Origin of the sequence: Flavobacterium denitrificans DSM 15936 (genome assembly GCF_000425445.1) — a bacterium.
GTDB lineage: Bacteria > Bacteroidota > Bacteroidia > Flavobacteriales > Flavobacteriaceae > Flavobacterium > Flavobacterium denitrificans.
In genome coordinates this window covers 287782-345452 of sequence record NZ_AUDL01000008.1, presented here as the reverse complement: position 1 = coordinate 345452, position 57671 = coordinate 287782, and the positions used below count along the sequence as shown (strand labels likewise).

Here is a 57671-nt window from a genome sequence, read left to right as displayed (position 1 = left end):
CCAGCTGAATAATTGCGTTGCACGTTTAATTCTTTCTTCTTTAGAATTTAAGTAACTCCATAAATCGCCTCCGGTCAAGGTTTTTGAACCATCCATTAGCATTCTTGGGTCTACAGTCGCGGGATCTCCACCAGCCATTCCAAAGAAAACAACTTGCCCGCATTCTTTAGTGACTTCGAAGCTGTCTGCTAAAGTAGTTCCGATGCTGTCATAAACTGCATCAACGCCTTTTGGGAAGGCTTTAAAAATTTGTGATTTCCAATCGTCATTATAAAGAAAAACATGATCTGCGCCATATTCTAAGCCAACTTTTGCTTTTTCTGAAGAAGAAGTCAATCCTAAAACGGTTGCACCCAAAAGCTTGCTGATTTGAGTTAGAATTTGGCCAACTCCGCCAGCAACGGCGTGAACTAAGACTGTTTCGCCTTTTGTGGTTTTGTGGCTATCGGTTGCTAAATAATGAGCGGTTAATCCTTGCAATAAAATCGAAGCTGCGGTTTCAAAAGAAATATTTTCCGGCAGTGGCAAAACGTGATTGATGTTTGCTGCAACGAGTTCGGCATTTGCAAAAGGAACATCGGCGAAAGCCACACGATCGCCCACTTTATAGTCGGGATGATTATTGGCATCGACCACAATTCCGGCACCTTAGTAACCGGCAATAAAAGGCGGATTCCCTTTTAAGTGATAAGTTCCTTTTCGTCTGTAAACATCGGCAAAATTTAATCCGATGGCTTTCATTTCGACTAAAATTTCATCGCTTTTCAGCTGTGGGTTTGGTATTTCGATATATTTTAAAACTTCTGAATCTCCGAATTTAGAGAAGGTAAGTGCTTTCATTTTTTAAATTTTTAGGACTACAAAAGTACGTCAAAATTCAAAAAAGAAGCCTCACTTAAATTAATAAATGAGGCTTTGAATTTATTTTTTCTTGCCACAGATTAAAAAGATTTTCACAGATTATTTTAAAAAGAAAATCATTTTAACCCGTTTATCCCGATAGCTATCGGCAGTGGCTAAAAACAAATTTATATTTTAGGGAATTTCATATCATTGAAAGTGCTTTTTTGCTTGGCTAAAGCTTCGACATCTTCCCATTTTCTTGGAGATTCGGCTGAAAGATTTTCATATGAATCTTTTTTGATCAAAATATCGTCTTCAATACGAACGCCAATGTTCCACCATTTTTTATCACATTTGCTGTTTGCCGGAATGTAGATTCCTGGCTCAACAGTCAGGATCATATTTTCTTTTAAATTACCCATATAATCACCTTTGTCATGAACATCCAAACCAAGAAAATGTGAACATCCATGCGGGTAATATATTCTTGAATCCTTTGGGTCGGTAATAATTCCTAGTTTGATTAGTCCTGCAGCAACTATTTCTCTGGATCTTGTGTTTAAAGCCTGAATTGGTGTTCCCTCTTTGCAAAGTTTAAAAACTTCTTCTTGTGCTTCATAAACAATTTGGTAAATTGCTTTTTGTTCTTCAGTGAATTTTCCGTTTGCCGGAATGGTTCTGGTAACGTCTGCAGAATAACCATGATATTCAGAACCAACATCCATCAATAACAATTGGTTGTCGATTTTTGTTGCATTGTTTTCGCCATAATGCAAAATACATCCGTTTGCTCCAGCACCCACAATTGGGGGATAACCTTCTCCTTCGGCACCGTAATGTCTGTGGACATAAGCGTGGATTCCGTCAGCTTCATTTTCGCTCATGTCTGGACCAACTGCTTTCATTACTTCGTTGTGTGCAATGCAGGAAAGTTTTACGGTTTTGCGCATTAAATCAAGTTCTTCAGGAGTTTTTATTTGGCGAAGCGAGTTGGTGATATTGGCAAATAAATCAGTTGAAGCTTCGTTTTCTTGTGTAATCGAAGCTTTAGATTTGAAAATCTGTATTAAACCAAAAAGATCAAAGCCACTGTGGTCGTTGTTTAAATCTGTTGGGATTTTATCGTAAATTATTTTGTCAAACTTTTTAAAGCTGATATCAAAAGCATTGAAATCTTTTCCGTTGTAAACAGTTGAAAATCCTAATTTTGATTTTGCACCTTCAACTCCTAAACGTCTTCCGGTCCACATTTCCCGATTAGCATTTCTTTCTCGCACAAAAAGAACTTCATTGTATTTTTCGGTTCCTTGAGGTTCTTTAAAAATCAACAAAACAGCATCGGCTTCTTTGTAGCCTGATAAATAATACATATCTGGATTTGCGTGATAATTGTAATTGATGTCTTGTGAAAAGATTCTTTCTGGGTAAGAAAAAACTACAGCGACAGAATTGGCTGGCATCAAAGCTCTAAAGGCTTCACGACGGCCTTTGTGAAATTCTTTCGAAAGATAGTCCGTTGGAAGGTTTTCTTGTGCCTGTATTTGGTTGATTGTAGTTAAGAATGCAAAGAATGCTAGTAATTGCTTCATTTTTTTGTTTTTTGTTGAGTTTTGTTGGTTTTTATTCTTGCAAATTACAAAAAAAATAGAATTGCAAATTTTAATTTAAACATTTGATTAAGATTGTTTTGAACAAAATGGCGTAACTTAGAGTTCAGAAAATTTCGGTTTGCAATGAAATTTTAGTTTAAAAAGGCATGAATCTTGAGAATGCAATGTTTATAACAGAATTTTAATCTTCAAAAAACAAATTTTATTAATCTTTAAAAATGCATTTTATGAAAAAATATACACTTGCTATCGTTTCAATTTTAACTTTATTGCTTAACTCTTGCGCAACATCAAAAGATAAAAGCGCTGCTGATATTTATGATGTAACTTGGGAATTAGAATATATCTCGGGGCCAAAAATTGCTTTTGAAGGATTATATCCAAATAAAAAGCCGCAAATTACTTTTGATCAAAAAGAAACAAAAGTTTTTGGGAATAATGGTTGCAACGGATACAGCGCGCCTTATGCATTAAGCGGAAATTCTTTAACTTTTGGAGAGCCGGGGCCATCTACATTAATGTTTTGTGATGGAGGAGGAGAACAGCAATTTTTGCAACAAATGAAAAAAATCACAAGCTATTCTGTTGATAAAGATGGAAAACTAATTTTGAATGAAGGCGATGTAGCAACAATGCGATTCAAAAAAGTAGCGAAAAAGTAATTTGAGATCATTAAACTTTGTCAAAGTTTCAAATTTTGGCAAGGTTGAAGCTGATAAAAAAAAGGGAAATGACTTCATTCATTTCCCTTTTTTTTTTAGGATTTCTTTTTCAGTTTGTCTTTAAAGACTTTTTCGAATTTTTCTATTTTCGGCTGAATGACCATTTTGCAATACGGCTGACTTTTATTATTGGCATAATAATTTTGATGATAATCATCAGCTTTATAAAACATTTTAAAAGCTTCTACTTTTGTAACAATTGGGCTAGAGTAGACTTTTGCTTTATTTAGTTCGGCAATAATGCTTTGTGCGGCTTTCTTCTGTTCTTCGTTTTTATAAAAAATCACTGAACGGTATTGAGTTCCAACATCTGCACCTTGGCGATTTAAGGTTGTTGGGTCGTGAACGGTGAAAAAAACTTCGAAGATTTCATTAATATCTGTTACGTTTTTGTCATATGTGATTTGAACAACTTCGGCATGACCAGTTTCGCCAGTGCAGACTTCTTCATAAGTAGGATTTGCGACATTTCCGCCTGAAAATCCAGAAACGACAGATTTTACACCATCCAAATTTTCGTAAACGGCTTCAACGCACCAGTAACATCCGCCTCCAAGTGTAATAGTCTCTAAATTTGAGGGTTTTTTATTTTGCGAAAATCCGCTTATTGATAAAGCAAATAAACAGATTAAAAGTGTATTTTTCATAGTTAATTATTTGTTATCGGGAATAAAATCAAGGGCAATAGAATTCATGCAATAGCGCTTTCCGGTTGGTTCCGGACCATCATCAAATAAATGACCAAGATGCCCGCCACAACGTCCGCAAAGTGCTTCAATTCTTTCCATTCCGTAAGAATTGTCATTTTTGAATATTACACTTTTTTTGTCTTCTTGCTCAAAGAAACTTGGCCAACCGCAGCTGCTCGAAAACTTAGCAGTCGATCTAAAAAGTTTGTTGCCACAAGAAGCGCAGTAATAAGTTCCTTTTTTGTCTGTATTCCAGTATTTTCCAGTAAAAGGCCTTTCGGTATCGGCCTCGCGCATTACGGCGTAAACATCATCTGGCAATACCTTTTTCCATTCGGCATTGCTTATGTTTAATTTTGTTGTATCAGTATTGGAGTAATAAGGATTTCTGGGTTTTGTAACTACATTTTCCATGGAAGTTGTTTTTGCAGGTTCTTTTTTTGTGTTTTGACCGCATGCTTGCAAAATAAAAAGCGGGAGTAAAAAACAAAGGTTTAAAAATAGATTTTGAGATTTCATGAGTTCTTGGGTGCTTTAAACTGTATTTCAAAGATACGTCGAGATTTAGCTTCAAATTACAGTCAGAGTTATTATTGAGATTTTTTTAAGTGTGTTTTAACTTTTTATTAGTTACGTAAAATAAGGCAATGTAGTTTTTATGTCTTAATTTTAACAGCTTTTAATTTTGAACATATTTATAATGTTGTAAATCAAGAAAATAAGAATTTAGTTAAGAGCCTAGTTTTTGACAAGCTTAATTAGCATTTTTAAGCCATTTCTTTTTTCGTATTTTTGTTTGCTTAAGAAGCCTTATGATAGAAGAAAACGTAATACTAGTTAATCAAAACGATGAACAGATTGGCTTAATGCCAAAATTAGAAGCACATGAAAAAGCGCTTTTGCATCGCGCATTTTCAGTTTTTATTTTAAATAGTAAAAACGAAATTATGCTGCAGCAACGCGCGCATCACAAATATCATTCACCATTGCTTTGGACAAACACTTGTTGCAGTCATCAAAGAGAAGGAGAAAGTAATATTGAAGCTGGAAGCCGAAGATTGTTTGAAGAAATGGGTTTTAAAGCCGAATTAAAAGAGCTTTTTCATTTTATTTATAAAGCGCCTTTTGATAACGGTTTGACAGAGCATGAACTCGATCATGTTATGATCGGTTATTATAATGATGAACCAAACATAAATCCGGACGAGGTTGAAGCTTGGAAGTGGATGAGCATTGAAGATGTAAAAGCTGATATTGAAAAACAGCCCGAAATTTATACCGTATGGTTTAAGATAATTTTTGATGAATTTGATCATTATCTCGAAGACCATAAATTATAACCAAAGCAACCAAAAACCTAAATGAGAGTAACCATATCAAGAAAAGCACATTTTAATGCTGCACATCGATTATACAGGAAGGATTGGACAGATGAAAAAAACAATGCAGTTTTTGGAAAATGCAACAATCCCAATTTTCATGGTCACAATTATGGTTTGACAGTTAGTGTTACAGGAAAAATTGACCCGGAAACTGGTTTTGTTTTAGATATGAAAGTATTAGCGGATATCATCCTTGAAGAAGTTGAGATTCCGTTTGATCACAAAAACTTGAATTTGGATGTTCCAGAATTTCAAGATTTGAATCCAACCGCAGAAAACATTGCTGTTGTGATATGGAATAAAATTAGAAAAAGAATTCAACCTGATTTTGATTTAGAAGTCGTCTTGAATGAAACCGAACGCAATTTTGTAACTTATAAAGGAGAATAATAAATGTCATTAAAAATAGGAGATATAGTTCCGAATTTTACTGCAAAAGATAGTCATGGGGAACTTTTTGAAAGCCAAAGCGTTTTAGGGAGAAAACCACTCGTAATTTATTTTTATCCAAAAGATAACACGCCGGGTTGTACTACCGAAGCTTGTAGTTTTCGCGATCAATATGAAGATTTCAAAGATTTAGGCGCTGAAGTTATTGGCATCAGCAGTGATAGTGTCAAGTCTCATCACAAATTTGCTAATAAATACAAGTTGCCTTTTATTTTGCTGTCAGATCAGGATAAAAGATTGCGACATCTTTTTGGTGTCCGAAATAATTTATTCGGACTTCTGCCAGGAAGAGTGACGTATATCGTTGATAAAAATGGCGTTGTTATTTCGATTTTTGACAGCATGAATGCGGCAAAGCATATTCCGAAAGCATTAGACACAATTAAAGAATTGATGTTGTAATCAATATAAATAGAATTAATCAATTTTAAATAATAAAGATATTAACCAAAAAATGAGCGCACAATTATATCCATTGCAATTTGAACCCATTTTAAAAGAAAGAATCTGGGGAGGAGAAAAACTAAAAACGATTTTAAATAAACCAATCACTTCTAAAATTACTGGTGAAAGTTGGGAATTATCTACAGTTGAAGGTGATGTTAGCGTGGTTTCAAATGGCGTTTTGAAAGGAAAATCATTGATGGAGCTTATTGATGAAACACCAAATGAAATTCTAGGAACAAGAGTTTATGAGCGTTTTGGAAAACAGTTTCCGCTTCTTTTTAAATATTTAGATGCACGCGAAGATCTTTCTATTCAGGTTCATCCAAATGATAAATTGGCTAAAGAGCGTCATAATTCATTTGGAAAAACGGAAATGTGGTACGTTATGCAAGCTGATGCTGATTCTAGAATTATTGTTGGTTTTAAAGAAAACTCAAGCAAAGAGGAATATTTGAAACATTTGAACGATAATACATTAGTTTCGATTTTGGATGGTGTAAAAGCAAAATCTGGCGATGTTTTCTTTTTAGAAACCGGAACTGTTCACGCAATTGGAGCAGGATTAGTGGTTGCCGAAATTCAGCAGACTTCAGATATTACGTATCGTTTGTACGATTTTGACCGAGTTGATGCGCAAGGAAATAAAAGAGAATTGCACGTAGATTTAGCGCTTGATGCAATCAATTACAATAAAGTCGATACACAAAAGAAATACGAAACAAAACAAAATGTTTCTAATACAGTTGTTGACTGTCCTTATTTCACAACCAATCTAATTCCTTTAGAAAGTAAAATTGAAGCTTCTAAGTCAAATGAAACTTTTACCGTATATATGTGTATCGAAGGAAGTTTTGAAATTGAGATGGATGGTTTTAAGCATACTTATATAAAAGGTGATACTGTTTTAGTTCCTGCTGCGATAAATTCATTTATTTTGAGCGGAAAAGCTTCAATTTTAGAAATTTACATTTCATAGCAGTTAATATAAAGAATATGTGTATTTTTGCAAACGCAAATTAAAATTATAATAAAATGGCAAACGTTAAAAATTTAAAGAAAGACATCAATTTCGTATTAGGAGATATTATTGAGGCAGTTTACTTGTTTGAGATGTCTACAACAGGAAATCCTACTCCAGAAACGAATGCTTTAATCGATGAAGCTATTGCTGCATTCGATACTTTGATTACAAAAGTGAACGCTAAGAACGTTGAAAATAAAAAAGCACACTTCAAACAAATCAATGTTGAATTAGAACAAACTGCTAATCAATTGATTGAAAAAATCAACGCGCTATAAGCAAAAAAAAGTGTAAAAAAGTGCAAATTTATTTTGGGAAATTGAAAAACCGCTTTATATTTGCACCCGTAATGACGCCGATGTAGCTCAGCTGGCTAGAGCAGCTGATTTGTAATCAGCAGGTCGTGGGTTCGAGTCCCTCTATCGGCTCAACGGAAACCATCACAGAAATGTGGTGGTTTTTTTAATTATAGAGAGTGGTGCGAAATTTTTTTTGGAATATTAAAAAAACATTTTTATCTTTGCACTCGCAAAATAGGCCGATGTAGCTCAGCTGGCTAGAGCAGCTGATTTGTAATCAGCAGGTCGTGGGTTCGAGTCCCTCTATCGGCTCAAAAACCATTACAGAAATGTGATGGTTTTTTTTTGCGCAAAATTTAAGGTTTGGTTTTTTGTGGTTTCAATATTCAGGTTCGAGGTGCGCACTGTCATCCTTAGCGAAGTCGAAGGAATAGGAGGAAAGAGCCTCGACTTCACTCAGCCTGACAACGTAAGAAGGACCTGAAAATTGAAACCCGAAATCAACTTATCACCTGTCCAATTTGATATTACTGTAACAATAAATTTCTTATGTTTGTTTTTTAACCAAAAACCTAATCATAATGGAAGAAACCTCAGTGTTTGAAAAATTCGAGCTGCATCTCGATCAATCTGCAAAAGATTTTTTAAAGGAAACCGCAAAGTGGGCTTACTTTTTGTCGATTCTTGGATTTATAGGAGTTGGACTTTTTGTTGTCATTGCAATTTTTGCTGGAGCAATTTTTGCGTCTATGGGGAATTCAATGCCGGGAATGGGCGCTTTTGCTGGTTCTTTCGGAGCGCTTATGAGCTTTATGTATCTAGTATTGGCGGCAATTTATTTTTTCCCAGTTTATTATTTGTTCCGATTTGGTTCGAATGCTAAAAAAGCTTTTAGAGAAAATGATTCTGAATCATTGACGGCTTCTCTAGGGTATTTAAAATCGCACTATAAATTTATTGGAATTTTAATGGTTTCGATGTTGGGGTTGTATGCCTTGTTTTTTGTGCTTGCAATGCTTGGAGCTTTGCTGGGGAGATAATCCTTTTAAAGACATCAGAAATAAAAATATTGATAAAAAAAACGTCCTGAATTTTCAGGACGTTTTTTGTTTTGTATCAGAAATTATTTTTGTTCCTGTTTTTTGATGTCGGCAACATATTTAGTTAATTTCTTTCCGTAAAGCGATTGCGCTACTTTTGGAGTCATTGACTTTTGAATCGTATCTAAAAATTTGACATTGATATCGTAGATCTCCGCTAAAGCAATATAAGGCGCGATTTCATGATCTTTGTTGTTAAGGGCAAAGTTTGTAGCAAAAAGATATTTTCGTTTTGTATTTGAATCGTCTTTTGCGTTAATGCTGTCTAAAGCTTTTTGGTCATTCCTTTTCATTGCTTTAAATCTTGGCTCAACCAGTGCTAAACTTTCGTCATTAAAACGATTGTTGATTTTTTTATACTCTTCGTATAGTTCTTGGTTTTTAGACCCTGTGATTTTGGCATTGTAAATAAAGTTGTCTAAATCAGTAGTGATGTTGATATTTCCTGGTTCTGCAAAAAACAAAATGTTATTGTCTTTTGAATTGCTAACACCTCTGTCTAAAAACAAGAAAAGCATTTCTGGAGATTCTAATTTGATATCTCGTTCAAATGCAGAATTACCATCAATTTTAATACTGTCGATTGCAACAAGTGATGTGTCAATAATTCTTTGAATATATAAAGTTCCTTTTTTTAATCCTTTAATGTTTCCTGTGATGTGTAGGTTGTCAGCAGCTGTTTCTTTTTTGCTGCATGATGCTAATAAGGCAATTGCGGCAAAGGCAATAATAGATTTTTTCATTGGTTTTTAGATTTTGGTGCAAAATAAAGAAAATACTTTGAATGTAGTTGTTGAGATTAAAATTTTAATAAAAAATAAATCCCAACCTATTTTTTAAGCTGGGATTTCTGTATTTTTATAAAAATGAGTCTATTACATTTGTAAGTTGTAAGTTGCGCCACTTTCATGAGTGTAAGTGAATTTGCTGTCGCAATCATTGTTTCCGTAGTCGATAACTCCTTTTAGGAATCCGCCTTCGATTTTTAATTTTCCTTTTGAAATATATAAACAAGAGTATTTTTTGATTAAAGCTTCTTGTACTGTCAATGTCAAGGTTGTCCCTTTTTCTGTAGTTACAGTATGAGTTCCTTCAATCATTTCATATACGTTGTCTTCAAGAACAAATGGAGTGTCAACACCTGCAGTTTGTTTTACTGTGTATGATCCAGAGTTTGTATAAACTCTTCCTAATAAGTCAGTAAATTTTCCATTTGTTACTTTTCTAGTAAATTGCGGTACGGTAGCAACTGTTGTAGTATTTGTATATTCGATTGTTCCTTCTAATTTTATTCCGTTGATTGAGTAATCAATTCTTTCGATTGTCAATTTACTGCCTGTAGTAGTAACTGGTCCGGAAAGCGTAAGCTTTAATTTTCCTTTTCTAGTAAGTTGGTTGTCAACGCATCCTGCAGTTCCGTAATCTAAAGTGAATACTTTAGGATATGTTGTTCCTGACACAGTAATTGTTGCGCAAACTGGCCCTGCAGGTTTTGATGTCCCAGAAGTGTTGGTTACAGATAATCCTGTGTTAAGGTCCATTTCGTTTGCGGCATCAATTGTAATTGAAGCGCCAACGGCTGTTGTGTCAGTTTGATTTGCAATCTCGTCATTGCTTGAACAGGAAACATAAGTTAGGGCTGTGACACAAATAGTTGTGACTAAAAGAGTGATTTTTTTCATAGTAGTTTTTGTTAAATGTTAGATTTTAAAGGTCTTCAAATGTAACAAAAAAAATGAATCGCAATAAAAAAATCCTGTAAGCTGTGCCTACAGGATTTTTGAAATTATTTATTCTGATGAAAAATTATTTAATCATCTCAAAGCTTCTTTTTACAAAAGCAGTTAAAGCTTCACCTTTTAATAGGTTTTGCGATAATTTGGCTAAATCTAAAGCCTGTTTTACCAAGTGTTCTTGATGCGTTTTGTCTTCAGTATTTAAAATGCTTGAAGCCAAATCGGAGTTTGTGTTTACAACCAAATTATACATTTCCGGCATATTGCCCATCCCGAACATTCCACCGCCGCCAGTTTGGCTCATTTCTTTCATTCTTCGCATAAATTCCGGTTGTGTAATAATGAATGGCGCTGCTTGAGAATCCATAGCTTCTAATTGTACACTATATGCTTTTGGAATATAAGCTTCTAATGAAGTTTTTAAAGTTGCTTTTTCTTCATCAGATAATTTAGAAATTGTATTTTCATCTTTTTTGATCAAATTATCAATGTGATCTGAGTCAACACGCACAAAAGTTACATCTCTATTGTCATTTTCAATTTTCTGAATTAAGTGCGAAATAATCGGAGAATCTAAAAGCAATACTTCGTAACCTTTTTCTTTCGCTGCTTCAATATAAGAGTGTTGTGCATCTTTGTTTCCAGCATACAGCACTACAAGTTTACCATCTTTATCAGTTTGGTTTTCTTTTAGTTTTTCTTTTAATTCTTCTAAAGTGAAATATTTGTCATCTACAGTTGGATACAAAACAAAAGCGCCTGCTTTTTCGTAGAATTTGTCTTCAGAAAGCATTCCGTATTCTAGTACAATTTTAATGTCGTTCCATTTTGCTTCAAAATCAGCACGGTTTTCATTAAATAATGCTTTCAATTTATCAGCAACCTTACGAGTAATGTAGTTTGAAATTTTCTTAACTGCACCGTCCGCTTGTAAGCCAGAACGAGAAACGTTCAGCGGAATGTCTGGTGAATCTATTACACCTTTTAGCATAGTTAAAAATTCAGGTACAATTCCTTCTACGTTGTCAGTAACGTAAACTTGGTTTTGGTACAACTGAATTTTATCTTTTTGGATTTGCATATCTGTACCCAATTTCGGGAAATACAAAATTCCAGTCAAGTTGAAAGGGTAATCTACATTTAAATGAATGTTGAATAAAGGCTCTTCAAATTGCATTGGATACAATTCTCTATAGAAGTTTTTGTAATCTTCATCAGATAATTCAGAAGGTTGTTTTGTCCAGGCTGGGTTTGGATTATTGATGATATTGTCAACTTCAATAGTTTCGTTAACGTAATCTTCCGGAGCATCTTCTGGTTTAGGAAGCGTTTCTGTTCTTGTTCCAAATTTAATTGGAATAGGCATAAACTTGTTGTACTTATTCAACAATCCACTGATTTTAGAATCATCTAAGAATTCTAAAGAATCTTCAGCGATATGAAGAATAATTTCAGTTCCGCGTGAAGTTTTGTCAGCCGGCTCTAAAGTGAATTCAGGGCTTCCGTCGCAAGTCCAGTGTGCAGCTGGTTCGTCTTTGTATGATTTTGTAATGATTTCTACTTTTTCAGCAACCATAAATGCAGAATAGAAACCAAGACCAAAGTGACCAATAATTCCAGAATCTTTTGCAGAATCTTTGTATTTGTCTAAGAATTCTTCAGCTCCTGAAAAAGCTACTTGGTTGATGTATTTTTCAACTTCATCAGCCGTCATACCTAAACCTTGGTCGATAATGTGGATTTTTTTTCCGTCTTTATCTACCTTGATTTCGATAATCGGATTTCCATATTCAACTTTAGCTTCGCCAATGCTGATAAGGTGTTTTAACTTTAAAGTAGCGTCAGTTCCGTTTGAAACCAGCTCACGCAAAAAGATTTCATGATCGCTGTATAAGAACTTTTTGATTAAGGGAAAGATGTTTTCTACTGAAACATTAATTTTACCTGTTGTCATATTTTTTTAATTTTTGAGTTTTAATGTAATGATTTTCATTTATTCAAATAGAATACCAATTGTTTTTTGGGTGACAAAATGTCGGAAGTGTTAATTCTGAAAGAAAATAAATAGATTTTGGAAGAGAAAATATCTCAACGAATCGTATATTTGTGGTACAATAATTGTTAAAAAGCAAAATATTAATCCATAAAAAATTGTAAAAATGAAGAAGAGTATTTTTATATGCTTGGTTGCCGTGATGTTTTTTGCGTGTAAATCGGCTTCGTCAACAACTGCTTCAACAGAAGCACAGTCTCCAACACTTTCTACAAAACTTGACAAATCAACTCAGGTTGCACTTAAAGGAAATTGGGTATTAACCAATGTATCTTATCCAGGTTCTGATTACATTAAGGTAAATTCATTTGATCTTGCCGATTCAAAATGTTTTATTGGTAGTACATGGAGTTTTATTTCTAATAACAATAAAGGAAATATGGCTTTAACCTCTCCAAGTTGTACTGCATTTTCTTCACCAATTGTATGGAGTATCAACAATCAAGGTATGTTTATTTTAAAAATTCTTGATGCAGGAGAAAAAGCTAAGAAAGTTAGAGACGGTTATTTACTTAAAGTTGCCGGAGTAACTGAAAGTTCATTTCAATTAATCGACAATATTAATGTTGGTGGTCAGACAAAAGATGTTGTGTACCAATTTCAAAGAGCTAATTAATATAAAAATATATACAGATGAGAAAGATAAAAGTTTTAGGGTTGAGTAGTTTACTTGTATTAAGTAGTTTTTTTACAAGCTGCGAGTCAGTCCAAAATGCAAATAATACACAAAAAGGAGCCGGAATTGGTGCAGTTGCCGGTGGTGTTATTGGTGGTATTTTAGGAAACAACTTAGGCAAAGGAGGTAATGCTGCGTTAGGAGCTGCAATTGGAGCTGCTGTAGGTGGAGGAACTGGAGCCCTTATTGGAAACAAAATGGATAAGCAAGCTCGTGAAATCGATCAAGCTCTTCCTGGTGCAGATGTTGAAAGAGTAGGTGAAGGAATTCACTTGACTTTGAACGAAAATGCTGTTCGTTTTGATACTAACAAATCAACTTTGACTGCTCAAGCAAAAGCAAATTTGGACAAATTGGTTCCTGTGTTTAACGACTACGGAGATACTAATATTGAAATTTTTGGTTATACTGACAATACTGGTAAGCCAGATTACAACTTGACACTTTCAGGGCAAAGAGCGGCTTCTGTTCAAGCTTATTTGGTTTCAAAAGGATTAAAAGCAAGCCGTTTCAAAACTTCAGGTTTAGGAATTGCTGATCCTATTGCAACAAATGATACTCCAGAAGGAAGAAGCCAAAACCGTCGTGTTGAGTTTGCAATTACTGCAAATGACAAAATGGTAAATGATGCTAAAGCCGAAGCTGGAAAATAGTTTTCAAAGGCAATAAAATTTATTAAAAGCTGTTTCTTAATTGAAGCAGCTTTTTTTTTGACTTTAGAAATTAAACATTGTAAATTTGAACTCTCAAATTCAACTCATGCTCGATATTCAAAATATTTCTTTTTCGTACACTGATAAACCTGTTATAAAGAACGTTTCTTTTACCGTAAACAAAGGTGAAAATATCGCTATTATTGGCGAAAGCGGTTGTGGGAAAAGTACGTTGCTTAAGCTAATCTATGGTTTGTATGATTTAGATGAAGGAAAAATCTTTTACAATGAAAAACCAGTTTTAGGTCCAAAGTATAATTTGATTCCAGGTATGCCTTATATGAAGTACTTGGCTCAGGATTTTGATCTGTCTCCGTATGAAACTGTTGCGGAAAATGTTGGAAAATTCTTGTCGAATGGATTTGCCAATATGAAAAAACTGCGCGTTCAGGAATTGCTAGAAATGGTAGAAATGGAGCAGTTCTCACATGTAAAAGCTAAGTTTTTGAGTGGAGGACAACAGCAAAGGGTTGCGCTGGTGAGAGTTTTGGCGCTTGAGCCAGAAGTGATTTTGCTAGACGAACCTTTTAGCCAAATCGATGCTTTTAGAAAAAATGCTTTGCGCAGAAATTTATTTCGATATTTAAAGCAAAAAGGAATCACTTGTATTATCGCAACGCACGACAGTACTGATGCATTGTCATTTGCAGATGAGGCTATTGTAATGCGAAATGGCGAATTGATTACAAAAGGTAATCCAACAAAAATTTATGAAGATCCCCAAACTAAATATGTAGCGTCACTATTTGGTGAAGTAAATGAGGTGGCAACGCATTTGTTGTTGGATTATGAAGATGAAAGCCATAAAACATTGGTTTATCCACACCAATTTAAAATGGTTGCCGAATCAAAACTTCCGGTAAAAATCAGAAGAACTTATTTTAGGGGAAATCACTTTTTGATTGAAACGGTTTTCAAGAGACAATTGATCTTTTTTGAAAGCGAAATTGATTTGCCTCTTGAACAGGAAATTTTCTTAGGATTGAATTATTTATAATTAGAGAATGTGCCAATTAGATAATTTCTGATGCTATAAAAAAAGAAAACCCGATAGTTTCATATCTGTCGGGTTTTCTTTTTCTAGCTTTTAAAGAGAAAATTAGTTTTTCAAATACTTTTCTAAAAACTGATCTTGTTCCCAAAGCAAGTGAAGAATGTTTTCTTTAGCAACATAACTGTGTGCTTCTTTTGGTAAAATTACCATTCTGGCATTAGCGCCTAAACCTTTTAATGCTTGGAAATAACGTTCTGTTTGTAAAGTGAAAGTTCCAGGATTATTATCGGCTTCACCGTGAACCAATAAAATTGGAGTTTTCATTTTGTCGGCATTCATAAAAGGCGACATTGTGTTGTAAACTTGCGGGACTTCCCAATAGTTGCGTTGCTCAGTTTGGAATCCAAACGGAGTCAAAGTTCTGTTGTAAGCACCGCTTCGAGCAATTCCGCAAGCAAAAAGATTCGAATGTGTTAATAAATTAGCAGTCATAAAAGCTCCATATGAGTGTCCGCCAACAGCCACTTTTTTACGATTGATATATCCTAAGGCGTCAACGGCATCAATTGCAGCTTCGGCATTATCAACTAATTGTGAAATGAAATTGTCATTTGGTTCTGTTGTCCCTTCTCCAATAATTGGGAAAGCAGCGTCATCTAAAACAGCATATCCTTTGGTTACCCAGTAAACAAACGATCCATAATAAGGAACGGTGAATTCATTTGAGTTTTGAGTCACTTGCCCAGCGCTGTTTTTGTCTTTGTATTCTGCAGGATAGGCCCAAATTAGCAAAGGCAATTTTTCTTTTTTTACTTTATCGTAACCAGCTGGCAAATATAAAGTTCCAGAAAGTTCAACGCCATCTTTACGTTTGTATTTTATCACTTCTTTGCTTACGTTTTTAATGCTTTCAAAAGGGTTTTTAAAAGCTGTAATAGGAGTTAGGCTATTTTGTTTTTTGATATTCCTAAAATAGTAATTCGGATATTCGCTTTTTGACTGGATTTGAACCAAAACCTTTCCAGATTTAAAATCCTCAATTTCTAACAAATCTTCTTTTTTGTCTTTATAAGTAGAAGTGTAAACACGTTTTGATTTTAATGTTTTTAAATTGAATTCATCGATGAATGGGAATTGACCATTTTTAGTGTAACCATCTCCAATACGGAAAGCATTGTCGCTTTCAATGGCTAAAACATATTTGTTGTATTCGTTTTTCTTGGTTTCAAAATTTCCTGGATCAGAATAAACATCTTGTGCATTTCTGTCTGTGATCAATTTTGGCTGTTCGCTTGGATTTGACGGATTAATCAAATAGGTTTTTGTATTACGCGTATCGTACCATTCGTCAGAAATAACAGCAACATTATCATTCCCCCATATAATATCGCTAAAACGTTGAGGTGTTTTTGCTAATGAAGTTGGATTGCTTGTAAAAGGCGCTTCCCAAAGGAAAATTTCATCTCTAAATTCTACTTTGTTTGCTGGGTCTCCTTCGTCTAATGCTGTTACGTATGTTAAAGTAGCAGGTTTGTCATTTCTCCAAGCCATTTCACGTTTTCCTTTTCTAACGGCCATAAAACCTTTAGGGATTATTTCGTTCAACGGTACTTCGTTTACAGTTTTGATTTCTTTTCCTCTTGCATCATAAACGATCGTTCTTGATGGGAATCTGTAAAGCGGAACTACATATGAAAATGGTTTCTGAATGGTAGTCAACATAATGTAATTCCCATCTGGCGAAATTCTTTCTCCAAAATACATTGCCGCATCTTTAAATAAAACAGCATCACCGTTAAGTTTAACTTTGTATAATTCAGAAGTTACGATGTTCTCAAAATTAATTTCGTCGTTTTTGTTTTTCAGCATATCTGGATACGTTCTGTTTTGAGATTTTTCTCCAGAAGTATTTGAGATGATTGGCCCAGTTGGCAAATCTTTTTTAGCATCCAGTAAGGGTTGTCTGTTTTTTGGAAGCATTTTTACCAGAATAGTTTCATTGTCTAAAAACCAACTAAACGGACTTCCAAGATTTGCATTTAAAGTAGCTTCAGTTAGTTTTGTAGCGTTGGCAGTGGCAACATCAATAACCCAAAGCTCAACACCAGTTGCGGTGGTGTGTGAAAACAATATTTTTTTATCGTTTGGCGACCAAAGAATATTGCTTATTTTAGGATTGGCAGGAAGGCCAGTAACCTGAATTTCGGCAGTACTGTTTATTTTGCGAATTTTTAAGTTGTTTAAATATGTTGCTGTACTTGAAATGTTGGTAATAGGGTTGATTCTTAAGCCTCCTAAACGAAGTTCTTCTTGATTTAAATCGTCTAATGTTTTGTATGTGCTTCTGTACATCAACAACATATATTCTTTTTTAGTATCCATTGATACTGTGGGAGCGCGCTCGTAATCGGCTAAATCTAAAATAGATTTTGATGGTTTTTGGTACGTTAAGTTCTCTTGGGCAAAAGCAATAAAACCAATGTTTAGAAATAAGAGTAGGGTAACCTTTAATTTCATAATTTGAATTTTAGGGGTTTAAAAAATGGTATTCATAATGTTTGACTAAAGTACTTCAATCTTGTTACAATTTAAAGTATAATTTCAATACTTTTCATCATTTTTAACAAAAGACTGATTTTTTTCAAAAGAAAAAGTTTTAATGAACTTTAGAATTAAAGTTTATTAAATTGCCAATAACGAAAAAAATAGTAATTTGGGTGCTTATGTTTTAAACTATACGTAAATTTGCAATCCAATTTTTTAACAAACAATAAAAAGAATATGTATCATTCAAAAATAGCAGGCTTAGGATATTATGTTCCTTCAAATGTTGTGACAAACGATGATTTGTCTAGGATTATGGATACCAATGACGAATGGATTCAGGAAAGAACCGGAATTCAGGAACGCAGACATATTATTCGTGGGGAAGACACCACAACTTCAATGGGAGTAAAAGCAGCTAAAATTGCAATAGAACGTTCTGGCGTTGCCAAAGAAGATATTGATTTTGTAGTTTTTGCTACATTAAGTCCTGATTACTATTTTCCAGGACCCGGAGTTTTGGTTCAAAGAGATTTAGGATTAAGAACTGTTGGAGCTTTAGATGTAAGAAATCAATGTTCAGGTTTTGTTTACGCTATTTCTGTGGCAGATCAATATATTAAAACTGGAATGTATAAAAACATTTTGGTTATTGGTTCTGAAGTTCACTCTACAGGATTAGACATGACAACACGCGGGCGTGGTGTTTCGGTAATTTTTGGAGATGGAGCAGGAGCAGCTGTTTTGAGCCGTGAAGAAGATTTGACAAAAGGGATTTTGTCAACACACTTGCATTCAGAAGGACAGCACGCTGAAGAATTGGCCTTGCAAGCACCAGGGATGGGCGCTCGCTGGGTAACAGATATTATTGCTGATAACGACCCGAACGACGAAAGTTATTATCCTTATATGAATGGGCAATTTGTATTTAAAAATGCTGTTGTTCGTTTTGCCGAAGTAATCAACGAAGGTTTAGAAGCAAACGGTCTGCAGGTTTCAGATATTGATATGTTGATTCCGCATCAAGCGAATTTGAGAATCTCACAGTTCATCCAGAATAAATTCAAATTATCTGATGATCAGGTGCATAATAATATTCAGAAATACGGAAATACTACTGCAGCATCTATTCCAATTGCTTTGACTGAAGCTTGGGAACAAGGAAAAATTAAATCTGGAGATACAGTTGTTTTAGCGGCCTTTGGAAGTGGATTCACTTGGGCAAGTGCTATTATTAAATGGTAAAATAATCATCTTACATTATATTTTAAACCTGCTTCATTTTGGAGCAGGTTTTTTTATAATTTTGTTTGTGTCATTGCACACTTAGACCTAACAGGTTTTTAAAACCTGTTAGGTCTCCTTTGGAGAAAAATTATTTAAATCATAATGAAAAAAAATCAATTAGAAATAGCGTGTTTTAATTATGAGTCAGCTTTGATCGCTCAGGAAAGTGGTGCTGACAGAATTGAATTATGCGAAAATATGGAATTGGGAGGAACAACGCCGAATTCTATTTTAGTGGTTAAAGTCCGTGAAAGCATAAAAATAAAAATGCATGTCATTATAAGGCCTCGTGGAGGTAATTTTGTTTACACCGACGAAGAATTGACCGAAATGAAACAAGACATAAAACAGTATAAAAAGCTTGGTGTTGATGGTTTTGTTTTCGGAATTTTAAAAGAAAACGGAAAAGTCAATAAAAAACAAAATAAGGAATTAGTACATTTAGCGCATCCGCTTTCTTGCACTTTTCATCGAGCTTTTGATGTTGTAGATTCTATCGAAAAAGGCCTTGAAGATGTAATTGAATGTGGTTTCAAAACCATTCTCACTTCGGGACGTGGTAGTAATGTTGAAGAAGGGATTTTCGATTTAGAGCATATTCAGAAATTAGCCAAAGATAGAATCGAAATTATGCCGGGCGGCGGATTAAGATCTTCTAATATTAAATTACTGCAAGATAAACTGTCTCCGACGTTTTATCACTCATCAGCAATAACAGATAATTCTGAAATTGCAAACCCAGAGGAAATCAAAGAATTGCGGAATTTTTTATAACCTAAAGTAAAAATGCCTGGAGTTGGCATAACTCCAGGCTTTTCTTTTCTACATGAACTATTAAAATCTACTAATCAAAGTGGGATTAAAACATTCCGCCACCACCTTTATTAGTGTTATCTTCTCTTTGTTTACGTTGTAGGTTTTTGATTTTTCCTCCTCCAAAGTTGTACGTCAAACCTAAATAAACTGTTCTGCTTTCCCAGGAAAACTCACCTGTTTGTGGGTAAGGATAAATTCCATCAAAAGCATATTTCATTGTCTTGAAAACGTCGTTGAAACGTACGCTAATATTCATTTTGTTGTCTAACAATGTATAGCGTGAACCAATATCCATTTTGTACATTTCGTGTCTGTTTTGTTGAATATCTTCAACAGGGCCTCTGTAAAAACCAAATAATAAAAAGCTTAAACGTTTTGTTGGTTTAAAGTTAGAGTTCATACGTCCATTGAATGCTGTTGTTGTAACACTGCGTTCAAGAGGCGAACTTGTATTTGTTATTGGGTCATATTTAAAAACAACACCTTGTTGTTTAATGCTTGAAAAGTCAATAGATGGTTGAATATCCCACCATTTAGTGATCTTGTAATTAAATGAAAGATCAAAACCATACGCACTATTATGATCAAAATTGGTATAACTTAAAATCTGTTTTTGTGCAGGATTACTTGGATCTGGACTTAAAGTTCTGCCTATTTGATCGTTAATGCTTCTTACGAAAACTCCAGCAGTTATACTTCCTTTTTCAAGAGTTTTAGTGTAATTTACTTCAACAGAGTTTGTAAACTGAGGTCTTAATTCAGGATTTCCATATGAAGTTACTAAAGGTGTAGAAAATTCACGAATTGGTTTTGTTTGCTCAATACTTGGACGGTCAACACGACGGCTATAGCTTAACTGTAATACATTTTTCTCATTCAGATTATAAGTCAAATAAGCTGATGGATACAACGTAATATAATCATCATTAAATTTGTCCTTGCCATGATTTAAATTTGCTTCTACTTTATAGCTCTCAAAACGAGTTCCTAATTGGTAGCTGAATTTTTTGAATTTTTGGCCAAAAGTCACATACGCTGAATAGATGTCAGTATCGTAAGTATAGTTTGAAACTCTTTCGTCAACAGGAACTAATGGATTTCCAGTATTGTAATCATTATTTGTTCTTGTAATTCTGGCTTCAGCACCAGCTTCAAGCGTAGTTTTGTCGTTTAACGGATTTACATAATCAACGTTTAATGTGCTTAATTTTCTTTGATCACCAATTTGATCGCTATAAACTACATTGTTTGAAGTGTTATCAGGACTTGTTGTTGTAGTGTTAAAGCTTGCATTTTGATCTACTTTAGTATCGCTATAGTTTCCTTCAAAATCTAAAGTATGCCCTTCTTTAAAAATATGTTTGTATGCTAAATTATAAGTTCCCGTTTTGCTTGGACCTTTATAATGTGAATCTTGGTAAATATTAAAAATATTTGGATCAGCGTTATTGTAATCAATATTAGTAATTACATTTCCATTTCCGGTAGATTTGTTTTGATTCGTATAGAATGACAAAGTATTTTTGTCGTCAATCAAATAATCCATTCCAAGTTTGTACAAGTAATTGTCATTTTCGTTTGAAATTTTCAAATTTTGCTCAATATCCTGATCTAGTCTTTGAATTCTTCCTTTGTTATAATAAGTACCAAAGTTTTGTCCTCCGTTTCCAAAGAAATTTACTTTTCCGGTTTTATAGTTCAAATCTAAAGACTGATTGTATTTTGCAGTTTCTCCAAAAGTAATACCACCACTGTAGCTTCCATTAAAGCCAGTATTTGCATTTTTGTGCAAAACGATGTTGATGATTCCAGACATTCCTTCTGGATTATATTTAGCACTTGGATTTGTAATCAGCTCAATTTTTTTGATAGAAGTTGAAGGAATTTGTTTCAATAATTGAGCAGGATCAATATTAGATGGGCGTCCATCAATCAATACACGAACATTGTCATTTCCGCGAAGCGAAAGTTTTCCATCCTGATCTACGTTTACTGATGGAATGTTGCTCATAATATCAGATGCAGAAGCACCAGCTGTCGTCAAATCTTTACCAACATTAATTACCTTACGGTCAATTTTTTGTTCGATAGTTGAGCGTTCAGCCACAATATTTACACCTTTCAATTGTGTTGCTTCTTCTTCAAGAGAAACATTTACTGTAGCAGTCTTTCTGTTCTCGCTTAAAATTAATGAACCAACATATTTTTTGAAACCAATATATTGAATTTCGATAGTGTAGCTTTTTAATGCTAAATTTTTGATTGTAAAATCTCCATTGTCATCTGTATTAACGCCAGAAACTACTTTTCCGTTTTCTTTGATAGAAACAGTTGCATAAGAAATTGGTGCGTTATTCGATTTCTCGATAATTTTTCCCGAGACTGTCCCGGAATTCTGGGCCTGTGCTGTTGTAATTAAACTAAACAATGCGAACAGAAAAATTTTTAATTTCATAGTAAATAATTGATTATTTGATTTGATTGATGATGATTGTTTTTTTGTTTTTGTTAGATTTTTTTTGCTTTAAATAAAATTCAAAGTCACTATTAAGACTCTTTTACATTTAATATGTTACAAGAAAAAGTGAAATTTTTTTTAGTTTAATGTGTGACTTGTTGTTTTGTAGGAGATTAGCGTTTTATTTTTTTGATAATTTTAACATTCTTATGAAACGCTTTTTTAAGAAATTCTAAACGTTTTGTTCGATTTTATATGTTTTTCATTTTCTGTAATTGATGAATAAGCTGTATCTTTGCTCACTTTAAAATAAGTTACATGTCATTATCACAAATTCTTACACCTTCTATACAAAAAGCAATACAGGCATTATTTGATGTTTCAGTTGATAAAATCGAATTTCAAACAACAAGAAAAGAGTTTGAAGGCGATATTACAATGGTCATTTTTCCATTGCTGAAAGTCATCAAAAGCAATCCTGCCGAATTAGGAAATAAAATTGGAAACTATCTGGTTGAAAATGTTTCTGAAGTGGCGCGCTTTAATGTAGTGTCAGGTTTCTTGAATATTGTAATTTCAGATAGCTATTATGTGAATTTCTTTAACGGAATTAGAGACCAAAAACAATTTGGATTTGTTGCTCCAAACCCAGCTGAGAAAGCGGTTATGGTAGAATATTCTTCTCCAAATACAAATAAGCCTTTGCACTTAGGGCACGTTCGCAACAATTTGTTAGGATATTCTGTTGCCGAGATTTTAAAAGCTTCTGGTAAAAAAGTGTACAAAACGCAAATCATCAACGACCGTGGAATCCATATTTGCAAATCAATGTTGGCTTGGGAAAAATTTGGAAATGGAGAAACTCCTGAAACTTCTGGTTTGAAAGGCGATAAATTAGTTGGAAAATATTATGTTGAGTTTGATAAGGCTTACAAAACAGAAATCAATCAATTAATAGAAACAGGAAAAACGGAAGAAGAAGCTAAAAAGCAAGCGCCAATTATTATTGAAGCACAAGATATGCTTAAAAAGTGGGAAGCTGGCGATGAAAAAGTGATTGCTCTTTGGAAAAAAATGAACGAATGGGTTTATGAAGGTTTCGCAACAACTTACACAAATCTTGGAGTTAACTTCGATAAATATTACTATGAAAGCAATACTTATTTATTAGGTAAAGATGTTGTACAAGTAGGTTTAGATAAAGGTGTTTTTGAAAAAGATCCAGACGGTTCAGTTTGGATTGATTTGACAGATGAAGGTCTTGATCGTAAAATTGTTTTGCGTTCTGACGGAACCGCAGTTTACATGACACAGGATATTGGAACTGCAATTCAGCGTGTAAAAGATATGCCAGATGTGGGCGGAATGGTTTATACGGTTGGAAACGAGCAAGATTATCATTTTAAAGTGTTGTTCTTAATCTTGAAAAAACTTGGTTTTGACTGGGCTTCAAGTTTATACCATTTATCATACGGAATGGTTGATTTGCCATCTGGAAAAATGAAAAGCCGTGAAGGAACTGTTGTAGATGCCGATGATTTGATGCAGGATATGACAGATACAGCCAAACAAATTTCAGAAGATTTAGGAAAATTAGACAGTTATTCAGCTGACGAAAAAGCGAAGTTGTACAAAACAATTGGTCTTGGTGCTTTAAAATATTACATTTTAAAAGTAGATCCTAAAAAACGTATTTTGTTCAATCCAGAAGAATCTGTTGATTTTGCTGGAAATACTGGTCCGTTTATTCAATATACTTATGCGCGAATTCAGTCAATAATCCGTAAAGCTGATTTTGATTTTTCTGCAAAAACAATAATTGAAGAGCTTCATGAAAAAGAAAAAGAATTGGTTAAACAAATCGAACTTTTTCCGGAAGTAATTCAGAATGCAGCTCAAAATCACAGTCCAGCTTTGATTGCAAATTATACTTATGATTTGGTAAAGGAATATAATTCATTCTATCAATCTGTTCATATTTTAGGTGAAGTTGATTTGACTAAAAAGATTTTCAGAGTACAGCTTTCGCAAAAAGTAGCCGAAGTTATAAAATCGGCATTTTTGTTATTAGGAATTGAGGTTCCCGAGAGAATGTAGTCTTATAGATATTATAAAATTAGAAAAGCCAATAGTTTTTAAACTATTGGCTTTTTTTATTGTTTTTTTGGCTTAAAGAGTATTTTTTGTAATCTAATTCCTGCATATATTTGCTTCAGTAAAAATATTAAATCTTTATAAAAAAAACTCTTAGTCATTTTTATCTATTTTGAATTAGTACGCTTTTAGTATAAATTATTAAGAGAATTAAACCGTCTAGACATGATTTAGGCGGTTTTTTGGTTTTTATGAAGTTCACTTATCTTATCATTGGTTTTTTAAAATCTTAAAAAGACATGTCCTTTTTTAATTTTTTTGTTTTGTTTTTAAACCTCTTTAATTCTTACAAATCCTTTTGATATTTCAATCAAATATAAATTTTAATTAAGTAAATTCTTAAAATAACTTATATTTCAAAGTAATTTGTAGTATTATATTTATATTTAATATTGTTAAATAAAATAAAATTCTTGTTAAAATTATTTTAATTTTATAAGTTGCACTCCAATTCAAATAAAAATATAACAAATGGAACAAAAATTTAAAAGATTGATTGTGCTGTTTTTTATTCTAATGATGCAATTATCATTTGCTCAGGAAAAAAAAATTACAGGAACAGTTAGGGATAATGCTGGAATACCTTTGCCAGGAGTAAGCATTTTAGTTAAAGGCACAAAATTGGGAACGCAAACTGATTTTGACGGAAAGTATGTGATTAAAGCGTCGCCAAATCAAACTTTGGTATTTACTTACATCGGAATGAGAACACAAGAAATCGCAGCAAGTTCTTCAGTCATTAATGTAAAATTAACTGATTCTTCTGTCGAACTTGAAGGTGTAGTTGTAACTACTGCAATGGGAGTTAAGAGAGATAAAAAATCATTAGGTTATGCAACACAGCAAATTTCAGGGAAAGATTTGGATGGAGGTGCTGGAAATACGAATGTTTCTAATCTTTTGTCTGGAAAAGCGGCTGGAGTTGAAGTTTCAAGAAATACAAATTTTGGAGGCTCGACAAATGTTGTGATTCGTGGAAATAAATCTCTTACAGGAAATAACCAAGCGCTTTGGGTAATTGATGGCGTACCAATAGATAATACTAATAATAATACGACTACTCAGACAAGTGGTCGTGGGGGCTATGATTATGGGAACAGTGTATCTGATATAAATCAAGAAGATATTGAGAGTATTAACATCCTTAAAGGTGCCGCAGCAACAGCTCTATATGGTTCGAGAGCAGCAAACGGAGTTGTAATGGTAACTACCAAAAAAGGGAAAAAAGAAGATAAAAAGGTTGGTTTTACTTTTTCGAGCAATTTTACAGTTGGAACGGTTGATAAATCTACATTTCCCAAGTATCAGGATAAATATGGTTCAGGATATGGAATTGGAAGTTCATTTTTGGATCCAGGCAGCAAAATTCCTACCGTAGATACCTCTAACGATGCTTCGTATGGTGATGCATTTACAAGACAACCTGTATATCAATGGGATGCTTTTACTCCTTATTCAAAAAATTACAATACAGCTACGCCTTGGCAAGCTGCTAAAAATGGCCCCATTACTTTTTTCAAAACAGCACAAACGACTACAAATAGTTTGTCTCTTGAAAAAGCTACTGAAAAATCAAGTCTTTCATTGTCTTATGTAAATACGCTTCAATCTGGAATTTTGCCAAATAGTGAATTGAAAAAGAATCAGTTAAGTGCTAGGTTTAGCCAGAATATCACAGATAAACTGACAGCGAATGCGTATGCTGCGGTGACTTTGCAAAACACTATTGGTAGAAACTCGACAGGATACAATGATAATATTCTAGGTAATTTTAGACAATGGTGGCAAACTAATACTGACTTAAAAGAACTGCAAAATGTTTACAATGCTTCGGGAGGCAAAAACATTACGTGGAACTGGGCTGACCCTACTTCCCCTGAAGGATTAGTGCCAGCTTATTGGGATAATCCGTATTTTACCCGTTACCAAAATTATTCTTCAGATAGTAGAACACGCTTGTTTAGTTATGCATCTCTTAATTATAAAATTACAGATTGGTTAAGTGCACTAGGACGCGTGTCATTAGATACTTATAAAGAACTTCAAGAAGAAAGGAGAGCTGTTGGATCTATTGCATCTGGTTTTGGATTGTCTCCAGTTGATGAAAATTCTGGTTATCAAAGAAATGACAATAATTTTCAAGAAATTAATTATGATTTCATGTTGAATTTTAATAAAAAATTCGGGGGAGATATTAGTTTGACAGGAATATTGGGAGCAAATCTAAGAAGAGATGACAAAGAGAGTGTTCTTTCATCAACAATTGGAGGTTTAGTTACTCCAGGGATATATGCATTATCAAATTCGAGATATGCTTTGCCTTTTCCACAAGAAGCAAAATACACAAAACAAGTAAACGGAATTTACGCTCAAGCATCTCTAGGATATAAAGATACTTACTTTTTAGATGCTTCTGTAAGACGTGATGTGTCTTCGACGCTTCCAGATGGAAATAATTCATACGTATACCCAGCTGTTTCAGGATCTGTTTTGTTTTCAAATTTGATGAAACAAGAATGGCTGGATTTGGGAAAATTTAGAATCAATTATGCTGAAGTAGGGAATGATGCAGATGCTTTGCAGCTTAGAAACACTTATGTAAGAAGTTCTAATTTTGATAATCAATCGATGTACACTTTACCAAATATCAATAAAAACCCAAATCTAAAACCAGAAAGAACCAAATCTGTTGAGGTAGGACTTGAAACTAGCATGTTTAATAGACGTTTAGGATTTGACGTTACTTATTACAAAACAAATTCTGTAGATCAAATTGTTTCTGCTGCAGTTTCTTCTGTATCTGGTTATACGAATGCAATAGTAAATGGGGGAAATATTGAGAACAAAGGTTTGGAAATTCAAATTACGGGAACACCTGTAAAAACGAAAGATTTTAGCTGGGATGTTACGGTAAATTGGTCTAATAACAGAAGTAAAGTTGTTTCATTACCAGGCGGTATTGAAAACTTGCAGCTAGCTAGTTTTCAAGGCGGTGTTACAACTAATGCTACTCTTAACGAAGCATATGGAAGTATAAAAGGAACCGATTATGTTTACACCAATGGCCAACCAACGGTAGATCAAACAACAGGTAAGTATATGATTACCACAACATCAGATAAGACGATAGGAAATGTTACTCCAGATTGGATTGGAGGATTACGAAATCGACTTACTTATAAAAATGTTTCATTTAGTTTTTTAATTGATACTCAAAAAGGAGGAGATATTTTTTCGTTAGATATGTATTACGGCCTAGCTACTGGATTGTATAAAGAAACTGCTGTGGGAGACATTCGCGAAAAAGGTGTTTTAAATTCAGGAGTTGCTCCTGATGGTTCACCAAATAAAGTAATGTCACAAAATCCAGGAACCTATTCTAATAATTATGGTTATTTAGCAGAGCCTGCAAAGGCTTTTGTGTACGATGCATCTTATGTAAAATTAAGAGAGGTTTCAATTTCATATAATTTTCCTAAAAGTATGTTTGAAGGAACTTTTGTCGATTCGGCAACCTTTAGTTTGTTGGGTTCTAATTTATGGATCATAAGCAAACATTTGCCTTATGCTGATCCTGAAAGCGGATTGTCTTCTGGGAATAATTCTAGAGGATATTCCGTTGGTTCATTGCCAACAACAAGAGATATAGGGTTCAATTTAACATTTAAATTTTAAAACAATATCATGAGAAAAATAGTTTATTTTTTAAGTGTTTTGGCACTTACAAGTTCATGTAGTGACTTAACCGACTTAAATGTGGATGAAAAAAATCCCCCAGAGGTTCCTGCGTCTTCGCTTTTTACTAGCGCACAAAAAGGTATTGCTGAGCAAATTGTAAATACTAGCGTTAACAAAAATATATTTAGACTTGTAAATCAACAATGGACAGAAACTACATATATTGATGAATCTGTTTATCAATGGACAACAAGGAATATTTCAGGTAACCATTGGAATGCTTATTTTGCGGGTACGACTACCAATGACGGATCTTTGTATGACTTGGTAATGGCGAAATCATTTATAGAAAAAGAAGTGATTTTAAATTCTGATCCTGAGTTTGAAGCAAAGACTGCTACTAGAAAAAATCAGCTTGCTTTAATTGATATTTTAACAGTTTACTCCTATCAAATTTTGGTTGATACTTTTGGTGATATTCCATATTCAGAAGCTTTTAAAGGTTCTGGGAATTATCTTCCAAAATATGATAAAGCAGTTGATATTTATAAAGATTTGATTGTTCGAATCGATAACAATATTAAAAACATTCAAATTGGACATTCTGCTTTTGGAAGTGCCGATGTTATTTACAGGGATAATATGGCTTCTTGGATCAAATTTGCAAATAGTGTTAAATTGAAACTAGGAATAAATCTCAAAGCTTCTGGTTTGGAAAATGCCATTGCTGATGCTGCGATTCTTTCGGCTTCAAAAAATGTGTTTTCGTCAAATGTTGATAATGCGAAAATATCGTATGAAACAAATGTCCCTAATACTAATCCGCTTTATGTTGATTTGGTTTTTGGAGGAAGACATGATTTCGTGCCTGCTAAGCCATTTGTGGATGCATTGGTGGCTAAAAATGATCCTAGAACAAAGGTGTACTTTGCACAAAACTTACAAGATGAAAACGGAAACCCTTTGCCATATAAAGGAGGTGTTATTGGAGTTAAAAATAGCTTTGGAAAATTCACTCATATAAATGATAAGATTCAAGCACCAGATTTTAAAGGAACCTATTTGGATTATGCTGAAGTAGAATTTTTACTTGCTGAAGCTGCTGAAAGAGGAGTTGCTATTGCTGGAAGTGCGGATTCACATTATAATAATGCAATTAAAGCATCAATGGAGGATTGGGGTGTACCTGAGACAGAAGTCAATACCTATTTATTGCAACCATCAGTAGCTTATGCTACGGCAGCAGGAACATGGCGACAAAAAATTGGTGAGCAAGCATGGTATGCAATGTTCAATAGAGGCTTTGAAGGCTGGACTTTTACAAGACGATTAAATTTCCCAGCGCTTGTTCCTCCATCAAATGCTGATGCTGCCGCAAACGGACAAATTCCGTCCAGAATGGCTTATCCAATTAGAGAGCAGACTTTGAACGCTACAAATTATAACGCTGCTGCAAATGCTATTGGTGGTGATAAATTGTCTACAAAATTATTTTGGGATAAAGATTAGATACTAGTATTTATTGATTAATATTTATAGAGGCCGCTTGAATCAATTTCAGGCGGTTTTTGTTTTAATAATCGTTGTTTTTTGTAAAAATAAATCTGGTTTGTTATTTTTTTCAAATAACCAATTATTTAAGTTAATTCTTACTTTTTAATTATGATTTAGTAAAATATTTAGTAAAGCCATTGCTTTATTTAACATAAAAAAGTAATATTCAAGATTTATTTTGTAGTATAAATATTAAAAAAGCAATACAAATTGATTGTTAATTCTTGTTAAAATTGTTTTAAATTTTTAAGTTGCACCCAAATAACTCAAAAAATAAAATAATGAAACAAAAAATTACGGGATTAGCGGTACTGTTTTTTATTCTTGTTTTTCAATTAACATTTGGACAAGAAAAAAAAATCACTGGTACTGTTTCTGACAAGGGAGGTATGCCTTTGCCAGGTGTTAGCGTTATGGTAAAAGGAACGCAATCTGGAACACAAACTGATATTGATGGAAAATATACGCTGAAAGCGTCACTCAATCAAACTTTAGTTTTTACTTACATTGGAATGAAAACACATGAAATGCCAGCAAATTCTAGTGTAATTAATGTAAAAATGGCTGATGCTGCAGCTCAAGAGCTTGAGAGTGTTGTAGTAACAGCTCTTGGGATTAAGAAAGAGAAGAAAGCATTAGGATATGCAACTCAGGAAGTTAAAGCGACTGAATTAACAAAAGGAAACAATAATAGTTTAGCTGGTGCTCTTCAAGGTAAATTAGCTGGTGTGCAAATAACACCTTCTAGTGGTGCTCCTGGAGCTTCTTCTCAAATTGTGATCCGTGGTGCTCGTTCTTTCACGGGAAACAATACTCCTTTGTATGTAATTGATGGTATGCCAGTGGCATCACAAGCTGATTATAGTACTGGAAATAGTGTAAGTGGATCTGATAGTGCAAACAGAGCCGTTGATATTGATCCAAATGATATTGAATCTATCAACATTCTAAAGGGACAGGCTGCTTCAGCAATATATGGACTTCGAGCTTCAAATGGAGTAATAGTAATTACTACAAAAAGTGGTAGAGGTGCTTCTAAAAGTGGAAAACCTACTATAAATTTCAATAGCTCTGTTACTGCAGACAATATCTCTAGAAAGATTGACTTTCAGAATGAATATGCACAAGGAACTAAAGGGATTTATGATCCGACAAATTCATTGTCTTGGGGGCCTAAAATTTCTGAATTACCAAATGATACAAAATATGGCGGGAATGTTGCCAACTCTTTGAATGGTATGGATGCGACAGCTCATGCAGGTAAATATTACGTGCCACAAAGAGCAACAGCTGGTTTAGATCCGTGGGTAACTCCTAGTGTTTACGATAATTTTGGTGATTTCTTTAAAACAGGAATTACTGTTAACAATTCTTTTAATATAACACAGGCAACTGATAAAAGTAATTATGCGTTTTCTTTAGGCTCATCAAATCAGGACGGTTTTGTACCTGCAACGGGTATGGATCGTTATAATGCAAAAGCATCATTTAATACAAAATTAGGGGATGAATGGAAAACGGGATTCGTAGGGACCTATATTAACACTAAAATTCAAAAAGCGACTGGCGCAAATGATTCATCTGTTGCAGGTGCATTTGCAAGTCCAATAAGCTATGATTTAAAAGGAAACGGGTTCGAAAACCCTAGTGATCCATACAAGCAAATTTACTACAGGTCAACAGGATTTAACAATCCCTATTGGGCAGCTAAACACAATATATTTGATGAACAAACGGATCGTTTTTACGGAAATAGTTACATTGAATTTGCTCCAAAAATTTCAACAGACAATCAACATAAAATTACATTTCGCTATCAGCTTGGAGCAGATACCTATACTACTAATTATAGAAACATCGAAGAATACGGTAATAAACAAACTACGGCGGGCCATTTATATATTTATGGGATTTCATCAAGAACAATTAATTCATTATTCACTGCGAATTATGAATATAAAATTTCACAAGACTTAAATTTAACAGCTTTGGTTGGTAATGAAATTAATGACAGGTACGAAAAAGAATATGATATGATTGGAAATAATCTCAATTTCGGTGGCTGGGCTAATTTAGCTAATACACAGCAAACTGTTGCTACGGATGAGATCAATAAAAATAGAACTTTTGGTCTATTTGGAAATGTAAACTTTTCATATAAAAACTTTATTTATTTAGGCGGTACAATACGAAATGATATTGTATCATCTATGCCAAGAAACAATCGTTCATTTGTTTATCCTTCCGTATCATTGAGTTTAGTTTTAACTGAATTAGAAGCTTTGAAAGGAAACTCAATATTATCGTTTGCTAAACTTAGAGGGTCTTGGGCAGAGGTAGGTCAAGCAGGAAATTATAAAGCTAATTATTATTCAGTACCTACTTATGGAGGCGGTTTCTGGGGAACTGCTCCTATAAGTTATCCTATTGGTGGGGTAAATTCATACACGCCAAATAATGTAATGTATGATCCAAACTTGAAACCCCAAAATACAAGATCTTATGAATTAGGTGGAGAATTTCGATTTTTTAATGATCGTGTTAGTATAGATTATACCTACGCTAGACAAAATGTTATAGATCAAATTTTTTCAGTGCCTTTAGCAGGTTCAACAGGAGCCTCATCCTTAATGATGAATGGAGGGAAGATTCATACTAATAGCCATGAATTGATTGTAAGTGTAATTCCAGTTAGAACTACCGATTTTGATTGGACAATCACTGCAAACTACGCACAAATCGACAACTTTGTAGATGAATTAAAGGAAGGTGTGCCAAATATCTTCTTAGGTGGGTTTGTTACTCCTCAAATTAGAGCTAGTGTAGGGGAACGTTTTCCGATTATCTACGGAACTTCTTTTAAAAGAGACGCTAAAGGAAACATTCTTGTTGATAGTAATGGACTCGCTATTGCCGGTGAAACTAAATCACTTGGTGAGGTGGCTCCAAAATTCAACTTAGGAGGAACAACTTCTTTTAGATACAAAAAAATAACTCTGGCAGCTACTTTTGACTGGAAAAACGGAGGAAAAATGTACAGTGGAACAAATACATTGTTAGATACTTACGGATTAAGTGCTAAAACTGGAAATCGTGATGAACTAATGGTTCAGCAAGGTGTAACAGCAACTGGTGAGGTTAATACAAAAGCCGCAACTAAAGAAGCTACTTATACGGTGTATTCGAATATTGCAGAAACTGCTATATATGATGCTTCTTTCGTAAAATTAAGAGAACTTTCTTTAGGATATACGTTGCCAAAATTTTCAGCAGGATTCGATATCCGTCTTTCGGCATTCGCGAGAAATGTTTTATTATGGGCTAAAATACCAAATTTAGATCCAGAATCGTCGCAAGGAAATAATAATATGGCTGGAGGTTTTGAAAGATTATCCATTCCGCAAACAACTAGTATTGGAGTGGGAATGAATCTAACAATCAATTAATATAATTCAAAAAATCATGAAAAAATATAAAGTTATATTACTTTTAGTTGTCGCATTAATTTCATTAAATTCTTGTTCTGAGGATAAAATGGATGATATCAACAAAAATGTAAATAATCCGACGGACGTGCCAACTCGTTTTGCAATCACTGACGCGATGACAAGTACTGCATTTAGTAATACGGGTTCTGATTTATCTTTCTATACCGGTATTTATGTAGAATTAAATGCTGGTGCTGCTCCAGGTCAAATGTACAACGCTGAAACAAGAAATGGCGAACCTATAAGTCAGACAACTTATAACAACTCTTGGAACAGCCAATATCAGACAATGTACAACTTAAAATTGATAATCGAGAAATGTACAAATGGTCAAGAAAAAGGCAACTATACTACATTGGGGATTGCACAAATCTTGTATGCTTATAATTTAGCTTTATTAACAGATATGTATGGAGATGTTCCTTTTTCTGAGGCTTTTCAGCCGGGTGTTATTTTTCAGCCTAAATTGGATCGTCAGGAAGATCTTTACAAAATTGTTTTTTCAACTTTGGAAGATGCAATCACCAATTTAGGAAAAACGTCAACCTATGCAGTTTTAGGAAATCAAGATTTAATATATAAAGGTGATAAAGTAAAATGGATAAAAGCTGCTAATGGTTTATTAGCGCGTTATACGTTGCGTCTATCTTTTAGAAATCCAGATTACGCAAAGGTTTTGACTTATGTAAGCAAATCTTTTACAAGTAAAAGTGACGAATTTAAAATGAAAAACGAGGGTATTCCAAATCCGTATTATCAATTAGACAATGCCAGAGGCTATTTGTTTGCAAGTAAAAGTTTATTTGACAAATTAAATGCTAGAGCAAATGATCCACGTACAACCGGTTATTTTCAAAAAATTCAAAAATCAACTGGAGCGCCTTTTACCTACGAATTTTTCTTAAATGGTGTGAGTCCGCAAAGTCAAAATTATTCGTATTCGGCATTAATAAATAAAAGTAATCCAATATTTATGTTAAGTTACCATGAACTTTTATTTATCAAGGCTGAAGCGGAAGCAAGAAATTCAGCAACATTTACAAGTGTAGCTAGTTTAACTGCAGCAGTAAATGCAGCTTTTAACAAAGACGAAGCTATTAATTTTTCGACTACAAATGCAACGAGTTATGTTGCAGGATTGGGTATTACGAGCAACGCTGATTTATTAAAAGAAATAGCTGTGCAAAAATATCTATCATTCTACGAAAATGAATGTGTTGAAGCATATAATGATTATAGACGATTATTAGCAATGTATGGGTCAGCAACGGCAAATCCAATTCAATTAGCAAACCCACTTAACATAGATAAGTTTCCACTAAGATTAACTTATGGAAACTCTGATGTATCTGCAAATAATAATGTGAAAACAGCATTTGGTGACGGAACATATGTCTATTCTGAGAAAGTTTGGTGGGCAGGAGGTACTAGATAACAGGTGTTTTAATTTAAAAAGTAAAAGCCGGAAGTCTCTAAACTTCCGGCTTTTTCACACTTAACATATTTTTATTTCTTAACAAACTTGTCGATAATAGCATCTGACTCAGCTTTTGTTGCATCTGGTTTTAAGTCAAATAAAAGAGAATATAAAGCTTTGCGATCAACTTTTGCTTCTAAGTTTAAGTCTTGTTTTCTGTCAAAAAGAACTTGCCATTTGTCGCGAACGTTTTTCCAAAGATCTTTATTAGTTGCCCACCATTTTTGAGCAGCAGCACATTTAGAATCTGGAACTTTAGTATACACGTCAAATCCTTTTTCTTGCGCTAAAAGAACATCTTTTCCGCTGTCGTCTCTAACTAATTTGTCGTTATCTTGCTCATGATTCCATCCTGTAGAAGTGATTTCATGAATATTTCTTCTTTTTAAGACATTATAATCATTACGTTTTGTTTGCTCTCTTCTTGGTAGTGGCGCATCAGCAACATTTGACCAATAATCTTGTCCGTCAACATGCACCCAAGTTGATGATCCTTCGTATCGTGGACTGTCATCTACTTGATATACTTTTTGAGTCCATTGACCTTTAACAGCTTTTTTATCTAATTTTTTATATTTCCAAGAAGTTCCTTTGTCAAAAGAATATAAGTCTGTGTTTTCATAAAGCCAGTCTTGTCTCCAGTGTTTGATGATCATGTCATCGCTTACAATCAATAAATGCTGCATTACGATTTTGTTTGGGGTATCTTCTAATAATTCAACCCATTCTAAAGCCGATTCATGTTTAGTCTGAGATGGCTTGTATGTTGCAGAATCTTTAGCGTATTGAAAAGTTTCAGCAAAGTTGAATTTTACTTCATAACAACCGCACATTGATTTTATTGATTTGATGTCTTGTTGTTTTTTTTCTTGAGCGAAACCAAGACCACAAGTCAAAGCCATTACGGCCGATAAATAGAGGCTTTTTGTAATCATAACTTATTGTTTTGTTTTTAAAATTTTTGCAAATATATATAATTTATTTAGAACAAATAAAAATAGTTTATATATTTGCGTTATTATTAAGACTGAATAAAAATAATGAAAATTAAAATTACCCTTTTTGCTGGATTTCTATTTTGTACATATTCTTTTGCTCAGCAGAAAGATAGCATTGTCTCTCAGGAAAAACTTTCTGAAGTTGTTGTAACTGGACAAATCGAGCCTCAATCTATAAAAAAGTCTGTATACAATGTTCGAGTTATTTCTAATAAGGATATCAAAAATTTAGCAGCAAATAATTTATCAGATGTGTTAAATCAATATTTAAATATTACAGTTACACCAAGTGGGACAAGTGGTCGTTCGACGGTTTCGTTATTTGGATTGGATGCGCAATATTTTAAAATTTTGGTTGATAATGTTCCATTGGTTAACGAGGGCGGTTTAGGAAACAACACTGATCTTTCGCAAATTAACCTTAATGATGTAGAACGCATCGAGATTGTAGAAGGTGCGATGGGAGTTGTTTATGGGGCAAATGCAGTAAGCGGGGTTCTTAATATTATTACAAAAAAATATTCGAAGTATAAATGGGATATTAATGTTGCTGCTCAAGAAGAAACGGTCGGTAACGAATATTCTCTTTTTGATGAAGGAAGGCATATTCAGAATTTGCGTATTGGACATACTTTTAGTGAAAATTGGTATGTAAGTGCCGGAATTAATAGAAATGATTTTCAGGGTTACTTAGGAGATAAGAACGGCAAAAATTATATGGAAAATGATGGCACTAGAGGATACAGCTGGTTGCCAAAAGAACAATTAAATGGTACAGCTTTGATTTCGTATCAAAAAGGTAATTTTCGTTTTTTTTACCGATTTGAATTTTTAGATGAAGATGTAGATTATTATAATAGTACCGTGCAATCTGGTTTTAATACTGCCCCTTATCGTTATGCTGAAGATAGCAGGTATTTTACAAATCGATATTTTAATAATTTGAATGCTATTGGTAAAATGTTTTCGCAAGTAAATTATAATATTACCGTTACGCATCAAAAGCAAGAAAGAGATATTGAAGATTTTAGATATAATTTATATACCAGAGACGAATCACTTAATGTGAGGGTAAAAGACCAGTCGATGGAAGTGCTTTCTTCGATGGGAACATTCAATAACTTTTTTGAAAGTAAAACATTAGATTTTCAGTTAGGATACGAATTTGTAAACAATCAAGGTTTTTCTCTAGTTCAGGAGGCAAACAAAGTTTATGTTCCGATTCAAAAAACATTAGAAAATTATGATTTCTTCGCTTCTTCAGAAATTTTAGCTACAGAACGATTTTCTATAAAACCAGGATTACGTTTTTCTGCTCAGTCAAAATTTGATAATCAATACGCTTCTTCAATTGCTTTGAGATATTTATTTGATAAAGGTTTAGAATTAAGAGGTTCTTTTGGTACTGGATTTAGAACGCCAAATTTTAACGAATTATATTCAAAACAAATTTTCGATGGCCACTTTTTTGTTGGGAATGAAAATTTAGTTCCTGAAAAAAGTACTTCTTATGAAGTGAGTGTCAAAAAAATAACGGCCTTTTCATCTGGATTGCAAATGGCAAATACATTTGCTGGAAGTTATTTGGATTTAAAAGATAAAATTGATCAGGCGTTTGTTGGAGATAATCCAGACACAGGAAGTCCGATGTATCAATTTGTCAATATTAGTAAATACAGAATGTGGAACTTCTCTTCAACCAATCAGTTTAGGTTGGATAATCTGACTTTTAATATTGGTGCGACTTTAGCTGGGGTTTCTCAAAATATTGATAGTGGAGATAACGGTATGAGTGATGAATTTTTGTACACTTTAAATTTAAACGCAAGCGTTTCTTATATGTTTCCAAAATGGAAAACAGTTGTTTCGGGATACTATAAATACAACGGAAAAGCACAGCAATTTACCGAAGGAAGTTCTGGTTTTGTTTTGTCTGAAGTTGATCCAAGTAACTGGCTGGATGCTTCAATTAGGCAAAATTTCTTCAAAAATCATTTAGAAGTTACGCTTGGCGCTAGAAATATTTTTAACATAGTTGATGTAAACAGAACAAATGCCAACACAGGAGCCCATGCTTCAGGCTCAGATGTAATGCTTGCATACGGGCGTTCTTACTTTTTAAAATTAGCATATAACCTTAATCTTTAATATAAATATAGAATACAATGAAAAAGTTATTATTTTTATCAATCGCGTTACTGTCACTAGCATCATGCTCAAATGATGACGATAATAAAGTGGAGATCCCAACGGTGGGAGAAACCTTGAAAACTTCTGTTGGTGGGCCAAACCAACCAAATCAACTTTATCTTGATTTAAGTGCTGCAGCAACTAAATCTGTAAACAGAGCGTCTTGGGATTTAGGATTTTCTTCTGGTTCAGATTTTAGAGTAATCATTAATGGTTCTCTTAAAATGGCTGTAAAAAAATTAGCTACTTCAGATATTACTTTGTCTCAGGTGGCTGATGCAAGTGTTGCAGTGGGAGGCGGTACTACACTTTCTAACAATGGATTTGTTGATAACCCAACTGGTGTTTTAACAGGAGCGGGTGCTGGAATTGGAACTGCAATTGCTGAAATTTCTGCTACAGATGCTGATAACAAAGTTTATTTAGTAAATCTTGGATTTGCTGTTTCTACTACACAACCAGCAGTTGGATCTGTTAGTGTTGACGGTGATGCGAGAGGATGGAAAAAAGTTAGAATTTTAAGAAGTGGAAATGGATACAAAATTCAATATGCTGATTTAACTTCAACAACTTTTACTGAAAAAACGATTGCTAAAGATGCTGCTTATAATTTCTCTTTCTTTAGCTTAACTACAGGAAATGCGGTTTCAGTTGAACCAGAAAAAGCAAAATGGGATTTAAATTTCACAACGTTTACGAATTATTTGCCATCTGTAGATGCTGAAAATAAGCCAATTGAAGTAACATATGGTTATTCAGATTTTATAGTATCAAATGCTAAAGGAGGAACACAAGTTTACCAAGTATTAACTTCTGTTAAAACTTATGAGGCTTTTGCAAAAGCAGATGTAGTTGAAGCAAACTTTACTGTTTCTGCTACAGATCAAAGAGTAATTGGAGCTAGCTGGAGAAATGGTGGTGGACCAACTTCATTGCCAAGTATCAGAACAGATCGTTTTTATGTCGTAAAAGATGCAGCTGGAAACTACTATAAAGTTAAATTCCTTGCTATGACAAATGATGCAGGTTTAAGAGGGAATACTACTTTGGAATATGCTATCTTGAAATAATTCTAAAATGAAAAAATTTAAAGAACATCAAGATTGTTTCATTCTGAAATACAAGGTAACGACATTAATTGTTTAGTTAATCATTAGCTTTGTTTTTTTTATTTTTTTTTTGATAAAGAGGCCAGATTTATCTGGTCTCTTTTTTGTTTTTTACTTTGTTGACAAAAACAATTAATAATTAAGGTTTAATCTTATCTTTGCACAGATTTTTTTTTAAAGAATTGGCAGAAATTTCGCATAATTAATTTTTGTAATTCATCCTTCAAAACTTAAAATTACAAGTGAATACAAAATCATATTTTTTTCAGTCTTTTGCTATTGTTGCATTAGCATTAATCGCTTTTATTGGATTCAAGCAAATTTTGCCAGACAAGATTTTTTCTGAAAGCAAAATGAATTCAAAAAATGTTTTGATCGACAGTTTGCTTTTAGAAGCTGTTGCAAAAGATTCATTAGGTACAAACGACAGCCTCGATGCAATTGAAGATGCGGAAGGAAAAGAAGAAATCGTATATGAAAATGTCGAAGGAATTGAATTCCCATCTGAAACTTTTGATAATTATAAAGGATACCAATATCTGATTTCGTTCTATGAAAAATTATATCAATTAGAAAAACATCCAGAATCGAATGTCAGAATCGCGTATTACGGAGATTCAATGACCGATGGCGATTTGATTGTTCAGGATGTAAGAACGAACTATCAAGAACGTTTTGGTGGAAACGGTGTCGGTTTTGTTCCGATAACTTCAGAATCGGCGGCATCGCGTGGATCGGTAAAATCGACTTATTCTAAAAACTGGAAAACACAATCGTATTTGAATGTGAAAAAGCCATCAAGCCCTTTTGGTGTAAACGGGCATGTGTTTTTTGCCAATGATAAAGCGAACGCAACTTGGGTGCAATACGAGGCGGGAACGAATAAATTTTCAACAACTTTAAATAATCCGACTTTGTTTTACGGAAGAGCATCTAGAAGTGGAAAAGTGAATTTCATTATTGGAAAAGACACTCTGAAGAAAAATTTGGCTCCAAATAATTTGATTAATACTTTAAAAGTAAGTTCAGGACATTTAAAAGCTTTTAAAGCGAATTTCGTAAATGCAGATTCTATTCCAATTTACGGTTTCAATTTTGATAACGGAAGCGGTGTTCATGTTGATAATTTCTCGCAAAGAGGAAATTCGGGATTGCCTATCTCAATGTTCAATGCCAATGTAATGCAAGGTTTTAATAAAAGCTTGAAATACGATTTGATCATTTTGCATTACGGAACAAATGTATTGAACTACGGAACAAAAAATTACAACTGGTACGAAAGAGGAATGACTAAAACGGTTAATAAAATAAAGGAATCTTTCCCTGGCGTTTCAATTTTAATTGTTTCAACTGCCGATAAATCAACTAAATATGATTTAGAAATGAAAACTGATTCGGCTGTGGTGCCTTTGATGAAAGCGCAAAAAAGATATGCTTTGGATACTGAATCAGGGTTTGTGAATTTGTACACTTTAATGGGAGGTGACGGATCAATGGTGAAATGGGTTGATGAAACTCCTGCAAAAGCTAATAAAGATTATACACACTTTAATCAGCGCGGTGCAAAAGCAATTGGAAATTTATTATACGGTCAATTAAATAAAGGTTACGAAGAGTATAAAATATTGCGTGAAAAACGTGAAGCTGTTGCCAATCAGCAAAGAGCAGCTCGAAAAACCAAAACAGATTCAACTTCTGTGATAAAAGATAGCGTAAATGAATAAACTGATTATTTTTTTCTGTTGTCTTTTTTTCTCTACGAATGAAAAGACACAAAAAACAGATTCACCTCCAATAACAAAAAATATGATTCATAAAGTCGATTCAATAGTAGTATATCCTGTTTCTGACGATCAAATTTATAATGCAAAAGCATTAAAGGATTTTTTTGAAAAATTGAAGGAAAATGAAAGTAATAATAATCAGAAAATAAATATTGTTCATATTGGAGACTCTCACATTCAAGGTGATTTGATGACCAATGAAGTGAGGAAAAAACTGCAACAACAATTTGGAAATGCAGGGCGTGGATTGGTTTTTCCGTATCAATTAGCTAGAACAAACGGATCATATAATGAGCGTTTTTATTCGAATAGAAGTTGGGAAAGCTACAGGAATATTCTTCCTGCGAAAAATGCTCCTGTTGGTTTGAGCGGAATTGGGCTTTGGAGAGATAATGGCGGTTTTGCAGTTGAGTTGCGTGTCAAAGACATGGCTTATAAATTTAATACAATTAAAGTTATTACGCCTCAAAATCAAAATATGTTTGATTTGGCGACTTCATCTCAAATCAATCTGATTCAATCTACAGAGAAAAAAGTAATCACACATAAAATCAAAAAAGGAGAAGCAATTTCGACAATTGCTGATAAATACAATATTTCGGTTGCCGATATAAAAAGAGCAAACGGCTTGAAATCAAATAATATTCGCGCCGGAAGAACATTGAAAATTCCAACAAACGAGACAAAGCAAAAAACGATTAAAAGCTCAGAATTTGTTCCGTTAAACATGGAATCCGATTCTTTTTGCCATTATTACAATTCAGAGAAAGCCTTGGAAAAAATTTATTTGATTCCGAATAAAGAAGCTTCAAAATACGAGTTAAACGGAATTGTCTTGGAAAAAGATGCGCCAGGAATACTCTACAGTGGAATTGGTGTCAATGGAGCTAAATATTCGGATTACAATAAATATCCTTTATTTTTTGAACAACTAAAAGCGGTGCATCCTGATTTGTTAGTTTTTTCGCTTGGAACAAATGAAAGTTATGATCATTTAGAAGTTGAAGGTTACATTAAACATTTAAGAGAATTCATAAGCAATATAAAAGCACAGAATATTAATGTTCCGATAATTGTGATGACTCCGCCACCATCTTTGCTAAGAAGAAAACCAAATACATATATTCGAGATTATACAAAAGAAATTTTGCAAATAGCAGAAAAAGATGGTTTTGCTGTTTGGGATTTATACGATGAATTTGGAGGAATGGAAGGAATCCGAAAATTAAAAACTCAAGGATTAATTGGTCCGGATTGGGTTCATTATTCTAAAAAAGGATATGAAAAACAAGGGAACTTGTTTGCGCAGGCAATTTTAAAAGCATACGATAATTTTAAATTAAAGAATTAAGTTGACAACAATAGATAGCATTAATGATTGGTTCATCCAGAATTTTGGTGCAATTACAACAGAACAGGTTAAAAGCTGGTTTATTTACAATCCAGACGAAAAATTATTATTCAATACCGGTTTATTCTTAGGATTGTTTCTGGTTTTTTATTTTGTGTATGCTTTTTTACGCAAAACATTTTATTTGAGATTAACCTATGTTATTCTCTTCTCGCTTTTCTTTTATTACAAGTCAAGCGGAATTTACTTTTTACTTTTATTACTTTCCTCAGTTGTTGATTATGGCTTAAGCCAAATTATCTTTAAAGCAACAAAAGACAGTACCAAGAAAATTTATCTTGTTATAAGTGTAATTCTAAATTTGGGATTATTGGGTTATTTCAAGTACATGAACTTTATGATTGTCACTTTCAATGATATGTTTCATGGCAATTATCAGCTTCATGATATTTTTCTTCCTGTCGGAATTTCGTTTTATACCTTCCAGTCGATGAGTTATATTATTGAGATTTATCGTGAGGAAATTAAACCAACAAAAAATTACATCGAATATTTGTTTTTCGTTTCGTTTTTCCCGCAGTTAGTTGCCGGGCCAATCGTACGTGCAAAAGATTTTCTTCCGCAGATTTATCAAAAATTAAATCTTTCGAGACAAGATGTAAACAACGCTTTGTTTTTGATTATTGGCGGATTGATTAAGAAAACGGTAATCTCGAATTACATTTCCGTAAACTTTGTTGATCGTGTTTTTGATACGCCGTTGAGTTATACTTCTTTCGAAAATTTAATGGCTTCTTATGGTTATGCCATCCAAATTTATTGTGATTTCTCTGGATATTCAGATATGGCAATCGGAATTGCGTTATTGCTCGGATTCAAATTGCCAGTCAATTTTAGAACGCCATATAAATCAACTTCAATTACCGATTTTTGGAGAAGATGGCATATTTCGCTTTCAACTTGGCTGAAAGATTTCTTGTATATTTCGATGGGAGGAAACCGTGAAGGTTCTTTCGCTGGATATTTATTCCCGAGTTTATTTTTCTTCGGATTATTGCTTTGGGGAATTACAAGTTATAATACCAGTATAATTCCGCTAATTGTTGCATCGGTTTCGATATTGCTTTTTTGTTTGTCTTTTCTGCTTTCCAGCAAAAAGAAACAAACTTTAGTGACCAATCTGAATCTATTCACCACAATGCTTTTGGGCGGATTATGGCACGGAGCAGGAGCACAGTTTATCGTTTGGGGAGCTTTACACGGATTGGCTTTGGCAATTCATAAGATTTTTGTGGAGATTTTCCCTTCCAAAAAAGATAAAAGTCCAAATTTCCTTTGGAGATTTTTCTCAATCGTAATTACATTCCATTTTGTGGTTTTCTGCTGGATCTTTTTCCGCGCAAGAGATTTTGAAACAGCTTTGCAGGTAATTAATAATATTGGCCAATTAACATTCGAGCCAGAACTTTGGAAAACAATTGTAATCGGTTATAAAAACGTATTCGGATTGATGTTATTCGGTTACGTTTGGCATTTCTTGCCAGAAACTTTCACAAACGGAATGAAATCTGTTTTCGATAAAACGCCAATCTTGGTAAAAGCAATAATTCTGGGATTCGTTTACTGGATTGTATACGCAACAGCAGTAGCGGGATCACAACCATTCATATACTTCCAATTTTAAGCTGAAGGGATTAATCTCGCAAAGTCGCGAAGTCGCAAAGTTTTTTTATTCTTTGTGACTTCGCGACTTTGCGAGCAAAATGACATAGCGTTCTTTGCGTAATACTTCGCGTTCTTTGCGGTTAAAACCACTTAAATAAAAATTGCCTGAAATATCTAATTAGATTATCTTTGCACTTCAAATAAAGAAAATAATATGTTTGATAATTTAAGCGATAAGTTAGATAAAGCGTTCCATATATTAAAAGGACACGGTAAAATTACAGAAGTAAACGTTGCCGATACTTTAAAAGAAGTGCGTCGTGCATTACTTGATGCCGATGTTAACTTTAAAATTGCTAAAGATTTTACAGCTAGAGTAAAAGACAAAGCAATTGGTCAGGACGTACTTACAACCTTACAACCAGGACAATTATTAGTAAAACTGGTAAAAGATGAGTTGACAGAATTAATGGGTGGAGATGTTGCTGGTGTAAACTTATCAGGAAATCCAACTGTTATTTTGATGTCAGGACTTCAAGGTTCTGGTAAAACTACTTTCTCAGGAAAATTAGCCAACTTTTTAAAGACTAAGAAAAATAAAAAACCACTTCTTGTAGCGTGTGATATTTACCGTCCTGCGGCGATCAATCAGCTTCATGTTGTTGGAGATCAAATAGGTGTTGAGGTTTACTCAGAGCCAGAAAATAAAAATCCTGTTGAAATTGCTCAAAATGCAATCAAACATGCAAAAGCAAACGGTTTCAATGTCGTAATTGTCGATACAGCCGGACGTCTTGCAGTAGATCAGGAAATGATGGACGAAATTGCTCGTGTTCACAAAGCAATTCAGCCTCAAGAAACATTGTTCGTTGTCGACTCTATGACAGGACAAGATGCTGTAAACACAGCAAAAGCTTTCAACGATATCTTGAATTTTGATGGAGTTATTTTAACAAAATTAGATGGTGATACTCGTGGTGGTGCTGCACTTTCAATCAAATCGATTGTAAACAAACCAATTAAATTTGTTGGTACTGGAGAAAAAATGGAAGCAATTGATGTTTTCTATCCAGAACGTATGGCAGAGCGTATCTTAGGAATGGGAGACGTTGTGTCGCTTGTTGAAAGAGCTCAAGAACAATTTGACGAAGAAGAAGCTAGAAAACTTCAAAAGAAAATTGCTAAAAACGAATTTGGTTTTGATGATTTCTTAACGCAGATTCAGCAAGTAAAGAAAATGGGTAATATGAAAGACTTGGTTGGAATGATACCGGGTGCTTCAAAAGCCATGAAAGATGTAGAAATCGAAGATGATGCTTTCAAACATATCGAAGCAATCATTTATTCGATGACGCCAGGAGAAAGAAGCAAACCTGCCATTATCGACGTAAAAAGAAAAGCCAGAATCGCAAAAGGTTCGGGAACTAAAGTCGAGCAAGTAAATCAGTTAATGAAGCAGTTTGACCAAATGAGCAAAATGATGAAGATGATGCAAGGTCCTGGCGGAAAAAATCTGATGAAAATGATGGGAGGCATGAAAGGAATGCCAGGAGGAATGCCGAGATAAAAAATAAAAGTTTCAAGTTTCAGGTTTCAAGTTAGAAACTGAAATTTGAAACTTTTTCGATTCAATAAATATTAAGTTTCGCAAATAACGTGAAACATGAAACTTTAAACCTGAAACAACAACAATGCAACTACTAGACGGTAAAAAAACATCTAACGACATTAAAAACGAAATTGCAGCCGAAGTTCAATCTATTAAAGCAGCAGGAGGGAAAGTGCCTCATTTAGCAGCAGTTTTAGTGGGTAACAACGGAGCAAGTTTAACTTACGTGGGAAGTAAAGTAAAGTCATGCCAGGAAATTGGTTTCGATTCAACTTTAGTTTCTTTACCAGAAACAATTACAGAAGATGAGCTTTTAGCAAAAATTAAAGAATTGAATGAAGATGATAACCTTGACGGATATATTGTTCAGTTGCCTTTGCCAAAACACATTGACGAACAAAAAATTTTATTAGCAATAGATCCAGACAAAGACGTTGATGGTTTTCACCCAACGAACTTTGGCCGAATGGCGCTTGAAATGGAAAGTTTTATTCCAGCAACACCATTCGGAATTATGGAATTGTTAGAGCGTTACAAAGTAGAAACATCAGGAAAACATACAGTAGTTATTGGAAGAAGCCATATTGTTGGACGTCCAATGAGTATTTTGATGAGCCGTAAAGGAAATCCGGGTGATTCTACAGTTACTTTAACGCACAGCCGAACTAAAGATTTGGCAGAATTCACAAAAAATGCCGATATCATCATTACTGCTTTAGGAGTGCCAGAATTCTTAAAAGCAGATATGGTGAAAGAAGGCGTAACCGTTATTGACGTTGGAATTACACGTGTAGATGATGCCTCAAACCCAAAAGGATATGTCATCAAAGGAGACGTTGATTTTGACGGCGTAAGCAAAAAAGCATCATTTATTACGCCGGTTCCTGGTGGAGTAGGACCAATGACAATTGCAATGTTGCTTAAAAATACGCTTTTAGCTCGTAAAATGCGAAGCGCAAGAAATAAATAAAATTACTTTTTAATATTTTCATAAAGCCTTAAACGAAAGTTTAGGGCTTTTTTTTTTGGACTAAAATTAGAGTTTGATGAGATTTTATAATTAAGCGAATTCGATAGCTTTTTTCATAATCCGAAATTGGTAATATAATTGTACATAAGAAAATTAACGCATAACATATAATCATTTGTTTGTTAAAAGGTTATGTTGTTTTTTATCTGGAATAATAATTGGTAATGTTTTTATCGCTAAAAAATTAACAATTTGTTTGATTTTATCGTTCTATTTTTAACGTTTTGTTGTTATTTATTTGGTCTTTTAAAAAGTAAGTTTGGCCTTAATAAAATGCAATAATTTAAATTTTTAAAACAATTACATTAGTTATTTATGGTTAAAACTTTACAATTCACCACATTTTTTTCTCTTATTTCAGTTCTTTCAAATAGATGTTTTGCATTAAAAAGCAATATAAAAGCGATAGGTTTCATCGTGCCTTTTATGTGTTGCTTTTCATCTTTTGCACAAAAAAAAGTTACCCTCAGCGGTAAAATTACTACCGAAAAGGATGCCGCCATCGAAGCGGTCACGATCTATCTACTCCATCCTAAAGATTCTTCAGTAGTTGCTTATACACTTTCTGATAAAAATGGTTTGTTCAAATTAGAGACAAAATCAGTATCACAAAATATTGTATTGAAGGTTTCAGGAGAAGGTTATAAAGACTTTTCCAAGGTTATTGAAAAATTAAATCAAAATACTGATTTAGGTGCAATAAAACTTGTTAAGGAAGAAATCATACTGAGTGAAGTTGTCATAAAAAATGAAGCGCCTATTCGAGTAAAAAAAGATACTGTAGAATATAACGCTTCATCCGTTAAATTACGGCCAGATGCTAATGTGGAGGCTTTGCTAAAACAATTGCCTGGAGTTACAATTGATGAGGACAAAAAAATAATGGTAAATGGTAAAGAAGTCAATCAGATATTGGTTAACGGAAAACCCTTTTTTGGTGAAGATGGAAAAGTAGCACTTCAAAATCTTCCGGCTGATATTATTAAAAAAATACAGGTTTCGGACACTAAAACTAAAGAGCAGGAATTTACAAAACAAGCAGCAACATCCAACAATGCCTCTATCAATTTAACGATTGATAAAGAGAAAAATAAAGGTTTTTTTGGAAAAGTTCTCGGAGGTTATGGAAGTTCTGAACGCTATGAAAGCAGTGCTTTGATGAGTTATTTTAAAGATAAAAGGCGAATCAGCTTTTTGGCTTCTGCTAACAATATCAATGCAACTGGTTTTTCTATGGATGAGGTTTTTGATAATATGGGAGGCGGAAGAAATGCTGGTTCGCGTGGCCCAGTAATTGGGCGAGGAGTAGGAATTATTAAATCGGATATGATTGGTGTGAATTATGCTGACGAATGGTTCAAAGGAGCAAAATCTAATTTCAATTATTATTTTACCAATTCAAACTCAGATAATACCAATAGATCTTCAGAACTTACTTTGCTTCCAACGGGATCTTTATTGGCTAAATCGACTTCAAAAAACGAACGCGATTTTAGTAAACACAATGCCGATTTGAATTTTGAATATAACATTACGCCTTCTGCAAAAATTATTTTTACGCCTTACCTTGAAACTGGAGTAACTAAAACAGCAGATAATTTCGATAAAAAAACTTGGAACGAAAAAGATGAGCTAGTTAATACGAGTAGTGCGTACAACACAAATGAAACAGATAACAGCACTTTCCGAAATAATATCTCGTTTTTTGCAAATTCAAAAAGAAAAGGAAGGTCTTTTACAAGTGATTTCAGAAATGAAAACACAAGAAGTGATTCGGATACAAGGATAAATTCTGCAACGATTTTTACCGAGGGAACAAGTCCGAATGATTTGCGTAACCAAAATGTTCTTCAAAAAACAAATAAAGATAAATACTCAGGATCTGTTAATTTTACGGAACCTGTAACCGATTCACTAAGCCTTAATTTTAGGGTATACAGCGAGCTAGAAAAAAATCTGGATGATAAAAAAACATTCGATCGCAATGATGCAGACACTGATTATAATGTTTTTAATGATGCTCTGAGCAATTATAGTTCTTCTAATAATTTTCAAGTAAGCCCTGGTGCTGGATTTAGAATTACCAAAAAGAAATTAAACTTTTCGCTAATAACAGGAACGGCTTTTGTAAAAACTGAAAATCACGCTCTTTATTTACAGGAAACAACTAATTTGAATAAAAATTATGTTCTTCCTGAAGGTTCAGCCCAATTAAGGTATTCGTTCACAAAATCTAAGAGTTTTTTCATAATCTATGAGCGAACATTCACGCTTCCAAAAGATTATCAGCTTTTGGCCGTTGCGAATCTGGACAATCCGTTGGTAGTAAAAACAGGAAACCCTGATTTGAAACCTACAACTACTAATTTTGTTTATTCTACTTTTGCTGATTATGATTTCCAAACGCGTTCGGGATATTTTGTTTATTTAAATTCGTCTTTTTATGATAGCCAGATTGTAGGAGCTTCTGCCTATAATAGTTCAGGAAAACAAATTTCAACTTTCGATAATGTATATGGAACATACAATGTGCAATTAGGAGCAGAATGGAGTAAAAGTATTAAGAAGGATGCGAATACTTATGGACTACGATTAGGTGCATATGGTAACTATAATTTTGATAAAGGTTTTACTAATGCACAGGAATATACGGCAAAAGGAGTTAGACTTTCTCCAAATATTAGATTATCATATGACTACGGAGAATTACTAAGTGTTAAACCGTCTTATAGTTTTACTTATTATGATACACGATACAGTAATATTTCTTTAAGCTCAACTACAAATACTGTACATAGGTTTAATATTGAGGCTACAACTATGTGGCCTAAAAAATGGGTTTTTGGTAATGATTTTGGGTATACTTATAATTCGAATATTTCAGGACCTTATAAAAAAGATTTTTATTTGTGGAATACCAGTTTGTCATACAAATTTGCTGACGAGAAATTTACTTTCAAAGTAAAAGTTTATGACTTGCTAAATCAAAACCAAAGTACGTCAAGAACCATAACGCCAACATCTGTTGTGGATTCAGAAAACACCGTTTTAAAACGTTATGTAATGTTCTCGTTGTTGTATAAATTTAAAAGTTTTGAAACAAAGAAGAATTAAGCCTTTGTAAATAAATGAATTATGTTAAAGGCCACTTTTAAAAAAAAGTGGTCTTTTTTTATTGCCATTTCAAAATAAAGAATAACTTTGTACTGCAAAGTACTTTTATTATGAATCAAAAACACCAAGAAGATTTAGCACATATTCGTTCCATGATGGAGCGTTCTTCACGATTTATATCATTAAGCGGACTTTCGGGAGTCTTTGCAGGACTTTCGGCTTTAATTGGCGGATTGTATGTGTACCAATTATTTAAAATAAATGGAATTGACTATTTTACTGATGAGCATATTTTGTTGACTGGTAATTTGGTTTCACATTTGTTTTTCACTGGAATTGTAATTTTAGTATGCGCTATTGTATTTGGGGCCTTTTTCACTATCAGGAAAAGCAAAAAATACGATTTGCCAATTTGGACATCAGCAACAAAAAATATGTTGATTAATTTGGCTATACCTCTTGTTGCAGGAGGCATATTTTGTTTGGCATTGATTTATCATGGATATTTTGGTTTAGTAGCGCCAACAACTTTAATTTTTTACGGACTTGCAGTTGTAAATGCAGAAAAATATACATTTTCAGATATTAAATACTTAGGCTATTTAGAGCTTATTTTAGGAGGTATTTCACTTTTTTATATAGGATATGGTTTGATATTTTGGATCATAGGATTTGGAATTCTGCATATTATATACGGATTAGTGGCGTTCAAAAAATACAAATAACCCAATGGGAATTATTGATAAACTAAATAAAGATTTTGAAAGCCGTGTCAGATTGGGTATTATGTCCGTTCTGATGGTTAACGACTGGGTAGATTTTACCGAGATGAAAACCCTTTTGAATATCACCGATGGTAATTTAGCGAGTCATGCATCAGCGCTTGAAAAATCAGAATATATTGAAGTTAAAAAGGAATTTGTGGGCAAAAAGCCTAGGACATCTTATCAAGTAACAGCTTTAGGACGAGCAGCTTTTAAAGAACATCTTTCTTACCTTGAAAAATTAATGAAATCTTAATAATTATATTTTTTTGTCTAATAACTTTGAAATACAAAGTACTTTTAATTTAATAACCATGAAAAAACACCACATTATTTTTGTTTGCAGTTTTATTTTTTTACTGCTTTTTTATAGAGAAGATCCAGGACTTAACTGGTCTATTTTTGGACTTGTGCTAACAGGTTTTATTTGTTATTTCTTTCAAGATAAATTAACTGAAAGGACTCATTTGTTGTTAGTTGTAACTTCGGTTTTGTCGTGTTTGGCGTTTGGATGGTATGGTGATGCAGCTTCATTTTTTGCAATGGCAATTTCTATTTTGTTTTTGCAATTCAAAACGCAGGATAACAAACTAAAAATGATTCAGATTTTTCCGTTGGTAATCTTAAACGGAATAGCTTCTTTTGGCCGTATTTGGATTTTCAAACAATGGCTTCCAGAAAAGCAAATTCATAATGATTTTGCTAAAAAGTTGGTCGCTTTTGTTTTAATTCCAGCTGTTTTTCTAGGATTGTTTTTCGTTGTCTATTCTTTCGGGAGCCAACATTTTTCTTCTCTTTTTACAGATTATCAATTAGATATTGATGTGCCACAGTTTTTACTGTTAAGTATCGCTGGGTTTTATATATCATTCAGTTTTTGGAATTATTGGGTTCCTGAAGTTTGTTATGAAAAAAATGAACTTCTGGATAATGAATTTAAAAGCATTGACGAAGTAAAAAATCAAAATACATTTTCATTTTTGGATTTGGATTTCGAAAGAAAAAGTGGCGTAATCACTTTAGCATTATTGAATTTGATGCTTTTGGTTTTTATCGCAACGTATAATTACGAACAATTTTTTGAAGTAGTGACAGCGCAGGCTTCTAAACTGAGTGCTGATACACATGAAAGAGTAAATGCTGTTATTTTTTCAATTCTTATGGCGGTAGGGGTAATTATGTTTTATTTCAAAGGCGGATTCAATTTTGATAAAAAGGCAACGCTTCTTAAAACATTGGCTAAAATTTGGATTTTTCTAAACGGAATTTTGATTGTAAGTACGATTATTAAAAACTCAGAATACGTTTCATTTTTTGGATTAACATATAAACGTTTAGGCGTGTATGCGTTTTTGATTTTAGCAGTTATAGGTTTGGTTTACACTTTTTTGAAAATTTCAAAACAAAAAACAAACGCTTATTTAGTCAATCAAATGGTTTGGTATTTCTACGGAACAGTTCTTATTTGCAGTTATGTAAATTGGGGAAATATCATTACCAATTATAATATTTCTGTAAACAAAGGAGTAACGCCACAATTTTTAAGTGGTTTGAATTTTAATGATGATGTACGTAGAGCTTATTTTCAAACATATCATTTAGAAGGAGGCAAAACCGAAATGCAACGAGAAGAGTTGATCGATTTTTATCAAAATTCAAGTTTTTTGTCTAAGGCATTGTATTACGATTTTTTAACTGAGAAAAAGTAAAAAATAAAAAATCCGAACTGTTTGCAGTTCGGATTTTTTATCGAATTGTATTTTAATTGTCTCCTCGTTTCTTAAATCTTGGATCGTGTTTTGAAATAAAAGCCTTTCTACGAGTTGGAGCAGGAGCTTCGACTTTTGGCAAACTTGCTTCTTCTGTTTTGCTCGAAGGTTCAATCAATTGATTTAATTCCTTTATTTCATCATCAGTCAAATCGCGGTAACGTCCAACCGGAACGTCTAATGAAATATTGATAATTCGGATACGTTTTAACGCCGTAACTTCATAACCCAAATATTCAGACATTCTTCTAATTTGACGATTTAAACCTTGTGTCAAAATGATTTTAAAAGTGTATTTGCTGATTTGCTCCACTTTACACTTTTTGGTAACAGTATCCAAAATCGGAACTCCATTTCCCATTCTTTGAATAAAGCGCTCCGTTATAGGTTTGTTTACTGTAACCGTGTATTCTTTTTCGTGGTTGTTTCTTGCACGCAAAATCTTATTTACAATATCGCCATCATTGGTCATAAAAATCAAGCCTTCGCTGGCTTTATCCAATCTTCCAATCGGGAAAATTCGTTTAGGATAATTAATGTAATCTACAATATTATTTCGAACTTCTAAGTTAGTTGTACACTCAATTCCAACAGGTTTGTTGAATGCCAAATACACCATTTTTTCGTGTTTTTCCACGATTAACTTTCCGTCTATGCGTATTTCATCATTTGATGAAACTTTAGTCCCCATTTCTGCAACAGCGCCGTTTAGAGTTACGCGTCCTTCTTCGATTAGCTTGTCAGCTTCACGACGAGAACAATAACCAGTTTCTCCAATAAATTTATTCAGACGTTTTAAATTCTCTTCCATACTGCAAAAGTAGGCAAAAAAATGATTTTAGATTTCAGATTTAAAAAACTTAGTGGCTTAGAATCTTAGTGTCTCAGAATCTTTATCGATGATGAAACTCTTTGCTGTCTTCTGGAGTTTCATTTCTTTCAAACATTCCATAATCGCGAACAACAGTTGCAATTCGTAAATGATAATCTTTAAAAATACCGTTTCGGCCTTTTTCTTGAGCATGACGATGCATTTCAAGATTTCTCCATTGCTGAATACTAGCTTCATCTCTCCAAAAAGATAAAGACAAAATTTTCCCTGAGTCGCTCAAACTTTGAAAACGCTCAATCGAAATAAATCCATCAATATGACTTAATTCAGGTTTCAAACTTGCAGCGATATCTAAATATTCTTCTTTTTTTCCTTCATTCGGAATTACTTCAAAAATTACTGCTATCATTTTAATTGTAGATTTTAGAATTCAAATTTTAGATTTTTGGAAAGCTTTGTCCTTTTTTTACTTTGTCTCTTCAGAAAACAAAAACTCAATTACTTGATCATATAAATCGTCGTCATGCATTCCGTGGCCTAAGCCAGTTGTTTCAATAAATTTGCTATTTCGCCAATTGCTGGCTATTTTTTTTCCTTCTTCAAAAGCAACAATTTTATCTGAAACATCATGGGCAATTAAGCCAGGAATCTTAAATTCGGATGCAAATTTCTGTCCTGAAAAATCTTCTAATTTAAAGTTGAAACGGTCAAGGAATTTGCTTTCTAAAAGCGAAAACATTTTGGTGTTCAAACTCAACATCGAAACATAATTGTCAATCAAAGTCTTTAGCTCTGATGGCGCTCCTAAAATCACCATTTTATTGATGCTCGTATTCGGAAATAAATATTGGTGGTACACAGATGCCGCGCCACCAATCGAATGCCCGATAATGATTTCGGGCTGATATTTTTCTACCGCTTTATTGATGAATTCAGCATAAAGTGGAACGTTAAATTCTTTTCCGCTGCTTTGTCCGTGCGCGGGAGCGTCAATGGCAATTATAGTGCTTCCAGATTTTTGAAGATGTGGCAAGGTTTTTTTCCAGCGCGAAGCATTGCTTTCCCAGCCGTGAACCAATAAAATCTTGGTTTCATTTCCTTTCCAAATATAAGTTTGAAAATGATGTTCATTATGATGAAAAATTTCTGTTTCGGTATTTTTTAAAACTTTTGGAAGTTCTTCTTTTTTTAATCGGCCAATTCTAGGCTGGCTGAAGAGTGCATAAGAAAGTTCGACAGCTTTTTGTGGGCGTACATAACTTAAAAAATTAATATAAGATCCAACAGATTTTAATGTAATAAAACGAATACTTTTTTTAATTCCCAAAACTTAAATTTTTTCTAAAGGTAAAAAAAGGTCTGCCACGAATTGCACATATAAACACGAATTTTTTATTCCCAGTATTATTGATAAAAAATAATTAGTGAAATTTGTGTAATTGCTTTGCCTATTCGCTATCGCTCGAGTCGTGGCGAAAAAAAAGCAAAAAAAAGTCCCGATTAAATCGGGACCTTATATTTAGAATTTTGCGAACAATTGTTCCATTTTTTCTTTTTCTTCTTCAGCTAGTTGCGTATCAACTAAAATTCTTCCAGAGTGCTCATCAGTGATGATTTTCTTTCTTGAAGCAATTTCAACCTGTGTTTGTGGTGGAATTGTGAAGAAAGATCCAGCAGAAGCTCCTCTTTCGATAGAAACTACAGCTAATCCGTTACGAACACTGCTTCTGATTCTGTTGTAAGCTGCTAATAATCTGTCTTCGATTTGTGCAGCATATTCAGCAGATTTCTCAGTTAAGAAAGTTTCTTCTTTCTGAGTCTCAGCCATAATAGCATCTAATTCAGATTTTTTATGTTTTAAATGAGAGCTTTTAGCATCAAGTTTTTCCTTTAAGTTAGAAATAACTTCTTTTTTGTGCTCGATAGAAGCTTTCAGTTCTTTGATTTGCTTTTCAGCCAATTGAATCTCTAATTCCTGAAATTCAACTTCTTTTGTCAAAGAATTAAATTCTCTGTTGTTACGTACTGATTCTTGTTGTTTTGTGTACTTTTTAATAACCTCTTTATGCTCCTCAATAGCAATTTTCTTTGCTTTGATTTGCTCCTCAATCACTTCAAGTTCACCTTTCAGTTTCTCTGAACGAGTGCTCAAACCTGCAACTTCATCTTCTAAATCTTCAACCTCTAAAGGAAGTTCTCCTCTAACGTTTCTGATTTCGTCAATTCTAGAGTCAATAAGCTGTAAATCGTATATTGCTCTTAACTTGTCCTCAACACTTAATTCTTTCGTATTCGTCATATTTTATAAGTACTTAACTGGATTTGTATTTTCTTCCGATAAAATGATGGCAAAATTAAGAATTTTTTTTCGAAGAAAATCAACAATATAGTTTTTTGTATAGCGTTCGCTCTCAAAATGACCAATATCGGCTAAAAGTAACTTGTTTTCGGCTTCATAAAATTGATGATATTTCAAATCGGCGGTCAAAAAAGCATCTGCTCCAGCCTGAATTGCATTTCTTATGGCAAAACTTCCGGAACCTCCCAGCACTGCTACTTTCTTGATTTTCTTGCCTAAAAAAGTAGAATGGCGAATTCCATCCGCGATCATTTTTTCTTTTACGAAATGCAGGAAATCTTTCTCATCCATTTCAGTTTCAAATTCGCCAATCATTCCTAAACCTATATTCTGATGTGAATTTTCAAGATTATAAATTTCATAAGCTACTTCTTCGTAAATATGATTTTCGAAAAGTGCCTTTAAAATTCGGGATTGCAAGTGCTTTTCAAAAGTAACTTCAATTTTTATTTCTTCAGTTTCAGTTAGCTCATGACGTTCACCAATTACAGGATTGCTTTCAGAATTTCCTTTATATGTTCCAATGCCGTTTGAGTTGAAACTGCAATTTTCATAATTTCCTATTGTTCCTGCACCTGCTTCAAATAATGCATTTCGAACTTTATCTGCATTGTCTGGAACAGTATAAGTAATTAGTTTTTGAATGAAATTTTGTTTTGGAACTAAAATTTTGGTGTTTGTCAATCCTAAAGCATCACAGAAAATTTTGTTTACGCCTTGTGAATGATTATCAAGCGCGGTATGAACGGCAAAAATAGCAATGTCATTTTTGATTGCTTTTAAAATGGCACGCTCCACATAATTTTTGCCTGTGATTTTTTTAATTCCAGAGAATAAAATTGGATGAAAGCAAACTACCAGATTGCAGTTTTTTGCAACAGCTTCGTCAATTATATTTTCTAAGGCATCGTGGCAAACTAAAACACCAGTGCTTTCGGTTTCCGAATTTCCAACTAAAAGGCCAACGTTGTCAAAATCTTCGGCGTAAGCCAAAGGAGCCATTTCTTCGAGGACTGAGATTATATTTTTGATTTTCATTTCAGTATTTTGTTTCAAGTTTCAGGTTTTATTTGTTTCAAGTTTTATATTGTCAGGAAAACTAGAAACCCGAAACCTGAAACAAATTCGTAAAACAAATTAACGAAAAAAAATAGAGCTAGAAAATCTTGCTTTTAATCAATTTCTTAAGTGTGGTTTCATTTTTGTATATTTGTAAACATTGTAATATTTGTAATATTTCAATATAAAACTTACTAAGTCATGACTACAATAAAAATTAACGAACGCACTAAATCAGGAAAAGCATTTATGGCGATGTTTGAAGCTTTTTTTAAAGGTGTTGAGGGTATTGAAATTGTCGAAACAGATACTTATGGACAGGTGAACGAAGAAGAAAGTCCATATAATCCAGAGTTTGTTGATATGGTTTTAAAATCAGCTAAAAGTAAAAATAGTACAGAAATTAATCCTAATGATGTATGGGGAAGTTTAGGGTTGAAGTAAAAGAGCTGGCAAAAAAACAAATTATTGAACATTATAAATCAGGAGATAAAAAAAGTATTAAGACTGTTGAAAAAATTCTTTTGGAACTTTCTGAAACTCCTTTTGAAGGAATTGGAAATCCTGAGCCTTTAAAGTATGAACTTACTGGTTTTTGGTCGAGACGAATAAATCAAAAAGACAGAATGATTTATTATCTAGAAGATGATACTGTGACAATTTTTGTCGTTTCAGCAAAAGGTCATTATTCAGGTAAATAACGATATGAACATACTTCGAAAAATACTTTTCCCATTTGCCATTTTATACGGATTCATTACTTCAATCCGAAATTCTCTTTTTGACAATGGAATTTTGAAATCAACTTCATTTGATCTTCCAGTAATTGCTGTTGGAAATTTGAGCGTTGGCGGAACCGGAAAAACGCCTCAAATCGAATATTTGATTCGGTTATTAGTTGATAAATATAAAGTCGCAACTTTAAGCCGTGGATATAAAAGAAAATCGGAAGGTTTTGTTTTGGCGGATGAAAATTCAAATGCCGAAATTCTTGGCGATGAACCTTTTCAGTTTTATCAAAAATTTCCAAATGTAATGGTAGCAGTAGATGCAAATCGTACAAACGGAATTCAGCAATTGCTTTCTCAAGAGGCAAAACCCGAAATTATTTTGTTAGATGATGCTTATCAGCACAGAAAAGTAAAAGCTGGTTTTTATATTTTATTGACTTCTTACGGAGATTTATATGCAGATGATTTTATGCTCCCAACTGGAAATTTAAGAGAGAGCAGGAGTGGAGCAGAAAGAGCGAGCATCGTTGTTGTTACAAAATGTCCTAAAATTTTATCTGAAGAAGAACAATCCGAAATTCGCTTAAAACTAAAGTTAAGCTGTTCACAACAAATCTTTTTTACTTTTATAGATTATGATGAAGTGATCTATGGGCAAAATGAAAAAATGGAAGTGGCAAAAATCAGATCGCAATCAAAATTGCTTTTAGCAGGAATTGCAAAACCAAAACCATTTTTTGATTATTTAAAAAATGAAAATGACGAATGTTTGACTTTTCCAGATCATCATCATTTTTCTGACGCTGATTTAAATTCCATCCAAGAAAAAGCAAAAGGAAGAAAAATAATTACAACGGAGAAAGATTATGTTCGTTTGAAAGATTCAAAATTGGTTTCGCAACTGTATTATTTGCCAATAAAAAGTTCTTTTATAAATCATCAACAAAATTTTGACGCGACAATTTTAGAGTATGTGAAGAAAACTTAGCATCTCATCGTCTTAGTAACTTAGTGTCTTAGTTAATCAAAGAATTTAGCAATTGTGCTATAAAATTCATCTGGGACAAATGGTTTTGTAATAACATCATTCATTCCGAAAGATAAAAGCATATCGCG

Annotated in this window: 48 protein-coding genes and 2 tRNA genes (2 of these 50 only partly in view); 33 read left to right on the top strand and 17 right to left on the bottom strand. The window is 33.5% G+C overall.

Annotated features, from left to right (window positions below; translation table 11 throughout):
* The 3 genes from H600_RS21850 to H600_RS0105080 all read right to left on the bottom strand — a co-directional run.
* Positions 1-636, bottom strand: partial view of a zinc-binding dehydrogenase gene (locus H600_RS21850; RefSeq protein WP_245176539.1) — the 5' portion only. 120 nt of this gene lie to the left of the window's left edge; the window shows 636 of its 756 coding nt (coding positions 1-636); it begins with the start codon at positions 634-636; the stop codon falls past the left edge of the window.
* Between the two features lie 12 nt (positions 637-648).
* Positions 649-840 (bottom strand): hypothetical protein, encoded by a 192-nt coding sequence (locus H600_RS23155; protein WP_245176538.1) that lies wholly within the window; start codon positions 838-840, stop codon positions 649-651.
* A 188-nt stretch (positions 841-1028) separates the two neighbouring features.
* Positions 1029-2432 (bottom strand): aminopeptidase P N-terminal domain-containing protein, encoded by a 1404-nt coding sequence (locus tag H600_RS0105080; RefSeq protein WP_026727778.1) that lies wholly within the window; start codon positions 2430-2432, stop codon positions 1029-1031.
* 248 nt (positions 2433-2680) lie between these two features.
* Here H600_RS0105080 and H600_RS0105075 point away from each other — a divergent pair, with 248 nt between their 5' ends.
* Positions 2681-3115 carry an META domain-containing protein gene (locus tag H600_RS0105075; RefSeq protein ID WP_026727777.1) on the top strand — a complete coding sequence of 145 codons (435 nt, stop codon included), beginning with the start codon at positions 2681-2683 and terminating at the stop codon, positions 3113-3115.
* 95 nt (positions 3116-3210) lie between these two features.
* On the opposite strand, the gene msrA is transcribed toward H600_RS0105075, so the two are convergent.
* Together msrA and msrB are read right to left on the bottom strand one after the other, a co-directional pair.
* Positions 3211-3822, bottom strand: a complete 612-nt coding sequence (gene msrA / locus H600_RS0105070) for a peptide-methionine (S)-S-oxide reductase MsrA (RefSeq protein ID WP_026727776.1) — start codon at positions 3820-3822, stop codon at positions 3211-3213.
* Between the two features lie 6 nt (positions 3823-3828).
* Complete coding sequence (gene msrB / locus H600_RS0105065; protein WP_026727775.1) at positions 3829-4383, bottom strand: peptide-methionine (R)-S-oxide reductase MsrB; 555 nt, start codon at positions 4381-4383, stop codon at positions 3829-3831.
* A gap of 293 nt (positions 4384-4676) precedes the next feature.
* Between msrB and idi the strand changes: the two genes are divergently transcribed.
* The 8 genes from idi to H600_RS0105025 all read left to right on the top strand — a co-directional run bounded on the left by idi (position 4677) and on the right by H600_RS0105025 (position 8503).
* On the top strand, positions 4677-5204 hold the full coding sequence (idi, locus tag H600_RS0105060) for an isopentenyl-diphosphate Delta-isomerase (RefSeq protein WP_026727774.1): 528 nt from the start codon (positions 4677-4679) through the stop codon (positions 5202-5204).
* A gap of 21 nt (positions 5205-5225) precedes the next feature.
* Entirely contained in the window at positions 5226-5636 is a 411-nt protein-coding gene (locus H600_RS0105055; protein ID WP_026727773.1) for a 6-carboxytetrahydropterin synthase, read from the top strand.
* Positions 5637-5639: 3 nt separating this feature from the next.
* Positions 5640-6098 (top strand): peroxiredoxin, encoded by a 459-nt coding sequence (locus H600_RS0105050; protein ID WP_026727772.1) that lies wholly within the window; start codon positions 5640-5642, stop codon positions 6096-6098.
* A 52-nt stretch (positions 6099-6150) separates the two neighbouring features.
* Positions 6151-7119 (top strand): type I phosphomannose isomerase catalytic subunit, encoded by a 969-nt coding sequence (locus tag H600_RS0105045; protein WP_026727771.1) that lies wholly within the window; start codon positions 6151-6153, stop codon positions 7117-7119.
* Positions 7120-7175: 56 nt separating this feature from the next.
* A complete protein-coding gene (locus H600_RS0105040) occupies positions 7176-7442 on the top strand; it encodes a hypothetical protein (protein ID WP_012022371.1) in 267 nt (88 codons plus the stop codon).
* 76 nt (positions 7443-7518) lie between these two features.
* A tRNA-Thr gene (locus H600_RS0105035) sits at positions 7519-7592 on the top strand.
* Between the two features lie 109 nt (positions 7593-7701).
* Positions 7702-7775, top strand: a tRNA-Thr gene (locus H600_RS0105030).
* A 269-nt stretch (positions 7776-8044) separates the two neighbouring features.
* Complete coding sequence (locus tag H600_RS0105025) at positions 8045-8503, top strand: hypothetical protein (protein WP_026727770.1); 459 nt, start codon at positions 8045-8047, stop codon at positions 8501-8503.
* Between the two features lie 83 nt (positions 8504-8586).
* Here H600_RS0105025 and H600_RS0105015 read toward each other — a convergent pair whose 3' ends face one another.
* From H600_RS0105015 to htpG, 3 genes are all read right to left on the bottom strand, one after another.
* Positions 8587-9306, bottom strand: a complete 720-nt coding sequence (locus tag H600_RS0105015) for a DUF4369 domain-containing protein (RefSeq protein ID WP_026727769.1) — start codon at positions 9304-9306, stop codon at positions 8587-8589.
* 132 nt (positions 9307-9438) lie between these two features.
* Entirely contained in the window at positions 9439-10245 is an 807-nt protein-coding gene (locus H600_RS0105010) for a hypothetical protein (RefSeq protein WP_026727768.1), read from the bottom strand.
* A gap of 124 nt (positions 10246-10369) precedes the next feature.
* Positions 10370-12253, bottom strand: coding sequence for a molecular chaperone HtpG (gene htpG / locus H600_RS0105005; protein WP_026727767.1), 1884 nt, complete (start codon positions 12251-12253; stop codon positions 10370-10372).
* Positions 12254-12458: 205 nt separating this feature from the next.
* Here htpG and H600_RS0105000 point away from each other — a divergent pair, with 205 nt between their 5' ends.
* From H600_RS0105000 to H600_RS0104990, 3 genes are all read left to right on the top strand, one after another.
* Entirely contained in the window at positions 12459-12968 is a 510-nt protein-coding gene (locus tag H600_RS0105000) for a lipocalin family protein (RefSeq protein ID WP_026727766.1), read from the top strand.
* Between the two features lie 17 nt (positions 12969-12985).
* Positions 12986-13681, top strand: coding sequence for a YiaD family glycine zipper/OmpA-like lipoprotein (locus tag H600_RS0104995; protein ID WP_026727765.1), 696 nt, complete (start codon positions 12986-12988; stop codon positions 13679-13681).
* Between the two features lie 106 nt (positions 13682-13787).
* Positions 13788-14738 carry an ABC transporter ATP-binding protein gene (locus H600_RS0104990; protein WP_026727764.1) on the top strand — a complete coding sequence of 317 codons (951 nt, stop codon included), beginning with the start codon at positions 13788-13790 and terminating at the stop codon, positions 14736-14738.
* Between the two features lie 102 nt (positions 14739-14840).
* Here H600_RS0104990 and H600_RS0104985 read toward each other — a convergent pair whose 3' ends face one another.
* Complete coding sequence (locus H600_RS0104985) at positions 14841-17252, bottom strand: S9 family peptidase (RefSeq protein ID WP_026727763.1); 2412 nt, start codon at positions 17250-17252, stop codon at positions 14841-14843.
* 264 nt (positions 17253-17516) lie between these two features.
* Between H600_RS0104985 and H600_RS0104980 the strand changes: the two genes are divergently transcribed.
* Both H600_RS0104980 and H600_RS0104975 read left to right on the top strand, forming a co-directional pair.
* Positions 17517-18524 (top strand): 3-oxoacyl-ACP synthase III family protein, encoded by a 1008-nt coding sequence (locus H600_RS0104980; RefSeq protein WP_026727762.1) that lies wholly within the window; start codon positions 17517-17519, stop codon positions 18522-18524.
* A gap of 144 nt (positions 18525-18668) precedes the next feature.
* Positions 18669-19340: a copper homeostasis protein CutC gene (locus H600_RS0104975; RefSeq protein WP_026727761.1), complete on the top strand. Its 672-nt coding sequence runs from the start codon at positions 18669-18671 to the stop codon at positions 19338-19340.
* Positions 19341-19425: 85 nt separating this feature from the next.
* On the opposite strand, the gene H600_RS0104970 is transcribed toward H600_RS0104975, so the two are convergent.
* Positions 19426-21837 carry a TonB-dependent receptor gene (locus H600_RS0104970; protein ID WP_026727760.1) on the bottom strand — a complete coding sequence of 804 codons (2412 nt, stop codon included), beginning with the start codon at positions 21835-21837 and terminating at the stop codon, positions 19426-19428.
* A gap of 321 nt (positions 21838-22158) precedes the next feature.
* Between H600_RS0104970 and argS the strand changes: the two genes are divergently transcribed.
* The 5 genes from argS to H600_RS0104945 all read left to right on the top strand — a co-directional run bounded on the left by argS (position 22159) and on the right by H600_RS0104945 (position 34149).
* Positions 22159-23937, top strand: a complete 1779-nt coding sequence (gene argS, locus H600_RS0104965; RefSeq protein ID WP_026727759.1) for an arginine--tRNA ligase — start codon at positions 22159-22161, stop codon at positions 23935-23937.
* Positions 23938-24465: 528 nt separating this feature from the next.
* Positions 24466-27669 (top strand): SusC/RagA family TonB-linked outer membrane protein, encoded by a 3204-nt coding sequence (locus tag H600_RS0104960; protein ID WP_026727758.1) that lies wholly within the window; start codon positions 24466-24468, stop codon positions 27667-27669.
* Positions 27670-27678: 9 nt separating this feature from the next.
* Entirely contained in the window at positions 27679-29181 is a 1503-nt protein-coding gene (locus H600_RS0104955; RefSeq protein ID WP_026727757.1) for a SusD/RagB family nutrient-binding outer membrane lipoprotein, read from the top strand.
* Positions 29182-29507: 326 nt separating this feature from the next.
* The gene (locus tag H600_RS0104950; protein WP_026727756.1) at positions 29508-32672 is read left to right on the top strand and encodes a SusC/RagA family TonB-linked outer membrane protein; all 3165 of its coding nucleotides are present in this window, start codon (positions 29508-29510) and stop codon (positions 32670-32672) included.
* 16 nt (positions 32673-32688) lie between these two features.
* A complete protein-coding gene (locus H600_RS0104945) occupies positions 32689-34149 on the top strand; it encodes a SusD/RagB family nutrient-binding outer membrane lipoprotein (RefSeq protein WP_026727755.1) in 1461 nt (486 codons plus the stop codon).
* A gap of 71 nt (positions 34150-34220) precedes the next feature.
* Here the strand turns inward: H600_RS0104945 and H600_RS0104940 are convergent, their stop codons facing one another.
* Positions 34221-35126, bottom strand: coding sequence for a DUF6607 family protein (locus tag H600_RS0104940; protein WP_026727754.1), 906 nt, complete (start codon positions 35124-35126; stop codon positions 34221-34223).
* 105 nt (positions 35127-35231) lie between these two features.
* On the opposite strand from H600_RS0104940, the gene H600_RS0104935 reads away from it, so the two are divergent.
* From H600_RS0104935 to H600_RS0104885, 11 genes are all read left to right on the top strand, one after another.
* Entirely contained in the window at positions 35232-37337 is a 2106-nt protein-coding gene (locus H600_RS0104935; RefSeq protein ID WP_026727753.1) for a TonB-dependent receptor plug domain-containing protein, read from the top strand.
* Positions 37338-37354: 17 nt separating this feature from the next.
* Positions 37355-38449 carry an HmuY family protein gene (locus tag H600_RS0104930; RefSeq protein WP_026727752.1) on the top strand — a complete coding sequence of 365 codons (1095 nt, stop codon included), beginning with the start codon at positions 37355-37357 and terminating at the stop codon, positions 38447-38449.
* Between the two features lie 281 nt (positions 38450-38730).
* Complete coding sequence (locus tag H600_RS0104925; RefSeq protein WP_026727751.1) at positions 38731-40212, top strand: SGNH/GDSL hydrolase family protein; 1482 nt, start codon at positions 38731-38733, stop codon at positions 40210-40212.
* Positions 40213-40294: 82 nt separating this feature from the next.
* Positions 40295-41623 carry a GDSL-type esterase/lipase family protein gene (locus H600_RS0104920; RefSeq protein ID WP_245176537.1) on the top strand — a complete coding sequence of 443 codons (1329 nt, stop codon included), beginning with the start codon at positions 40295-40297 and terminating at the stop codon, positions 41621-41623.
* A gap of 1 nt (position 41624) precedes the next feature.
* Positions 41625-43307, top strand: coding sequence for an MBOAT family O-acyltransferase (locus H600_RS0104915; RefSeq protein ID WP_051234370.1), 1683 nt, complete (start codon positions 41625-41627; stop codon positions 43305-43307).
* A 195-nt stretch (positions 43308-43502) separates the two neighbouring features.
* Entirely contained in the window at positions 43503-44855 is a 1353-nt protein-coding gene (gene ffh, locus H600_RS0104910; protein ID WP_026727748.1) for a signal recognition particle protein, read from the top strand.
* Between the two features lie 124 nt (positions 44856-44979).
* Positions 44980-45867, top strand: coding sequence for a bifunctional 5,10-methylenetetrahydrofolate dehydrogenase/5,10-methenyltetrahydrofolate cyclohydrolase (locus tag H600_RS0104905; protein ID WP_026727747.1), 888 nt, complete (start codon positions 44980-44982; stop codon positions 45865-45867).
* A 375-nt stretch (positions 45868-46242) separates the two neighbouring features.
* Positions 46243-49041, top strand: coding sequence for an outer membrane beta-barrel protein (locus tag H600_RS0104900; protein WP_051234369.1), 2799 nt, complete (start codon positions 46243-46245; stop codon positions 49039-49041).
* A 110-nt stretch (positions 49042-49151) separates the two neighbouring features.
* Positions 49152-49766, top strand: a complete 615-nt coding sequence (locus tag H600_RS0104895; RefSeq protein ID WP_026727745.1) for a hypothetical protein — start codon at positions 49152-49154, stop codon at positions 49764-49766.
* Between the two features lie 4 nt (positions 49767-49770).
* On the top strand, positions 49771-50061 hold the full coding sequence (locus tag H600_RS0104890; protein WP_026727744.1) for a winged helix-turn-helix domain-containing protein: 291 nt from the start codon (positions 49771-49773) through the stop codon (positions 50059-50061).
* A gap of 58 nt (positions 50062-50119) precedes the next feature.
* Positions 50120-51514 carry a DUF4153 domain-containing protein gene (locus H600_RS0104885; protein WP_026727743.1) on the top strand — a complete coding sequence of 465 codons (1395 nt, stop codon included), beginning with the start codon at positions 50120-50122 and terminating at the stop codon, positions 51512-51514.
* 52 nt (positions 51515-51566) lie between these two features.
* Here the strand turns inward: H600_RS0104885 and rluF are convergent, their stop codons facing one another.
* From rluF to H600_RS0104860, 5 genes are all read right to left on the bottom strand, one after another.
* Complete coding sequence (gene rluF, locus H600_RS0104880; RefSeq protein WP_026727742.1) at positions 51567-52385, bottom strand: 23S rRNA pseudouridine(2604) synthase RluF; 819 nt, start codon at positions 52383-52385, stop codon at positions 51567-51569.
* An 82-nt stretch (positions 52386-52467) separates the two neighbouring features.
* Positions 52468-52815: an antibiotic biosynthesis monooxygenase family protein gene (locus H600_RS0104875; RefSeq protein WP_026727741.1), complete on the bottom strand. Its 348-nt coding sequence runs from the start codon at positions 52813-52815 to the stop codon at positions 52468-52470.
* Between the two features lie 57 nt (positions 52816-52872).
* Positions 52873-53733 (bottom strand): alpha/beta fold hydrolase, encoded by an 861-nt coding sequence (locus H600_RS0104870; protein WP_026727740.1) that lies wholly within the window; start codon positions 53731-53733, stop codon positions 52873-52875.
* 192 nt (positions 53734-53925) lie between these two features.
* Positions 53926-54705 (bottom strand): zinc ribbon domain-containing protein, encoded by a 780-nt coding sequence (locus H600_RS0104865; protein WP_026727739.1) that lies wholly within the window; start codon positions 54703-54705, stop codon positions 53926-53928.
* A gap of 3 nt (positions 54706-54708) precedes the next feature.
* Positions 54709-55803, bottom strand: a complete 1095-nt coding sequence (locus H600_RS0104860) for a Nif3-like dinuclear metal center hexameric protein (RefSeq protein ID WP_026727738.1) — start codon at positions 55801-55803, stop codon at positions 54709-54711.
* A 222-nt stretch (positions 55804-56025) separates the two neighbouring features.
* Here H600_RS0104860 and H600_RS0104855 point away from each other — a divergent pair, with 222 nt between their 5' ends.
* From H600_RS0104855 to lpxK, 3 genes are read left to right on the top strand one after another with little or no spacing between them, the layout of a single operon-like run.
* Positions 56026-56268, top strand: a complete 243-nt coding sequence (locus H600_RS0104855; RefSeq protein WP_026727737.1) for a DUF2683 family protein — start codon at positions 56026-56028, stop codon at positions 56266-56268.
* On the top strand, positions 56244-56525 hold the full coding sequence (locus H600_RS0104850; protein WP_026727736.1) for a Txe/YoeB family addiction module toxin: 282 nt from the start codon (positions 56244-56246) through the stop codon (positions 56523-56525). Before H600_RS0104855 ends, H600_RS0104850 begins: the two co-directional genes overlap by 25 nt.
* A 4-nt stretch (positions 56526-56529) precedes the next feature.
* The gene (gene lpxK, locus H600_RS0104845) at positions 56530-57543 is read left to right on the top strand and encodes a tetraacyldisaccharide 4'-kinase (RefSeq protein ID WP_026727735.1); all 1014 of its coding nucleotides are present in this window, start codon (positions 56530-56532) and stop codon (positions 57541-57543) included.
* Positions 57544-57575: 32 nt separating this feature from the next.
* On the opposite strand, the gene H600_RS0104840 is transcribed toward lpxK, so the two are convergent.
* A protein-coding gene (locus H600_RS0104840) for a tetratricopeptide repeat-containing hybrid sensor histidine kinase/response regulator (protein WP_026727734.1) crosses the window boundary here: on the bottom strand, positions 57576-57671 show its 3' end. Its footprint extends 2079 nt past the window's final position; the window shows 96 of its 2175 coding nt (coding positions 2080-2175); the start codon falls outside the window, past its right edge; it ends in the stop codon at positions 57576-57578.

Excerpts from the sequence above, each read along its gene's own strand:
- H600_RS23155 (WP_245176538.1), bottom strand. The coding sequence starts at position 840 with ATGAAAGCACTTACCTTCTCTAAATTCGGAGATTCAGAAGTTTTAAAA.
- H600_RS0105080 (WP_026727778.1), bottom strand. The coding sequence starts at position 2,432 with ATGAAGCAATTACTAGCATTCTTTGCATTCTTAACTACAATCAACCAA.
- H600_RS0105075 (WP_026727777.1), top strand. The coding sequence starts at position 2,681 with ATGAAAAAATATACACTTGCTATCGTTTCAATTTTAACTTTATTGCTT.
- msrA (WP_026727776.1), bottom strand. The coding sequence starts at position 3,822 with ATGAAAAATACACTTTTAATCTGTTTATTTGCTTTATCAATAAGCGGA.
- msrB (WP_026727775.1), bottom strand. The coding sequence starts at position 4,383 with ATGAAATCTCAAAATCTATTTTTAAACCTTTGTTTTTTACTCCCGCTT.
- idi (WP_026727774.1), top strand. The coding sequence starts at position 4,677 with ATGATAGAAGAAAACGTAATACTAGTTAATCAAAACGATGAACAGATT.
- H600_RS0105055 (WP_026727773.1), top strand. The coding sequence starts at position 5,226 with ATGAGAGTAACCATATCAAGAAAAGCACATTTTAATGCTGCACATCGA.
- H600_RS0105050 (WP_026727772.1), top strand. The coding sequence starts at position 5,640 with ATGTCATTAAAAATAGGAGATATAGTTCCGAATTTTACTGCAAAAGAT.
- H600_RS0105045 (WP_026727771.1), top strand. The coding sequence starts at position 6,151 with ATGAGCGCACAATTATATCCATTGCAATTTGAACCCATTTTAAAAGAA.
- H600_RS0105040 (WP_012022371.1), top strand. The coding sequence starts at position 7,176 with ATGGCAAACGTTAAAAATTTAAAGAAAGACATCAATTTCGTATTAGGA.
- H600_RS0105025 (WP_026727770.1), top strand. The coding sequence starts at position 8,045 with ATGGAAGAAACCTCAGTGTTTGAAAAATTCGAGCTGCATCTCGATCAA.
- H600_RS0105015 (WP_026727769.1), bottom strand. The coding sequence starts at position 9,306 with ATGAAAAAATCTATTATTGCCTTTGCCGCAATTGCCTTATTAGCATCA.
- H600_RS0105010 (WP_026727768.1), bottom strand. The coding sequence starts at position 10,245 with ATGAAAAAAATCACTCTTTTAGTCACAACTATTTGTGTCACAGCCCTA.
- htpG (WP_026727767.1), bottom strand. The coding sequence starts at position 12,253 with ATGACAACAGGTAAAATTAATGTTTCAGTAGAAAACATCTTTCCCTTA.
- H600_RS0105000 (WP_026727766.1), top strand. The coding sequence starts at position 12,459 with ATGAAGAAGAGTATTTTTATATGCTTGGTTGCCGTGATGTTTTTTGCG.
- H600_RS0104995 (WP_026727765.1), top strand. The coding sequence starts at position 12,986 with ATGAGAAAGATAAAAGTTTTAGGGTTGAGTAGTTTACTTGTATTAAGT.
- H600_RS0104990 (WP_026727764.1), top strand. The coding sequence starts at position 13,788 with ATGCTCGATATTCAAAATATTTCTTTTTCGTACACTGATAAACCTGTT.
- H600_RS0104985 (WP_026727763.1), bottom strand. The coding sequence starts at position 17,252 with ATGAAATTAAAGGTTACCCTACTCTTATTTCTAAACATTGGTTTTATT.
- H600_RS0104980 (WP_026727762.1), top strand. The coding sequence starts at position 17,517 with ATGTATCATTCAAAAATAGCAGGCTTAGGATATTATGTTCCTTCAAAT.
- H600_RS0104975 (WP_026727761.1), top strand. The coding sequence starts at position 18,669 with ATGAAAAAAAATCAATTAGAAATAGCGTGTTTTAATTATGAGTCAGCT.
- H600_RS0104970 (WP_026727760.1), bottom strand. The coding sequence starts at position 21,837 with ATGAAATTAAAAATTTTTCTGTTCGCATTGTTTAGTTTAATTACAACA.
- argS (WP_026727759.1), top strand. The coding sequence starts at position 22,159 with ATGTCATTATCACAAATTCTTACACCTTCTATACAAAAAGCAATACAG.
- H600_RS0104960 (WP_026727758.1), top strand. The coding sequence starts at position 24,466 with ATGGAACAAAAATTTAAAAGATTGATTGTGCTGTTTTTTATTCTAATG.
- H600_RS0104955 (WP_026727757.1), top strand. The coding sequence starts at position 27,679 with ATGAGAAAAATAGTTTATTTTTTAAGTGTTTTGGCACTTACAAGTTCA.
- H600_RS0104950 (WP_026727756.1), top strand. The coding sequence starts at position 29,508 with ATGAAACAAAAAATTACGGGATTAGCGGTACTGTTTTTTATTCTTGTT.
- H600_RS0104945 (WP_026727755.1), top strand. The coding sequence starts at position 32,689 with ATGAAAAAATATAAAGTTATATTACTTTTAGTTGTCGCATTAATTTCA.
- H600_RS0104940 (WP_026727754.1), bottom strand. The coding sequence starts at position 35,126 with ATGATTACAAAAAGCCTCTATTTATCGGCCGTAATGGCTTTGACTTGT.
- H600_RS0104935 (WP_026727753.1), top strand. The coding sequence starts at position 35,232 with ATGAAAATTAAAATTACCCTTTTTGCTGGATTTCTATTTTGTACATAT.
- H600_RS0104930 (WP_026727752.1), top strand. The coding sequence starts at position 37,355 with ATGAAAAAGTTATTATTTTTATCAATCGCGTTACTGTCACTAGCATCA.
- H600_RS0104920 (WP_245176537.1), top strand. The coding sequence starts at position 40,295 with ATGATTCATAAAGTCGATTCAATAGTAGTATATCCTGTTTCTGACGAT.
- ffh (WP_026727748.1), top strand. The coding sequence starts at position 43,503 with ATGTTTGATAATTTAAGCGATAAGTTAGATAAAGCGTTCCATATATTA.
- H600_RS0104905 (WP_026727747.1), top strand. The coding sequence starts at position 44,980 with ATGCAACTACTAGACGGTAAAAAAACATCTAACGACATTAAAAACGAA.
- H600_RS0104900 (WP_051234369.1), top strand. The coding sequence starts at position 46,243 with ATGGTTAAAACTTTACAATTCACCACATTTTTTTCTCTTATTTCAGTT.
- H600_RS0104895 (WP_026727745.1), top strand. The coding sequence starts at position 49,152 with ATGAATCAAAAACACCAAGAAGATTTAGCACATATTCGTTCCATGATG.
- H600_RS0104890 (WP_026727744.1), top strand. The coding sequence starts at position 49,771 with ATGGGAATTATTGATAAACTAAATAAAGATTTTGAAAGCCGTGTCAGA.
- H600_RS0104885 (WP_026727743.1), top strand. The coding sequence starts at position 50,120 with ATGAAAAAACACCACATTATTTTTGTTTGCAGTTTTATTTTTTTACTG.
- rluF (WP_026727742.1), bottom strand. The coding sequence starts at position 52,385 with ATGGAAGAGAATTTAAAACGTCTGAATAAATTTATTGGAGAAACTGGT.
- H600_RS0104875 (WP_026727741.1), bottom strand. The coding sequence starts at position 52,815 with ATGATAGCAGTAATTTTTGAAGTAATTCCGAATGAAGGAAAAAAAGAA.
- H600_RS0104865 (WP_026727739.1), bottom strand. The coding sequence starts at position 54,705 with ATGACGAATACGAAAGAATTAAGTGTTGAGGACAAGTTAAGAGCAATA.
- H600_RS0104860 (WP_026727738.1), bottom strand. The coding sequence starts at position 55,803 with ATGAAAATCAAAAATATAATCTCAGTCCTCGAAGAAATGGCTCCTTTG.
- H600_RS0104855 (WP_026727737.1), top strand. The coding sequence starts at position 56,026 with ATGACTACAATAAAAATTAACGAACGCACTAAATCAGGAAAAGCATTT.
- H600_RS0104850 (WP_026727736.1), top strand. The coding sequence starts at position 56,244 with ATGGGGAAGTTTAGGGTTGAAGTAAAAGAGCTGGCAAAAAAACAAATT.
- lpxK (WP_026727735.1), top strand. The coding sequence starts at position 56,530 with ATGAACATACTTCGAAAAATACTTTTCCCATTTGCCATTTTATACGGA.